General features: G+C 41.3%; 48 protein-coding genes. 27 read left to right on the forward strand and 21 right to left on the reverse strand.

The genetic code is table 11. The annotated features are described in order from the left end of the window. Positions 1-185: 185 nt before the first annotated feature. Positions 186-389, reverse strand: a complete 204-nt coding sequence (locus F955_RS10355) for a hypothetical protein (protein ID WP_004812366.1) — start codon at positions 387-389, stop codon at positions 186-188. A gap of 398 nt (positions 390-787) precedes the next feature. Between F955_RS10355 and F955_RS10360 the strand changes: the two genes are divergently transcribed. Then, entirely contained in the window at positions 788-1,060 is a 273-nt protein-coding gene (locus tag F955_RS10360; protein WP_004894218.1) for a hypothetical protein, read from the forward strand. Between the two features lie 8 nt (positions 1,061-1,068). Here F955_RS10360 and gloB read toward each other — a convergent pair whose 3' ends face one another. Together gloB and F955_RS10370 are read right to left on the reverse strand one after the other, a co-directional pair. Next, positions 1,069-1,803 (reverse strand): hydroxyacylglutathione hydrolase, encoded by a 735-nt coding sequence (gloB, locus tag F955_RS10365; RefSeq protein ID WP_004894220.1) that lies wholly within the window; start codon positions 1,801-1,803, stop codon positions 1,069-1,071. Positions 1,804-1,924: 121 nt separating this feature from the next. Next, the gene (locus F955_RS10370) at positions 1,925-2,509 is read right to left on the reverse strand and encodes a flavin reductase family protein (RefSeq protein WP_004894223.1); all 585 of its coding nucleotides are present in this window, start codon (positions 2,507-2,509) and stop codon (positions 1,925-1,927) included. Positions 2,510-2,635: 126 nt separating this feature from the next. Here F955_RS10370 and F955_RS10375 point away from each other — a divergent pair, with 126 nt between their 5' ends. Together F955_RS10375 and F955_RS10380 are read left to right on the forward strand one after the other, a co-directional pair. Next, complete coding sequence (locus F955_RS10375; RefSeq protein WP_004894224.1) at positions 2,636-3,457, forward strand: PhzF family phenazine biosynthesis protein; 822 nt, start codon at positions 2,636-2,638, stop codon at positions 3,455-3,457. 126 nt (positions 3,458-3,583) lie between these two features. Next, positions 3,584-6,370 carry a M16 family metallopeptidase gene (locus F955_RS10380; protein ID WP_004894225.1) on the forward strand — a complete coding sequence of 929 codons (2,787 nt, stop codon included), beginning with the start codon at positions 3,584-3,586 and terminating at the stop codon, positions 6,368-6,370. Between the two features lie 156 nt (positions 6,371-6,526). Here the strand turns inward: F955_RS10380 and F955_RS10385 are convergent, their stop codons facing one another. Beyond that, entirely contained in the window at positions 6,527-7,588 is a 1,062-nt protein-coding gene (locus tag F955_RS10385) for an amidohydrolase family protein (protein WP_004894228.1), read from the reverse strand. Positions 7,589-7,710: 122 nt separating this feature from the next. Further along, on the reverse strand, positions 7,711-8,112 hold the full coding sequence (locus tag F955_RS10390) for a DUF3144 domain-containing protein (protein ID WP_004812380.1): 402 nt from the start codon (positions 8,110-8,112) through the stop codon (positions 7,711-7,713). 110 nt (positions 8,113-8,222) lie between these two features. Between F955_RS10390 and F955_RS10395 the strand changes: the two genes are divergently transcribed. Beyond that, on the forward strand, positions 8,223-8,855 hold the full coding sequence (locus F955_RS10395; protein ID WP_004894231.1) for a hypothetical protein: 633 nt from the start codon (positions 8,223-8,225) through the stop codon (positions 8,853-8,855). Positions 8,856-8,867: 12 nt separating this feature from the next. On the opposite strand, the gene F955_RS10400 is transcribed toward F955_RS10395, so the two are convergent. Next, the gene (locus tag F955_RS10400) at positions 8,868-10,325 is read right to left on the reverse strand and encodes a CYTH and CHAD domain-containing protein (RefSeq protein ID WP_004894233.1); all 1,458 of its coding nucleotides are present in this window, start codon (positions 10,323-10,325) and stop codon (positions 8,868-8,870) included. Between the two features lie 161 nt (positions 10,326-10,486). Beyond that, positions 10,487-11,944, reverse strand: a complete 1,458-nt coding sequence (locus tag F955_RS10405) for a CYTH domain-containing protein (RefSeq protein ID WP_004894234.1) — start codon at positions 11,942-11,944, stop codon at positions 10,487-10,489. A gap of 334 nt (positions 11,945-12,278) precedes the next feature. Here F955_RS10405 and F955_RS10410 point away from each other — a divergent pair, with 334 nt between their 5' ends. The 4 genes from F955_RS10410 (at position 12,279) to F955_RS10425 (ending at position 15,666) form a co-directional block, all read left to right on the forward strand. After that, a complete protein-coding gene (locus F955_RS10410) occupies positions 12,279-12,662 on the forward strand; it encodes an Mpo1-like protein (RefSeq protein ID WP_004894236.1) in 384 nt (127 codons plus the stop codon). A 495-nt stretch (positions 12,663-13,157) separates the two neighbouring features. After that, the gene (gene thiE / locus F955_RS10415) at positions 13,158-13,778 is read left to right on the forward strand and encodes a thiamine phosphate synthase (protein WP_026056781.1); all 621 of its coding nucleotides are present in this window, start codon (positions 13,158-13,160) and stop codon (positions 13,776-13,778) included. A gap of 42 nt (positions 13,779-13,820) precedes the next feature. After that, the gene (hemL, locus tag F955_RS10420) at positions 13,821-15,122 is read left to right on the forward strand and encodes a glutamate-1-semialdehyde 2,1-aminomutase (protein ID WP_004894242.1); all 1,302 of its coding nucleotides are present in this window, start codon (positions 13,821-13,823) and stop codon (positions 15,120-15,122) included. Between the two features lie 127 nt (positions 15,123-15,249). Continuing rightward, complete coding sequence (locus F955_RS10425) at positions 15,250-15,666, forward strand: GlcG/HbpS family heme-binding protein (RefSeq protein ID WP_004894243.1); 417 nt, start codon at positions 15,250-15,252, stop codon at positions 15,664-15,666. A 171-nt stretch (positions 15,667-15,837) separates the two neighbouring features. Here the strand turns inward: F955_RS10425 and F955_RS16605 are convergent. Both F955_RS16605 and F955_RS10440 read right to left on the reverse strand, forming a co-directional pair. After that, positions 15,838-16,928 (reverse strand): IS4-like element ISAba33 family transposase gene (locus F955_RS16605; RefSeq protein ID WP_098733168.1). Its coding sequence is split into 2 segments (ribosomal slippage): positions 15,838-16,388 and positions 16,388-16,928, totalling 1,092 coding nucleotides; the frame shifts between segments, so codons are not numbered across the junction. A 95-nt stretch (positions 16,929-17,023) separates the two neighbouring features. Next, positions 17,024-17,221: a hypothetical protein gene (locus F955_RS10440; protein ID WP_004894251.1), complete on the reverse strand. Its 198-nt coding sequence runs from the start codon at positions 17,219-17,221 to the stop codon at positions 17,024-17,026. Between the two features lie 280 nt (positions 17,222-17,501). Here F955_RS10440 and F955_RS10445 point away from each other — a divergent pair, with 280 nt between their 5' ends. The 5 genes from F955_RS10445 to F955_RS10465 all read left to right on the forward strand — a co-directional run bounded on the left by F955_RS10445 (position 17,502) and on the right by F955_RS10465 (position 23,373). Further along, positions 17,502-18,212: a phosphopantetheine-binding protein gene (locus tag F955_RS10445; protein WP_004894254.1), complete on the forward strand. Its 711-nt coding sequence runs from the start codon at positions 17,502-17,504 to the stop codon at positions 18,210-18,212. 130 nt (positions 18,213-18,342) lie between these two features. Next, a complete protein-coding gene (locus F955_RS10450; RefSeq protein ID WP_004894256.1) occupies positions 18,343-18,987 on the forward strand; it encodes an RluA family pseudouridine synthase in 645 nt (214 codons plus the stop codon). Positions 18,988-19,129: 142 nt separating this feature from the next. After that, positions 19,130-21,967, forward strand: coding sequence for an RNA polymerase-associated protein RapA (gene rapA / locus F955_RS10455; RefSeq protein WP_017401372.1), 2,838 nt, complete (start codon positions 19,130-19,132; stop codon positions 21,965-21,967). Positions 21,968-22,178: 211 nt separating this feature from the next. Then, positions 22,179-22,445: a PAAR domain-containing protein gene (locus F955_RS10460; RefSeq protein ID WP_004894260.1), complete on the forward strand. Its 267-nt coding sequence runs from the start codon at positions 22,179-22,181 to the stop codon at positions 22,443-22,445. 124 nt (positions 22,446-22,569) lie between these two features. Next, complete coding sequence (locus F955_RS10465; protein ID WP_017401371.1) at positions 22,570-23,373, forward strand: alpha/beta fold hydrolase; 804 nt, start codon at positions 22,570-22,572, stop codon at positions 23,371-23,373. A 57-nt stretch (positions 23,374-23,430) separates the two neighbouring features. Here the strand turns inward: F955_RS10465 and fabR are convergent, their stop codons facing one another. After that, positions 23,431-24,111 (reverse strand): HTH-type transcriptional repressor FabR, encoded by a 681-nt coding sequence (fabR, locus tag F955_RS10470; RefSeq protein ID WP_004894263.1) that lies wholly within the window; start codon positions 24,109-24,111, stop codon positions 23,431-23,433. 149 nt (positions 24,112-24,260) lie between these two features. Here fabR and F955_RS10475 point away from each other — a divergent pair, with 149 nt between their 5' ends. Together F955_RS10475 and F955_RS10480 are read left to right on the forward strand one after the other, a co-directional pair. Beyond that, a complete protein-coding gene (locus F955_RS10475) occupies positions 24,261-25,328 on the forward strand; it encodes a ferredoxin reductase (RefSeq protein WP_017401370.1) in 1,068 nt (355 codons plus the stop codon). Positions 25,329-25,342: 14 nt separating this feature from the next. After that, positions 25,343-26,437: a fatty acid desaturase family protein gene (locus tag F955_RS10480; protein WP_004894266.1), complete on the forward strand. Its 1,095-nt coding sequence runs from the start codon at positions 25,343-25,345 to the stop codon at positions 26,435-26,437. A gap of 65 nt (positions 26,438-26,502) precedes the next feature. Here F955_RS10480 and F955_RS10485 read toward each other — a convergent pair whose 3' ends face one another. The 3 genes from F955_RS10485 to F955_RS10495 form a co-directional block, all read right to left on the reverse strand. Next, positions 26,503-26,706 carry a hypothetical protein gene (locus tag F955_RS10485; RefSeq protein WP_004894267.1) on the reverse strand — a complete coding sequence of 68 codons (204 nt, stop codon included), beginning with the start codon at positions 26,704-26,706 and terminating at the stop codon, positions 26,503-26,505. A gap of 260 nt (positions 26,707-26,966) precedes the next feature. Continuing rightward, on the reverse strand, positions 26,967-27,626 hold the full coding sequence (locus tag F955_RS10490; RefSeq protein ID WP_004894268.1) for an HAD-IB family hydrolase: 660 nt from the start codon (positions 27,624-27,626) through the stop codon (positions 26,967-26,969). After that, positions 27,593-28,798, reverse strand: a complete 1,206-nt coding sequence (locus tag F955_RS10495; protein ID WP_026056709.1) for a DUF1615 family protein — start codon at positions 28,796-28,798, stop codon at positions 27,593-27,595. The genes F955_RS10490 and F955_RS10495 overlap by 34 nt, the downstream gene beginning before the upstream one ends. Positions 28,799-28,879: 81 nt before the next feature. On the opposite strand from F955_RS10495, the gene dusB reads away from it, so the two are divergent. From dusB to F955_RS10510, 3 genes are all read left to right on the forward strand, one after another. Beyond that, the gene (gene dusB, locus F955_RS10500; protein WP_004894270.1) at positions 28,880-29,905 is read left to right on the forward strand and encodes a tRNA dihydrouridine synthase DusB; all 1,026 of its coding nucleotides are present in this window, start codon (positions 28,880-28,882) and stop codon (positions 29,903-29,905) included. 244 nt (positions 29,906-30,149) lie between these two features. Next, complete coding sequence (locus tag F955_RS10505; protein ID WP_004894271.1) at positions 30,150-30,806, forward strand: hypothetical protein; 657 nt, start codon at positions 30,150-30,152, stop codon at positions 30,804-30,806. A gap of 456 nt (positions 30,807-31,262) precedes the next feature. Then, positions 31,263-31,934, forward strand: coding sequence for a glycine zipper domain-containing protein (locus tag F955_RS10510; RefSeq protein WP_004894274.1), 672 nt, complete (start codon positions 31,263-31,265; stop codon positions 31,932-31,934). A 69-nt stretch (positions 31,935-32,003) separates the two neighbouring features. Here the strand turns inward: F955_RS10510 and F955_RS10515 are convergent, their stop codons facing one another. Further along, positions 32,004-33,050 (reverse strand): NAD(P)H-dependent flavin oxidoreductase, encoded by a 1,047-nt coding sequence (locus F955_RS10515; protein WP_004894278.1) that lies wholly within the window; start codon positions 33,048-33,050, stop codon positions 32,004-32,006. Between the two features lie 205 nt (positions 33,051-33,255). Here F955_RS10515 and F955_RS10520 point away from each other — a divergent pair, with 205 nt between their 5' ends. From F955_RS10520 to F955_RS10530, 3 genes are all read left to right on the forward strand, one after another. Continuing rightward, complete coding sequence (locus F955_RS10520) at positions 33,256-34,515, forward strand: putative DNA modification/repair radical SAM protein (protein ID WP_004894280.1); 1,260 nt, start codon at positions 33,256-33,258, stop codon at positions 34,513-34,515. Continuing rightward, positions 34,515-35,294 carry a TIGR03915 family putative DNA repair protein gene (locus F955_RS10525; RefSeq protein ID WP_004894283.1) on the forward strand — a complete coding sequence of 260 codons (780 nt, stop codon included), beginning with the start codon at positions 34,515-34,517 and terminating at the stop codon, positions 35,292-35,294. Before F955_RS10520 ends, F955_RS10525 begins: the two co-directional genes overlap by 1 nt. A 66-nt stretch (positions 35,295-35,360) precedes the next feature. Next, positions 35,361-35,870, forward strand: coding sequence for a hypothetical protein (locus tag F955_RS10530; RefSeq protein ID WP_004894286.1), 510 nt, complete (start codon positions 35,361-35,363; stop codon positions 35,868-35,870). Between the two features lie 65 nt (positions 35,871-35,935). On the opposite strand, the gene F955_RS10535 is transcribed toward F955_RS10530, so the two are convergent. From F955_RS10535 to metK, 3 genes are all read right to left on the reverse strand, one after another. Further along, positions 35,936-37,147, reverse strand: a complete 1,212-nt coding sequence (locus F955_RS10535; RefSeq protein WP_004894287.1) for a YeeE/YedE family protein — start codon at positions 37,145-37,147, stop codon at positions 35,936-35,938. A 654-nt stretch (positions 37,148-37,801) separates the two neighbouring features. Continuing rightward, entirely contained in the window at positions 37,802-38,146 is a 345-nt protein-coding gene (locus F955_RS10540; protein ID WP_004894290.1) for a hypothetical protein, read from the reverse strand. Positions 38,147-38,314: 168 nt separating this feature from the next. Beyond that, complete coding sequence (gene metK / locus F955_RS10545) at positions 38,315-39,481, reverse strand: methionine adenosyltransferase (protein WP_004812553.1); 1,167 nt, start codon at positions 39,479-39,481, stop codon at positions 38,315-38,317. Between the two features lie 858 nt (positions 39,482-40,339). Between metK and tkt the strand changes: the two genes are divergently transcribed. The 4 genes from tkt (at position 40,340) to F955_RS10565 (ending at position 44,023) form a co-directional block, all read left to right on the forward strand. Beyond that, positions 40,340-42,328: a transketolase gene (tkt, locus tag F955_RS10550; RefSeq protein WP_004894294.1), complete on the forward strand. Its 1,989-nt coding sequence runs from the start codon at positions 40,340-40,342 to the stop codon at positions 42,326-42,328. A gap of 133 nt (positions 42,329-42,461) precedes the next feature. After that, positions 42,462-42,677 carry a hypothetical protein gene (locus F955_RS10555; protein WP_004812556.1) on the forward strand — a complete coding sequence of 72 codons (216 nt, stop codon included), beginning with the start codon at positions 42,462-42,464 and terminating at the stop codon, positions 42,675-42,677. 176 nt (positions 42,678-42,853) lie between these two features. Beyond that, positions 42,854-43,309: a GNAT family N-acetyltransferase gene (locus tag F955_RS10560; protein ID WP_004894298.1), complete on the forward strand. Its 456-nt coding sequence runs from the start codon at positions 42,854-42,856 to the stop codon at positions 43,307-43,309. Between the two features lie 126 nt (positions 43,310-43,435). Next, complete coding sequence (locus F955_RS10565; RefSeq protein WP_004894301.1) at positions 43,436-44,023, forward strand: YceI family protein; 588 nt, start codon at positions 43,436-43,438, stop codon at positions 44,021-44,023. 131 nt (positions 44,024-44,154) lie between these two features. On the opposite strand, the gene F955_RS10570 is transcribed toward F955_RS10565, so the two are convergent. Next, on the reverse strand, positions 44,155-44,871 hold the full coding sequence (locus F955_RS10570) for a glutamine amidotransferase (protein ID WP_004894303.1): 717 nt from the start codon (positions 44,869-44,871) through the stop codon (positions 44,155-44,157). A gap of 234 nt (positions 44,872-45,105) precedes the next feature. Between F955_RS10570 and yfcF the strand changes: the two genes are divergently transcribed. Beyond that, complete coding sequence (gene yfcF, locus F955_RS10575) at positions 45,106-45,771, forward strand: glutathione transferase (RefSeq protein ID WP_004894306.1); 666 nt, start codon at positions 45,106-45,108, stop codon at positions 45,769-45,771. A 111-nt stretch (positions 45,772-45,882) separates the two neighbouring features. On the opposite strand, the gene F955_RS10580 is transcribed toward yfcF, so the two are convergent. The 3 genes from F955_RS10580 to F955_RS10590 all read right to left on the reverse strand — a co-directional run bounded on the left by F955_RS10580 (position 45,883) and on the right by F955_RS10590 (position 48,018). Beyond that, positions 45,883-46,560 carry a type 1 glutamine amidotransferase domain-containing protein gene (locus tag F955_RS10580; RefSeq protein ID WP_004894308.1) on the reverse strand — a complete coding sequence of 226 codons (678 nt, stop codon included), beginning with the start codon at positions 46,558-46,560 and terminating at the stop codon, positions 45,883-45,885. A gap of 189 nt (positions 46,561-46,749) precedes the next feature. After that, a complete protein-coding gene (locus F955_RS16740; RefSeq protein ID WP_004894311.1) occupies positions 46,750-46,926 on the reverse strand; it encodes a hypothetical protein in 177 nt (58 codons plus the stop codon). Positions 46,927-47,148: 222 nt separating this feature from the next. Then, on the reverse strand, positions 47,149-48,018 hold the full coding sequence (locus F955_RS10590; protein ID WP_004812568.1) for an SDR family oxidoreductase: 870 nt from the start codon (positions 48,016-48,018) through the stop codon (positions 47,149-47,151). Positions 48,019-48,505: 487 nt separating this feature from the next. Here F955_RS10590 and F955_RS10595 point away from each other — a divergent pair. Further along, positions 48,506-49,875, forward strand: a 1,370-nt coding sequence (locus F955_RS10595; protein WP_004894313.1) for a BapA/Bap/LapF family prefix-like domain-containing protein, incomplete at its 3' end; no start/stop codon positions are given.

Genomic DNA, 49,875 nt, shown 5'->3' on the forward strand with positions numbered 1-49,875 from the left:
GTTCCAGCGCCGCGAGGTGTGAGAGTTCGAGTCTCTCCGTCCCCACCACTCAAAAGAGACAAGGTTGATGCCTTGTTTTTTTTCGCCTGAAATTTTATAGCTATAAAAAAAGCCCATCGAAATGGGCTAGCTTGGCGTTAACTTAAGATGTTTGAATTGATCTTGCGCGTTAAAAGTGACGCAAATTAAGCTTTCAAATGGTCTTCGAATTCTTCACCCAATTGCATCGCAAGGGTATTGCCAGATAGATCACAGGTCACCAGACCGTATTCTTTTTTAAAACTAAATGTAAAACCACGGTTGTCTGCCAAGGTACGTACGGAATACCCCAATTTTTCAAGCCATAGACGGAATGCCAGAAGATTTTTTGCTTTCACCACTTTTTTCACGAGATAACTCCTTCATCACTGTTCCTTAATAAATTAGGGTGAATAAAAAATTTTTAAAGGGGGAAATTTTAAAAATTCTTTAAATTTCCTGAAAATGCTTTTTTTATAGACAAATAATTGAATGAACTTTCACTAATAAATAGCTAAATTTATGATTTATGAATGCTTTTGGATGTTGTAACTAAATATTAGAAATCTCACTCTGATTGACTAAAATTTAAGCACAATAAAGTTTTGAGTATGTTGTAGTTAGGGGGAGTCTACAACTGGTCGAATTGTTATTCATTTCAATTTGGTTAGAGATTGCAGCAATCATCTGGTTGACCATTTTTTGTAATAAGTGGTTCTCGATCAATGTGTAGAATAATTTATACTTGCAAAAAATAGTGAGTCTGAATATGACACAAGTAAATATTGAACAGTATGTAAAGGATTGCATTGAACGTATGCAGCAAGAGGATCAGACACCGGTTGCTGTCATGTTGGGACATGAGGACTGGATTGAATTTACCGTACAGTCTCAAGTGGCATATACGCCATTCGGGAGCGCAAGACGTTATCAGCCAGCACTGGGCGGTTTATTACTGGTTAGGGTGGATGAAATGCATGCTTTACGCGTTGCGACCCAAGCAGAGCTGGATGCCTACGCGCAAAGCAATCAGATTCTCTAAAATCCTAATTAGAAATTGTCTTTCAAGGTTCTTAAACGGGCAAATTCTTCAACGCTGTCTGCACGCAAGAAAGGATTGGTTTTAAGTTCAATTTCAATCGTGCTGGGTAAGGTGCATTGGCCTAGCATTCTCAGACGTTCGACCTGTTCATGGCGCTCCTGAATTTCCAGATTATCTGGTTCTGCATGCACTGCAAACTGGGCATTGGAAAGTGTATATTCATGTGTACAGTACACCTTGGTGCGCGGGGGTAATGCAGCCAGACGAGATAGAGAGTGGTACATCTGTTCAAAAGTACCTTCAAATACCCGGCCACAACCCATCGCAAACAGGGTATCACCGCAGAACAGCACATCTAGAGCATCAATAAAGTAGACAATGTGGCCTAAAGTGTGTCCCGGTACACTGATGATACTGACCTCGATACCATGAAAATCGAATTCATCTTCATGCTCCAGAGGATGGCTGATGAATGGAATTTTACTCAATTCCTCACGAGGACCATATATCGGAATGTTTTTATCCTGAATCAGTGCAGGAACACCGCCAATATGGTCTTTATGCCAATGGGTTAACCAGATCTGCGCCAGTTCCAGCCTATACTGCTGGCAATATTCCTGTACCAGACCAGCTTCCGTAGGATCAACAGCCACGACCTGTTTGGAGTCTGTATGTTCCAGCAGCCAGATATAGTTCTGTAAGGTATTTTTGACGTCTATACAGTGAATTTTGAAAGGCATCATTTCAGTTAAACCGTTTGAAGTTATTTAGTAAATTAGCATAATTACCCGGCATATTCAGATGCTGGATCGATGTTTATGGATGATTCATGTATCTGATTTTAAGAGTGTATAGGTTGGGTGATCAGTCTATATCATCCGCTGAAACCGGATCACCAATGCTATAAAAATGCCCCCCTGCAATATGGTGAATGCTGCGCCATTCACGCTCCACGTCCTGATAATACCAGTGTCCATCACGGAACACGCGCTCGTCAGCATAAGCCGCAATGACCTTGCCAATAAACAGGTCATGAGTTTGCTGATTATGGGGTTCAGGAATCAGTTCACACAGCAGCCAGGCTGCACAACCACTTACAACCGGAATGTCTGACTGATCAAACTGGAACAGTTCCACACCACATTGTTCTAACTTATCGGGTTGATCATGCATGCTGATCGTTCCAACAGCTTGCACCATGTTCAGCTGTTTAAGCGTGGGAACTTGCAAAGCAAAGTAACCAGAATTTTCAATAATTTTGCGGGTTTTGGTACTTTTATCTAAAACTACAGTGACTTTGGCTGGCTGGAATTCTAGTGCACAAGCCCAGGCTGCGGCCATAACATCCGTATTTTCCTGATCTCTGGCAGAGACCAGCACCGTTGGACCATGATTGAGCAAACGATAGGATTTTTCCAAGGGTACAGCTTTCAGATGGGGATTAGACATTGCAAACCTTAAAATAAACAAATGTACGTGCTAAAAATTATGCACTTATTGGCTTATTAACATATATAAATTTTTTTGGCGAAAAAAGCTTTTAAACTAAAGCGCTAAACAAAAGGAGTTTAAGCAATGAAAATGTATCAAGTGGATGCGTTCACTACGGAGCTGTTCAAGGGCAATCCCGCTGCGGTGATTGTGCAGGATGAGTGGCTGGATGAGAGCCTGATGCAAAACATTGCGCTGGAAAATAATTTATCTGAAACTGCCTTTGTGAAGACCATTGATGCAGAAAACTATGAAATTCGCTGGTTTACGCCAACGAAAGAAGTTGATTTCTGTGGGCATGCGACCCTGGCCAGCAGCTTTGTATTATTTCTGGATTATACCTCGCATAAAACCATTCGATTTCATGTAAAAAATCTCGGTATTTTTACAGTTAGCCAAGATCAAGATGGCAAAATCCGTATGAACTTCCCGATCCGTCGGGCAGTTTTGGTCGATGAATATCCTGCTATGTTGCGTGGAGCTTTGACCAAATCTTTTAAAAATGTCTATTTAAATGAACAGGCCTATATTATCGAATATGAGTCGGTACAGGATGTGCTGGATGAGACTCCGGATTTTGAATTACTAAAACAGGTCAATGATCGCCGTACCGCGATTACTGCGACTGGCGCATTGCTGGATGTCGCCTTAATGGCGGGTGCAGAACAGTATGACTGTGTATCGCGTTACTTCGCGCCAAGTAATGGTATTAATGAAGATCCGGTGACCGGTTCAATTCATACCGGAATCGTGCCGATCTGGGCAGAAAAACTCGGAAAACAGCAGCTGGTTGCTTATCAGGGCTCCAGCCGGGGGGGTGTGCTGTATTGCGAGATGCAGGATAATGACCGGATTGAAATTTCAGGTTACGGCAAGCTGTATATGAAAGCTGAAATTCTGCTTTAATCAGATAGAATATCTAAAAGCTGTTGTGAACAGCAGCTTTTATAAAAATACAACTCACAACAAGAGAGTCATTCTCTATGATGTTCACTGAATAAAAAGTTCATGTTTAAATTTGCTGGATCCAGAATGTCACTACGTTTTAAAAAATTAACACTTTCCATGTTTTTAATGGGCGCAGCGACGCTCAGTTTTGCTCAACCGGTATTGGTAAAAACAGAACAAAATATTGAAGAATATAAACTGGATAATGGTTTAAGAATTGTCCTTGCACCAAATGACAAAGAAAATAAGACTTTTATGAATACGGTCTATTTCACCGGTTCATTGAACGATCCGCAAGGGAAGGGTGGTCTGGCACATCTATTAGAACATTTAGCCTTTAAAGGGACTGAAAATATTAAAGGCGATGAATTTCAGCGTCGTCTGGACCAGTACACACTCTCATCGAATGCCAGTACGGATTATTATTCTACCAAATATACCAATCTGGTTCGCCCTGAAAGCACTGCACTGGCTGCGGTAATTCAGCTTGAAGCAGAACGGATGGATAAGCTGGTACTACAAGAAAAATATGTACCAACTGAAATTGATATTGTTAAACGTGAACGTGAAATCCGTCTGGATCAGCCATTTTCAGTATTGATGGATCAAATCTTTAAATCGGCTTATGGCAACCAGCATCTCGGTCGTCTGCCAATTGGCGATTTAAATGAGCTGCAATCGATCAATATGCAGGAATTGAATCAATTCTACCGGACCTGGTATGCACCAAATAATGCCTATATGGTAATTTCAGGCAAGTTCGACAAGAAACAGGTACTGAAATATATTGATCAGCATTTTAGTCCAATCAAGGCACGTTCTGTAACAGAACAGCCGAAAGTACCAGAGTTAAGTCCTGAAAAGATTAAACAGCGTGAGTTTACTGTGGCCAAAGGCAGTGATTTTGCCAAATTCAATATCTATCTGAACCGTTCAGAAGTAGCTAAGCAGAACGCATTATCGGTAACACCAACGCTATACACCTTGCAGCCGAGCGGGCATCTGTATCAGGGGGTTGTCGAGCAGGGAACAGCGACAGCTGTACAGTCTGCTACCTGGCTAGATAAGGACTTCAATATGGTCTTCATGGGGGCAGTCTATGCGCCAAATCATGATGCGAAAAAGGTCGAACAGGCGTTGCAGAATGGTGTCGAGCAGGGTAAAGGTTTTAATGAAACTGAGCTGAACCGGGTTAAAAATATGAGCCGCAATGCCGCTGAGAACATTAAAAATAATGCAGCAGCACTAGGTTTACGCCTGAGTGATTATATTGCATCTTCGAATGGAGACTGGAGCAAATATTTTAAGGATCTGGATGCAATTCAAAACCTGACTGTGGCAGATGCTAACGCTATCTATAAAGATTTTTTTAAGGCGCAATACCGCATTCAGGGCAATATTGTACCTACGCCTGAAGATCAGAAAACAGCCAAACAGCAAGAGCAGTTTGCAGCAGCCAAACCAACCCTGGATCAACAGCCTGTCACTGAAGAACCTTTAAAAGATATTTCAGTTTATCAGGCGGAAGTGAAACAGTATGTGAAGGAGTCTAAAAAGCTACTGACCAGCAAAGAAAAGCAGATCCAGCGTGGCAAACTGCAAAATGGCATTCAGTATGCTTTGTTCCCAACCCAGACTCGCGATGACAAAGTCTATTCGACGATTGCCCTTGATTTTGGTACAGCTGAAACACTCAAGCATAAAGGAGAATTGCTGGATCTGATGGCTTACTTGATCATGCGGGCTTCTGAGACTCAGAGCCTGCAACAGATTTCAGATAAGACCATTGAAGTGAGTGGCTCGGCCAATGTCAGTGCATCAGGCAATGGCCTGAATATTTCGATTTCAGCCAAGAAAGAATATTTTGAAGAATATTTTAAATACATTCTAAATGTATTGAAAAATCCGACTTTTGAGCAGAGCCAGTTTGACCTGATCAAGTCTCAGTCTTTGTCCAGCTTAGACCGTCCTTATACAGAACCGGATACAGTGACCAGTCTGACTTTTGCGCGTCTGCTTGAGCGTTATGAGCCGGGAGATTTACGTTATCACTTTGAACCTGACTTGGCTAAACAGCAGATCAACGCAGCGACGCGTGAACAAGTTCAGCAACTGTATCAACGTTTCTTTAAAACCCATCATGCCCGCGTTGCGGTCACTGGTGAATTTAAACCTCAAGCGATGCAGACGCTGATCAAGCAGGAATTTGAGGGCTGGAAGAGCAATGAGCCTTATACTCGCCTCAAGTCTGAATATGTCGCGCGTACTGCTGAAAGGGTACATGCATTATCGGAACAGCGCGAGTTTGGCAGCTATGTCGCCGCCATTTCAATTCCGGTGGGTTCAGATCATCCAGATGTACCTGCATTACTGGTATTAAGACACATTTTGGGTGATTCACAACTGTCTTCTCGTCTGGCACAGGAATTACGTGAAAAGAATGCCCTGGTCTATGGCTTTAGTGCCAATGTGGATTTCGCTGAATGGGACAATGCCGGTGCCTTGGCCTTTGGCGCAAACTATACCGCAGGACGCTCTGGCCAAGTATCGGATTCAATACGTAAGGTGATTGCTGAGCTACGTAGCAAAGGTGTCACTGCACAAGAAGTCGAAGCTGCAAAAGCCAGTATTCTGAAAAAACGTGTCACAGCACTGGAAGATGATCGCCGTATTCATAGCATGCTGGTGCCTCAGCTGGAACGGAACCGTGACCTGAACTATCGTCAGAAACGTGACCGCGCGGTGGCAGCCTTAACCAAAGGAGATATCGATGCAGTGATTCAGAAGTATCTGAATACTGATCAGCTGGTAGAAGTGATGTCGGATCAATATGGGCAGCCAGTAAATCAGGCAACGCTTACGAAACGTTAAATCTGTCTAATTCTGATAGATAGCTGACTAAAAAACCTCCTCAAACAGGAGGTTTTTTTATAAGGAAGGGAAATGTTTATTCTTTAATAGTAGTAAATATCTTCCATAGGTGAGAGGTAATAGATATTCCATAATTTCTGGCCATTTTCTCAACCTTTAAAGCCGGTAAAAACCTTTAGCATTGTCATAAAAAACAGATTTTAAAGCATTTTCATCATGGCTATGTACGATATCGCTAAAGGCATCAATGATATCAACTAGATTTGCACTGACCCGATCCATCGGAAAATTGGAGGCAAACATGGCACGATCCGTTCCAAAGCATTTTAGGGCATGCTGAATTAGAGGTGTCGCAAGTTCAATCAGCTGCGCTTTGGAAGCTAATTGTCGCTGCTGATGAAAATGATGACCCAGCACTGGCATAAATAGCGCAGAGACTTTGGTCATGACATTCGGACACTCTGCCAGTTTGGCCAGATCTGTTTGCCAGTTTTCTAGAATCCGTTGCCTTTCCTGTGCAGTTTTTCCGGTACCTTTACCCACTGTGCCAAATAGTCCAACAGGCGTGCCGAGATGATCCAGAACAATCGGTGTTTCAGGGAAAGTCTTGGCAAGATGAATCACATCAGAAATCTGGGTGGAATAGACCCAGGCATCAAAACTCAGCCCGGCTTTGGCCAGATGTTCAAACCCTTTCAGGAATTTTGTATTAAGGTACAAATGGGATTCATCAGCCCAGGCATGCACGCCTTTATCCGGATGCACGGAAGCCATTTTACGGATACCACGAAACTTGGGCGAAGCTTCCTGATGGAGTTGCAGTAACTTTTTAAAGTCTTTCCTGCGTGGATCCGCCGTAGCCACAATTGCACCCAATGCCAGATCGTGTGCCTGAAAAGGTAGACCGGCTACAAATCGGGTTTCATTCACGACACCTGTGCCTTTGTGTTCATGCCAGCCAGCTTCAATATGTACCACCTGTTCGACCTGATAATAAGCAATATCCTGTTTGTAATGGGCAGGTAAATAAGGTGCGGTAATGTGTTCAGTCAGGCCTATCGTTTCAATAATTGGTTTGGGATTCAGGAGGCGCACCATACGGTCCAGCAGGCGAGGATGCTTACCAAACAGTTTGACTGCCAGTGCTGCCGCATGAGGGGTGTGATAGGGATCCCACTGATGGATATGTGGGTCGATGATGGGGAAGTTAAGCTGCATGACTTTCCTTGTTGTTATTGGAATTATTCTTATAGTTATATAGAAGTAAAATCACACAGGCGTCAATGCAAAAAGTTGATCTAAAAATGCCAGGTATAAAAAAAGCCCCGAAGGGCTGAGCATTAATGATCGTGGTCATGATCATGTTTATGCTTGTTGGCATGGAATTCTTCGTTATGACGGAAGCGCAAATAGTTTTCAAACTGCTCGCAGTATTCGTCATAATTGTCTTCCAGCATCATCTGGAACTGCTGAAGAATGTAAGACATCACCTGATCTTTGGCATCACGCATTTCATTGCCGTCTTTGAAATTGTTGGCTGCCACCCAGGTATTAAAACGGGCAGTCGCAAACAGCATTGAAGCGCTGACCTGACCGCGTTTTTCTGCAGGATTGTCCTGAGAGCCTTTTTCTACGCGGCTAAACTCATTGGCTTGCTTGATAAATTCATCAGCACGTTCAAAGAATGCAGCATTTAACGCTTCTTCTTCGGTTACATCGGTCGCTTCAATCTTTTGAACCATGAATTTTTCCTGACACTAAAATCTTAATCGACTCATTATAGGCAAAGCCTTGCAGAAACTAAACCTTTGCCTTAATCTAAAAATAGCCTAAGCATAAAAATGTGATTCCCATGCAAGATGCAATCGCTGTACAAAGCCTGAAAAGTGACATTGCCTTATTACGCCAAAATATCTGGCCACCAGTCAATCTGGCTAATGTTGAAGGACTGCCAATTTATTATGGCAGCAAGTCGCAGGTGGAAGAATATTATCGCCAGTGGATGGGTCTGATTGAAAGGGCACAGGATCTGTTTCAGCCTTTTATGGAAGATGAAGTGCTGGATGCAGTTCATCTGCCGAGCCATTTAAATCTGCCATTATTCTATTTTCATGTCGATCGTATCCGGATCAATAAAACCCGTGCCAAAGAATCAAAAACTTTTCGTGGCATTGCCAGTCTGGTAGAAAAATGCGGTCAATTCGAGCCGGCACAGATTCAGGCGATGCAACGCTGGCTAGACAGTGATGAGACAGCAGCGCTGGTGGCACATCGCGAATTTGTCGATTTACGCACTTATGTGTTCCAGCATGGGCAAAGTGAATATACTCGGACTCGATTCTATGTGAATGGTATTATCCTGAGCGTAGAGCAGCATTTCGAACTGGTAGATGCACGAGATAAGCCACGTAAACAGCGCAGTGACAGTTATAACGATCCGCTTGCCGATAACAATACCTGGAAAGTTTACGGTAAATATCGCTAAGTATTTACTGATCTATTTTTTCCAGAAAGGCTGTACTTGGGCAAATTGCTGTAACTCTGCCTGAATTTCCTTTTGCAGCCGCTGTTGCTCCGCATGTAACCAGCCTAGCACAAACCATGCTTTAGGCTTTCGTTTCACATAAGGTTGATATAGGCTTTCTGCAACATGCAGGTCATTATATTGACCCAGGCTTTCCTGTAGCGGTTTTAACGCTTTAAGATAATTTTTCACCTGTTTGGCTGGAAACAGGTTTTGCAGAAATTCGATGTTATAGCGTAAACGCTTGACCCGCTTACGGGTACGATGCTGATCCTCAATTGCGAGCTCACAAAACTGTTCAGCATCGGCACAGATCTGCTGATGTAATTTGCCTAGACGCTTATACAGCATACGAATATCTGTAGCGACCTGTTTAGGTTCAGCCTCACTATAACGCAGTAAGTCCAGTATCAGATAATTGGTTTCTGGTTCCCGGAATAACTGTTCTACATGGACATTTTCTTCTGTTGCAGGTGGTAAGCTCAGAATCGGTGATCCGGCAGCTTCAAGTTGTGGCAGTAAGCTTTCTGCCAAGGCATCGCGATCACGTGCTGCACCGAGTTGCTGAAAAAGCTCAGTCAGTTGCTCCACCCAAATAGGAGGAATTTCTAGCTCATCGACATTAAAAAAGCGTAAGGCACTGCGCAGACGACGGATAGCGACCCGAGCTTGATGGATATGTTCACTATTATAATATTCAGTAGATAGCGCCGTTGCATTAGGAAGTAGGTGCTGCAAAGTATTTCTAATAATTTTCTGCAACATGCCATGTAAGTTATCATCCTTGCCTAATACCAGCGGCAGTTGATGTTGAGCAGGTGTAATGCTGCTGCCTTCAAGCAAAGCATAGCCACGATCTGACTTGCTACGGCTGTCTAGCCATAAGTCATAACGTTGGATCCAGGGTTGTACAAATTCGATCAGTTCACTCAGCTGTCCCTGTTTGAGTTCAAATTCCAGCTCATAAATGGCAATAAATTCTGTACCATGCCGGATTTCACCTTGATCAAAAGCAATTTCAATCACACTGTTTTTATAGTTTTCTACATGAATAGAACGTTGCACTTCAGTTTCAAATTGCAGATGTAAAGGAATTTTTAGTGACCCTAATGCTTCTTTGAGCAGTTCACTGACTTCAGGATAATTTTTATAGTGTTTAAGGTCACATTGTTCAGGCTGTTCTTTTCCTAACTCAAATTCTACCTCTAGACGCTCAAAAGGCTGTTTCCCGGGAGCTTTAAGGGTCTGTAGCCAGATTTCATTTTCTAGGCGCTGCCGTAAAGCAATGCCATGCTCGCGCAGCTGTAACTCAGTCGTATCAAAATAACGAGCCCAGAGATGATTACGCACTAGCGTTAAACTGATGAAGTCTTGTTGCAGCTGTGCGTGCATGTGGGAGGGGACTTGAAATTTGAGTTCGATTTCTGCCATCGGGTGCTCCTCCTCGATACGGCGTCTAATAATTATAATAGTGAATATAGCCCAAAGCGTTTGGAAAAGATAAGCTGCAAATGCAACAAAAAAGCACCTCTGCGACTGAAGTGCTTTAGGATAGATTTTCTACAACTGCAATAAAACTTGATAAAGCGACTTTATTTTAAAAACTTGCGGCTCACCAGAAACTGTTCTGTGGCCTCTAGCAGTTTTTGTGCATAAACTTCCTGCTTTGCAGTCAGCCAGCCTAGGATAAACCAGTCACTGGCTTCAAGCTCAGTCTGCTGAATATAGACTGCTGAGGAAGCTAGAGTCTGGTATTCGGTTGCTGCCAGCTGTGCATCATTCAGCGCCTTGCTGTATTTCTGTAGATTTTTCACATCATAAATTGAGGTCAGAATTGGAAAGCTGAACTTCAGTTCCTGAATACGCACCGCAAGTAGATCCAGTTGTTCAAAATCATGGATTTCAGTCTGGTTTATCTGCTCTTGTAAAGCTTTATATTGCTGTTGCAAAGTTGCCTGCGCTACGGTTTTTAAATCCTGTGTGCTTTTGACATCTTCTTTCAGGCTAAAGATCAGCAGTTCCAGATAGTGATGCACATTCTGTGTCGACTTCACCAGATTACCCAGTTTTTCCTTAGCATATAGAATATCTTTACTCAGGTTTTCTGCAGTGGTCGGATTCTGTAAAAAGGCGGCTAATGTGCTTTGCATATGCTGTAAATGCTGCAAGTGTTCAAACTGCTTCTTAAAAGCTTCCAGCTGATGTGCCCATTTATCTGAAATGCCAGAATGCCAGTTTTTGAATAACAGAACACTCAGATACAAATGCTCTAGCGCTTGCTGAGCCTGATCGATATGATCCTGTTCAGCTACCTGTGCCGAGATTGCTGCGATATTCGGCAGTAAATGCTGCATCTGCTGGGCAATCAGACTACATAAAGCTTTGGCTGCACTATCTTTTTTGCTGAGCTGGAATTCTTTTACCTGGGTTGCCGGACTGACTTTTTGCTGAGTTGCAAGCAGGTTACCGATTTCTGCTTTGCTGCGCACATCGAGCCATAGCTGATATTTCTTAACCCATTCAAAGCTAAATGCCAGCAATTGTTCAACTGAACCACTTTTTAGTTCGAATTCGACTTCATGGACTTCCTGTTCGGCATCTAGAGTACGGATCGCACCGATATCGAGGGCAACTTCAATTCCAGTGCCTTCATATTCAATCACGCGCAGGGTACGGGTGATATCCGTTTCAAACTGTAGCTTGAGCTGGCTGATCTGATCACCCAGTGCATTATTTAAAATTTGTTGCGCTTCTGGTGCAGCGGCATAAATATTCAGATCCAGTTCAGGTGCCCGTTCCAGTTCACCCAAGTCATGATTATGTTCAAAACGTTCAATATGGCTTTTACCGGCTGCTTTTAAGGTTTGTACCCAACGAGTGCCTTCCAGACGCTGACGGAGGGCGACGCCACTTTTTGAAAGCAGACGGTCTTCGGTGTCATAGTATTTGGCTTGTAGTTGAATCTGTTCGGACTTCTTCGGATCAAGTGCCTTTAACAGCGCAGTGCGGCGTGCTGCAGGAATCTGAAATTTAAGTTCAACTTCAACCATGATAAATATCCTGTTTGTACTGTCTATAAAGGTGATAGACAGAGCTGATGATGCTTTGTATATGCTGTGGATGTGAGCACATACACGCTGCAATCATGTTTTTAATTTTTAAGTCGAAGATTGTAACTAAAATCATTTTTTTAGTAAGACTTGACCAGGCTAAAAAAATCATGAACCTGTTTAAATTAATAGAATTTATTCGTACCTAAGCAGTTGAAAGCATGCTAGATTCAAGGAAAATTAAACATAGCTGAGAAATCTCGCTGCATGAGATCGCACTTTTAAATGTTTAAATAATGCGCTAATGTGAAATTAAAAATATCAGGATGATGCCATGAATGCACAAGTAGAACCTAAAGCGGATCTGACGCCAGCAGTTAGCCAGCCAATGCCGATCCGTGATTATCATGAATTTTATCGATTTTATCTGACTGAACACCGCAATATCATGAGTCGCCGTCTGCATGTAGCAGGAAGTAGTATCGGGCTGTATTTCTTTGGCAAGGCGATCATACAGCGTAAACCAAAATATTTTCTTTATGGACTGGCATCGGGTTATGCCTGTGCCTGGATCGGACATTTTATTTTTGAGAAAAACAAGCCTGCCAGTTTTAAGCAGCCGCTGTATAGTTTTGTCTCGGATTGGCGTATGTTTGCTGATGTTTTGCGTGGCAATATCAGCCTGATTAATCGTGATCAGGACAAGATTCCAAGTTAGAATTGATTAAAAAATAAAAAAATGTATTGATGGGTCATCAGAATTACATGAAAACGCTTGCAAGCTTAGAGTTAATGTTCTAATAATTAAGGCGTTGTCTAAAGGTAATATTTTACCAAAAGATACAGCACAGAAATTACACAGTTTTCCATGCCTGGAGTGACCTTCTCCGGGCTTTTTTTATGTCCAAAATCTGGCAGGGTAAAATTATTATCTGACATTCTGCAATGTTCCTACAAGTTGGGTGCATAAAAATCAGGGTATCAAATGAGTGATTCATAACTGATGATTATTTTTATGTGATTTATTTAACTCAAATAGCAGATATGAATTATCCATGAAATTATTAATTTTCCACATTAAATGAACTGGTTATTTTGATACTGTATTCCTTGTATTTATTTACTGAAAATATGTCGTTATATAAGTTTGCATGGTGTCATCATGCTCCTGGTTATGCCTATAATAGCTGATGTATTTTGAATGGCGGCAGTCATGCGCGGTTTATATTTAATTACCAATGATGATCCAATTGAACTTCTTCTTGCGAAACTTGAGGGTGCGATGGCAACTTATGAAGTTGCAGTACTTCAGTATCGTCGTAAAAAAGTGGCGAAAGAAAATCAGGCTTATGAAATCGAATATATGAAACAAATGTGTGAACAATATAAAGTTCCATTTGTGATTAATGATGATTTAGAAACTGCGGTAAAATATGGCGTAGGTGTGCATTTGGGGCAGGGTGATGGTTCCATTCAGGAAGCTGTTGAACGGTTACCTAAAAATGTTTTGATTGGTCGTAGTTGTAACAACTCACTTGAGCTGGCTGAACAAGCCATTGCAGATGGTGCAAATTATGTGGCATTTGGCGCAATCTATGCCACTGATAGTAAACCTGAAGCGGGCATTATTGGCTTGGAAACCTTAAAACTGGCCAAGCAAAAATTAAATGTACCCATCTGTGCAATTGGTGGCTTAACTGTTGAAAACTCGAAAGAAGTGATTGAGGCAGGTGCGGATCTTTGTGCGGTTATTAGCGATGTTTTAGGTCGTTCAATGTCTACTGTCGGTCAACGTGTGTATGACTGGTCAGAACTATTTGCTGAACAAGCTTAATTTTTTATTTCTTATCTTATTTTTTTGAGTTGAGTGATTTTCATGAGTTTATCTCCAAAGCAAGAACAACTATTTAAACAAGCCAATAAACATATTCCAGGTGGCGTAAACTCACCTGTACGTGCTTTTAACGGCGTAGGCGGTACGCCAGTTTTTATCGAGAAAGCACAAGGTGCTTATCTATACGATGTCGATGGTAAACGTTATGTGGACTATGTTGGTTCATGGGGCCCGATGATTTTGGGTCATGCGCATCCAGCAATTATTAAAGCTGTTCAGGATGCTGCGGTAGATGGCTTAAGCTTTGGTGCACCGACGGTTCATGAAACGACTTTGGCGGATATCATTTGCGATATCGTGCCGTCCATTGAACTGGTGCGTATGACCAACTCAGGTACTGAAGCGACTATGACTGCGATCCGTCTGGCACGTGGTTATACCGGTCGTGACAAGATCGTGAAATTTGAAGGTTGCTACCATGGTCACTCAGATTCATTATTGGTAAAAGCAGGTTCAGGCCTTTTAACCAAAGGTGAGGGCGAAGCGACTTCTGCGGGTGTGCCTGCTGATTTTGCCAAACATACTTTAACCCTTCCATATAACGACATTGCGACTTTAAAAGAATGCTTTGCCAAGTTCGGTTCAGAAATTGCCGGTGTAATTGTAGAGCCAGTAGCAGGTAACATGAACCTGGTGAAACCGATTGATGGTTTCCTGCAAGCAATCCGCGATGTCTGTGATGAGCATGGTTCAGTATTCATTATTGATGAAGTGATGACAGGCTTCCGTGTGGGTCTTGGTGGTGCTCAGGCACATTATGGCGTGACTCCTGATTTAACGACTTTAGGTAAAATCATTGGTGCAGGTCTGCCAGTCGGTGCTTTTGGTGGTAAACGTGAAGTGATGGAATGCATCGCGCCATTAGGTAATGTGTATCAGGCAGGTACTTTATCAGGTAACCCACTGGCAATGCGTGCTGGTATCGAGATGTTTAAGCATCTGCGTGAACCGGGCTTCTATGAAAAACTGACTGTGCAACTTGAGAAACTGCTGGTTGGCTTACAAGCAGCTGCGGATGAAGCTGGTATTCCATTCAAGACCCAACAAGTTGGTGGTATGTTTGGTCTATACTTTACTGATCAGGAAGACATCACCAGCTTCGATTCAATGTTGAAATGCGATGTCGATGCTTTCCGTAAATTCTTCCACGGTATGTTGAAACGTGGTGTGAACCTTGCACCTTCTGCATTTGAAGCTGGATTTATTTCAGCTGTGCATAGTGATGAAGATATCGAATTCACGATCCAAGCTGCGAAAGAAACTTTTGCAGAAATGAAAGGGTAATACAACCTCTCCCTAACCCTCTCCTAAAAGGAGAGGGAACATAAGCCCGAATTCCTTCGGGCTTATTTTATTCTTTTAATTAGATCGCAAAGATTTGAAATTGATAAATTAGAAATTGGATAGTTGAATGAAAACCAAACATTATCTGACCTTAAGCGATGCTGAGTTTTTGTTAAATCAGGCCTATGAATATGCACTAGAAAATGGCTTTAATGTCAGTATTGCTGTCGTTGATGAAACTGGCAATTTGCTGGCAATGAAGCGTATGGATGGTGCATCACCTATGACAGCAAACCTGTGTCTGGAAAAAGCACGTTGTTCTGCAATCAGTCGCCGTCCGTCCAAGCTGTTTGAAGATATTATCAAAGGTGGGCAAATGGGCTTTCTGACCATGGATACTTTCTCAGGTATGTTGGAAGGTGGTGAGCCGATTCTGTATCAAGGGCAGTTGGTGGGTGCGATGGGTGTATCTGGTGTAAAGTCATTTGAAGATGCGGAGATTGCACAGGTGGCGATTGAGAAGTTTTTGGCGCAGCTAAGCTAATTCAAAATAGAAATTGATTAACTCAATTCAATAAATTGTTCCAAAATGAAGCGTGGAACGTGAAATATCAAATAAAAGCCCAATCGGTAATGAGGGGGTTTTTCTATATAAAATAAAAATCGTATTTCATGTCAAGTTTATTATATTAATTTTCTCTGTACACGACAAATTTCATAGGATCCTTGTCCTATCAGGCTTTTTCTTTCTTAAAATTGCTAGCACTTTCTTAAATTCTTCTTTTTTTCCAAAACCAATCAAACGTAGAATAGCCATTTGAACATAGTCCAAACCGTAGCGAAATAAACTTACTGAAAGTCGTCCATGCTTCTTTATTTTTATCGCTTTTTTCCGATCATGTTGCCATTCACCTGTTAAATAGCACCAACAGAAACCGATAGCTAGCACTGCTATCAATTTCTTGACTCGTCTAGGGTCTGTTAAACGAGTATTTTCAAGATTGAATCCACGTCCTTTGAGACAACTAAATAACGTTTCGATTTCCCAGCGTAATGCATAATCACGAATAGCAGAAGCATTAAACATAGGAGAAACAACAAGTAAAAGCTCTCCATCTTCTAATCGTAGCGCACTAATATACAGTTTCACTCGACCAACCCAAATACGTCGTTTACGACATTCAGTTTGACCAACTTGAAGATGACGAAATAAATCACTAATTTTATGATTCTTGGCTAAGTGATTGGTCACAATAAAGTTTTTTTAACACGTATACAGAAGTTAATGTCATTTTCAATTAACCATGTAAACCATTTCTCACCGATAAATTCTCTGTCTGCAAACACATTCACAATACGATCTTTACCAAAAATGGAGATAAAGCGTTGAATCAAAGTAATACGCTCTTTTGTATCTGAATTTCCACGTTTATTGAGCAATGTCCAAACAATAGGTATCGCTATTCCACGATAGACGATGGCTAACATCAAGATATTAATATCTCGTTTTCCCCATTTCCAATTAGTTCTATCCAAAGTTAATTGGACTTTATCGAATGAAAATATATTGAAAATTAACTGAGAAATTTGACGATAATCGAAATACTGATCTGCAAAGAAGCGTTGTATACGTCGATAAAATGATTGTGGTAAGCACTTGATGGGTAAGGCTTTAGATGCAGAAGAAAGATTACATGTCTGTTTTACAATTAATGCAAGCATAATCAGTGTAAAACATTTTGCATGTGACTTGTTCCACTTTAGATATTTGTTTAAGATGAGATGTAACTCATTGAAATGTGTCATCATATTCGTCGTCAGAAAACAAGTATTATGCCATTATTTCAATGAGTTATCTTTTTTTGTCGTGTACAAAGATTAATTTTAGAAAAAGTTTAAATTTACCTTTCGAATATTTGGCCTATTTCTAGTCTAGTGTAACCACGTTCTTTAAAGATCAAAACAATAGCTTGTCTATAATCTTCAGAAGTAGAAGTTTTATATTTATTAATTAATTGCTGCTCAGAATTAAGCTGGAGGTCATTTTTTATCGTCAATACTTCTGTAGAGACTTTATTAAAAATCTTGAAATTCAACATACAGGCGCTCTTTATCATTATTGTAGCGGCCCGACTACAACACACACCTGCCTTAGCTTAGCTAGACACCCTTAGTGACAAGGATTACAAATTAAAAAAGAATCTGCAAGTTTTTCTAAAGATGGAGCATGAATAATTTACTAAATTTATGTCTATTTAATATAAGGGTGTCATATGAAATTAGTTCAATAAATGTTTGTACAATCGAAATTTTTTCAAATTGAGACTAGACTAAAATAGCATGAATCCTCATGCCATTTTGTATTTATAAGAGTTTACTATGCTGTACCCAATGCCTAAAAAAATCCAACTCGCACCATCTCAAGCCAAATGGCAATTGGCATCAGCACAATCTGTTTTAGTTCTTATAGGCTTACAAAATCTACGCATGATACAGGGCATTCAAGACAGTGTGCTTATGCACAACCTGATTCAAATCAGCAACAAAGCCAAAGCACTCGATATTCCCATTGTTGACCTGTACGGTGATGATATTATTCAAGGTATGCAGCAACTTGGTGAATATGCCTCAACCCATCCACAACTGATTTTTGCAGGCACAATCACCCCAATGTTGAAACAAATCCTGCCACATTTACAAAGTGTGACTGAGCAAATTTGCGTGATTGATGATGCGATCCTATTGCCAAATCAGGAACAGCATATTCAGTGGATTGATAGTATTTCGGCACAAGGCTTGCATCATATGAATAGTTATAGCTTGACCCGATTATGGAATCTGAGTGCGCCAGCAGAATATGTGTTGTCGAGCAAAGGTATTATATTAGCAGTAGCAGAACAGCTGGATATGGATGCACTAGATATTGATCCACATGTAGATTTAAGACAATACGGACTGGACTCGATCGCTGTGGTAAGCCTGGTTGGTGTGTGGCGCGCTAATGGTGCAAATATCCGTTATGAAGATGTTTATGAATATCCTTCACTAGAAGAACTGGTGAGTTTTGTTCTGCAATCAGCACGCAGATAATCACGAATTGGGCAATTTTCTTAATATAATCGGAAATTTCATCGGCAATTACAGAAAACGACATTGTAATTCTGTGCCAAGCTTTCTATCATTGCCGCCTTGTTTTGCGCGATCAGCCAGGGATTGAACTTTGAGCAATTTTCTAACCGAACATCTGATTCATCGTGATGACGATTTTATGGTCATTCATAAACCAGCAGGTTTACTCACAGTACCCGGTAAAACAGAAGATTTGCAAGATTGCCTGATTAACAGATTAGTAGAATTAGAACCAAAAACACTACTTATTCATCGTCTCGATCGGGATACTTCTGGAATTCTGGTCTTTGCCTTAAGCCGTGAAGGGCAAAAAATGATCTCCCGGCAGTTTCAAGAACGCCAGACCGATAAGACCTATCAAGCCATTGTCGCCGGCACATTAGAAGGTGAGGGTACTGTCGATGTACCGGTGATCTATGATCCAAGCCGTCCACCATTACATGTTGCTGAACCAAATCATAATAAGCCCGCATTGACCCACTGGCAGGCAGTCGAGCATTTTGAAATTCAGGGACAGCCCGTTACTCGCGTCAAACTGACACCTATTACCGGCCGTTCACACCAGCTCCGTGTACACATGCAGTATCTCGGTCATCCAATTATTGGCGATACCTTATATGCTACATTGCAACAGCAACAGTTGATGCCACGCCTGTGTCTGCATGCAGAACAGCTCAGTTTTATTCATCCTAAAAATGCAGAAAAAGTCGAGTTTCATTGCCCGGCACCATTCTAGGAAATACTTGTTTAATCGTCGTTATTGATGCCCACTTTTGGTGGGCTTTGTGTCAAAATATATTGCTTGAAGGTGTGAAATTTTGCTCAAATGATGTGTTATTTTTGAGCATAATCTTTACAGTCTTGTACTTAAGATAAAGGTGGAAAAATTGCAGCAGTTTGCTATTGGTCAACGTTGGTTATCAGATACTGAAACAGAACTCGGTCTGGGGGTTCTCATTGATGTTGATGAGCGATCGGTCAGCATTTTATTCCCGAAAAGCGACGAAACCCGTGTCTATGCACGTAGCAATGCGCCTTTGTCTCGTATCATTTTTAATGTAAATGATGAGCTGCAAGACCAGGAAGGTAATACCTGGACGGTTGAATCTTTTGAAGATCGCAACGGCGTGGTGCGTTATCAGGTTGTACGTACTTTAAGTGATGGTACTGAAGAACGTAAAGCTCTGAATGAAACCCGTATTGGTGCAACCATTCAGTTGTCTAAGCCATTAGACCGTTTGCTGGCTAGCCAGATCGATTATAAAGAATGGTATGATCTGCGTATTGAAGCTATGCTCATGCAAGCCAATATGCAAAGCAGCCCGTTACGTGGTCTGGTTGGCTCACGTGTAGGCCTGATTCCGCATCAGCTGTATATCGCACACGAAGTCGGTAAACGTTTTGCACCGCGTGTATTGCTGGCGGATGAAGTAGGTCTGGGTAAAACTATTGAAGCCGGTTTGATCATTCACCAACAGCTAAAAACTGGCCGTTCTGAACGTATTCTGATTCTGGTACCAGATTCACTACAATATCAGTGGATGATTGAAATGCGCCGTCGCTTCAATCTGGAATTCTCACTGTTTGATTTAACCCGTACTGCATCGATCAAAGAACACGATCCTGATCTAAATCCATTCCTGACTGAACAGCGCATTATTGCTTCTATTGACCTGATGATTGATCACGAAGACCTGCGTGAGCAGGCGCTTGAAGCTGGTTTCGATCTTCTTGTTGTCGATGAAGCCCATCATTTGATGTGGAGTGAAGAAGAGGGAGGTAACGACCGTTACGATCTGGTTGAAGAACTATCTGAAAAAACACCAGGCGTATTATTGTTAACGGCAACACCTGAACAGCTGGGTGTGGAATCGCACTTTGCGCGTTTACGTTTGCTGGATCCACAACGTTTCAGTTCATTAGACCGTTTCTTGGATGAAGAAGCACAATATCAGCAGACTGCAAAAATTGCTGAAGTGTTAATGTCAGATATGCCACTTGAAGAAGGGCATCTGGCAGCACTTGAAGGTCTGCTTGGTCATCGTATTGAAGATAACCCTGAGCAACGTTTCCGTGCGATTCACGAACTGCTGGACCGCCATGGTACTGGCCGTATCCTGTTCCGTAATACCCGTGAAGCCATTCAGGGCTTCCCGGGGCGTGACTGTCAGCCAGCGCCATTACCAGCACCTGAAAACTGGTCTAAAAATGGCAAGCTACGTGAACAAATGTGGCCAGAAGAATTACAGCTTGATGGTTCCTGGATGGAATCAGACCCACGAGTAATGTGGTTGATGGAAAAACTCCGCACTGATCTCAAACACAAAAAAGTGCTTTTGATTGCGCGTAGTGGTCCAGTAGTAGAAGCACTGGAAAATGTGCTACGTCTTCATGCTGGTATCCGTACTGCGATGTTCCATGAAGGCATGAGCCTGCTGGAACGTGACCAGGCAGCAGCTTATTTCGCTGAAGAGTCTTATGGCGCGCAGATTTTGCTGTGTTCAGAAATTGGTTCTGAAGGCCGTAACTTCCAGTTTGCTTCTGACCTGATCCTATTTGACTTGCCAGCAAATCCAGATGTGCTTGAGCAACGTATCGGTCGTCTGGATCGTATCGGTCAGGAAAATCGTATCCAGATTCATGTGCCTTATCTGGTCGGTACTGCACAAGAGCGTATGTTCCGCTGGTATAACGAAGCACTGAATATTTTCAGCAATATTTCGCCAACTGCGCAAACATTGCAAGAAAACTTCATTATTGAATTAAAAGATTGTTTACTTGCTGATAAAGGTCAGGTTTTTGAAGATCTGCTAGAAGAAGTGACCGTACAACGTCAGGCGCTGGAAGCAGAACTGCAGGAAGGCCGTGACCGTCTGTTGGAATACAACTCTTGCCGTCCAATGGTGGCACAGGAAATCGTCACAGCCCTAGAAGATTATGACGATAATACGACTTTGCCAATGTTCATGAAGCGCTTTATGGCATCGACCAACATTGATTTTGATGAGCAAAGTAATGGTACGGTGATTATCAAGCCAACCGATCAAATGCAGGTGCAAGGTCTGACTCTGGATGAAGAGGGCATGACTGCAACTTTCTATCGTGATCAGGCACAAATCCGTGAAGATGCTCAATACTTGACGCTTGAACATCCATTCACTGAAAGTGTGATGGAAATGATCAATACACAAGGATTTGGTAGTACCAATGTTGCGGTGTTGAAGTCTGCTGCATTGCCACAAGGTTCAGTATTGCTTGAAGTCTGGTTTAAAGTGGATGTCGTGGCACCGAAAGCATTGAACTTGCCATCAAGCTTGCCACAACAATTGGTTCGTGTATTGCTCAGTGAAAAAGGTCAGGATCTGTCGCAAAAAATTGCGCCAGAAATTCTGAAACCATATTTACATCATCTGGATGGCAATAGCTGCCGTCAGGTCGTGAAAGCGCGTCGTGAAGTAATTGAAGCACGTTATCAACAGGCACTGGAACTGGCTCGAGCTGCTTTGCCGCAATTCAAGCAACAGGCGAAGGAAGTATATGGCAGCAAATGGCAATATGAAATTGACCGTCTGACTTACCTGAAACAGTTCAACCCAAGCATCCGTGAAGATGAAATTTCTCGTCTGCAAAAACTGCAGAAAGAAGGTTTAAGCTTACTGGATGGTCTGTCTGTAACCCCAGAAGCAATTCAGGTGATGGTGGTGGTTAAACCATAACAATCATCTAAGAAAAGGCAGCCTTCGGGCTGTTTTTTTATGGCTATTTTTCTACAAGAAATCTGGATTGAAATTATGAGGATTTATATGATTAAAACTATTTCATTTAGATAAGAATATTTGTTTGAAGATATAAGCTGTCAGTAAATGGTTGTTGTTAAAAATCATCTTCGGTTAAAATAGTAAAAAATCATAACAAGAAATCAAAATAATGTCTCAGGCGTTTATTACTTTAGGCTCGCAAACTTCACATGGTGGTGTAGTTGCCGAAGCGGAAAATTCTGTATTAATTCACGGCATCGCTGTGCATTTGCAAGGCATGAAGCATTACTGTCCCAAGTGCAATAGCGTAGTGACCGCCATTGCCAAAAATCAATCCATTACTGTTTTAGGGCGGGCGGTGATTGTCGCAGGTGACAAAGCCAGTTGTGGCGCCCAGTTTCTGGCAAATCAGCATCTGACAGTTTCGCAAAAATAATCCAGCTGCTTTTATTCTTCATTCGGTGACTTCAAGGTCATGCTTAGGAAGAATATGTGCTCATTTTTAGTCATCTTTAAGGTTAAGCTTGCAGACATCATGGATTGAAAAACTATATAACCGCATGAAGCCAGCCTTACATTTTACCCATGCCAATGGCATTCCATCAGCGACTTATCGGAAGTTCCTGAACGGTTTTCAGGATGAATATACGGTTAAAAGTATTCCTTTGATCGGCATGAATCCAGATTATCCAATTACCGCAGACTGGCGTTATTTGGTGGATGAGGTGATTGCCGATATTGAACAGCAATTTTCAGGAAAATCAGTGATTGGACTTGGACACTCTTTTGGCGGTTTGGTTACGATGATGGCGGCTTATAAAAAGCCAGCTTTATTTTCTAAGCTCATCATTATGGATCCGCCTTTTGTGATTGGGAAAAACAGTGCGTTATTTGAACTGGTAAAAAAGCTCAATTTAAAAAGTATTGATCGCTTTACTCCGGCAGGTATTACTTTAAAGCGTAAAGACCACTGGTCATCTCAGCTGGACGCGGTAGAGGCGCTGAGATCGAATCGTCTGTTTAAGCATTTTGATGAACAGTGTTTTCAGGACTATATCGACAGTGGAATTGTTGAAGATCAACAGCGCGGTGGTGTAACTTTAAAAATTCCAAAACAGGTTGAAGCAGAAATCTTTCGGACAGTTCCGGCCTGGTGGTGGCGTACCCCGCGTAAAGCACCGCAAGTTCCCATTCACCTCATCACTGCAGAACAGAGCCAGTTCTATCAACAGGGTCTGCCGCAAGGCTTAAAGAAAATTTATCAAATTGATTATTCAGTCTTGCCAGGTGGACATATGTTTCCACTGGAACAGCCAAAACAGGTAGCTGAATATGTAAAAGCCAAACTGAAAACTTTGGGATAATATCAAATATAAAGAGATAACCGACATCTCTTTCTATTTAGCTTGTATTCATCAAGATTAACGGATTTGAGACTGATCGAGATGTCGAGCACCTTCCAAAATCATGCGGATCATGATCATGGTCTGCTCCGCAATTTCCTGACGTTCATCAGCTGGCATATCTATCACTTTGGCACCCATGTTAAATACCAGCTGGGTAATCGCTTTGGCAGCGATATCCGGATAGAGCAGACGGCTTTTATTCAGTCTTTCCAGACGTACCAGGTCTTCCTGTAATTCCTGCTGGAAATACTGGAGTTGACGCTCTACCGCCTGTTTATATGATTGTGAACCGGTATAGCCTTCACGGAGTAACAAACTCAGGTTGCCTTCATCAGCATCTAACTGGGCAATGAATACTTCTACTGAACTACGGATAATACTGTTCTGTTTCGATGCCTTTAAGCGTGATTCATTCAGAATCTTACGCAATACCAGACCGGCACGGTCAATCAGTTCAATTGCCAGTTCATCGATATCTTTAAAGTGACGATAAAAGCTGTTCGGTGCAATACCGGCTTCGCGTGCTACTTCACGCAGGCTTAAAGAGGCAATACTTTTTTGTGGGCCAATCAGATTTAAGGCTGCCTGAAACAGTTCTTCTTTGGTAATCGTCGCCTTACGCCCCACGCTGCGTACAATGATCGGTTCATCAATGTTCTTTGTTTTGAGTAGGGAAGCGTCACTGCTTATTTTCATTGAAGACTCGTCATGTATTGGATATGAGGCATTCCAGTATTATAGCGAAGCGCAGCAAACTTGTGAAATGAATAGAAACAATACAGGTGTATATACAAATATATATACATGTGTATAATAATTCAAAACCCAACAAGATTGCTATGAAGATGCAGGTACTCGCAAAACGTAAATCGCCGATCGATTTCTTTAAAGAAAGCGTGATTGATCAGCATGCGATTAATTTCTGGATGCAGAAATTTAACCCACTCTGGTCGCTGAACCAGCCATTGGGCAAGATTGTGCATAAAGAAAATGCTGCCCAGGATATGGTCAGCCTGAAAATTCAGGTCAATCGCTTGTTTAAATTTGGCGAAGCGGGCCAGCATCATCCAGTTTACGTTGTGGTAAATGGTATTCGTTACGAGCGTAGCTATAGTCTGACTCAGCTGGATCAGCAACATGTGTTACTGACCATCAAGAAAGTTGAAGATGGTAAGGTAAGTCATTGGGCGGCAAATATCGCTCAAGTTGGTGACATTATTGAATTCGGTTTGCCATTTGGTGATATGACTTTAGCTGTTGAAGCAACACCAATGCTGTTGTTGGCAGCGGGTAGTGGTATTACACCTATGCTGAGTTTGCTCGAAGCATTGAGCAAGACTGGCAAGCTGAGTCAACAGCCAGTACAGCTTCTGTACTGGGTAAAGCATTATCAAGATGTCGCATTCAAATCACGTTTTGAAGAATTTGCTGCGCAGTATCCAAACTTTAGCTTTAAATTATTCGCGACTCAGGAAAAACCGGCTGCGGAACGCTTGAATCAAAGTCATCTGACCGATCTTCAAAATATTGATCAGACAACAGTCTATGCTTGCGGTCCATCAGGTTTTGTCACTCAGGCAGAAATACTGTTTGCTCATGCCAAAGTATTTAAGTCTGAAGCTTTCAGCATGAGTCTGGACGATAACACTGAAACAGGCTTTGTGAATGTCACACTGACGCAATCTAATAAAGTTGTTAGCATTCCAAAAGGTCAGTCTATTCTAGCGAGTCTGGAACAGCAAAATATTAAACCGAACCACGGCTGTCGTATGGGTATTTGTAATAAATGCGCTTGCAATAAAGTTGAAGGTTCTACCAAAAATTTAGTCAATGGCGCACAAAATAAAGAACCAGGAAATCTCCTGAAAATTTGTGTGAATTCAGCGCAGACTGACCTTGTCATCGACCTATAAGCGAGTTGATCACTATGAATATGCCAGTAAAATTTCAGTATTTTAAAAATCCAAAAAACCGTGAACTGACACAGACAGAATTGGACGAACTTGCGCGCGAACTTGATGCGATCAAGCAGGAAGTGTTAGATGACTTGGGCGAAAAAGACGCGAAATACATCCGTCGTGTCTATTCTGCAATTCGTTACTCTTCTATTGCGGGTCGTGCGTTATTGTTCGCAGGCTGGTTCCCTCCAGCATGGATTCTAGGTACAGGTCTGCTTGGTTTTGCCAAAATCATGGAAAATATGGAGTTGGGTCATAATGTCATGCACGGTCAGTACGACTGGATGAATGATCCTAAGATGAATGGCCAGACCTATGAATGGGACATTGTGGGTACTTCTGATAACTGGCGTCAAACCCATAACTTTAAACATCATACCTATACCAATATTAAAGGTATGGATGATGATATCGGCTATGGTCTGGTTCGTCTGTTCCCTGAACAACGCTGGAAACCATCTTATTTATTGCAACCGATTTACAGCATTCCATTCTGCCTGTTGTTCCAATGGGGCGTAGCGATTCAAAATCTTGAACTGGGTAAATACTTCAAGGGTCGTAAAACCAAGGAACAGACTAAAGAAGAATGGAAACCAATGCAGCGTAAAATTACCAAACAGCTATTTAAGGACTATGTCTTCTTCCCGTTAATTGCAGGTCCTGCTGCATTGCCGGTGTTTGCTGGTAATATGGTGGCAAATGGTATCCGTAACGTTTGGACATTTAGTATTATTTTCTGTGGTCACTTTACTAAGGATGTTGAAGTATTCCCGAAATCAGTACTGGAAAACGAAAGCCGTGGTCACTGGTATATGCGCCAGATTCGTGGTTCATCGAATCTGACAGGCTCTGAAGCGTTTCATATTCTGACTGGTCATTTGAGCCATCAGATTGAGCACCATTTATACCCAGATGTGCCGGCACGTCGTTATCGTCAAATGGCGCCAAAAGTTCAGGCGGTTTGTGAAAAATATGGTTTGAACTATAATAATGCGAGTCTGGTGAAACAGTACGGCAGCGTGATCAAGCGTATTGTGAAATATGCTTTTCCGTTTAAAAAATAAGTTTCTATAAGTTAATAGAAAACCACTTCAATTGAAGTGGTTTTTTTATTCCTTTAATTATATTTTCAGTCTTGAACATGGCTACGTAAAATCCGAATGAGATTGATATAGTTTCCTTTCTTTGCGGCTGAAATGACACGATCGATTTCTTCTTTTTTCCATTTATGCCGACGTGCAGCACAAATAAATTTTGATAGCAAAATAAAAGGATTTTCACCGTATTGGATATATAGATTTCTTATGTATTTGGGGGGATTAAATTGATTCATAGTTACATTGCCTTAATGAAATTAAATCGCTGTACTAGGTTATTTGTGTGAAATGTATCACGATAAATGGCGTGTTATGATATTTATAGACTAAAGTTATAAGTATTAGATTTTATTTATATAAATATGAAAAATTATTATTTAGTCTATTCTGTTTAAAAATTTAAATAACCAGCTTAAATTATCTTTATATTTAATTATGTATCATGAATATTTAATTATAATTTCAACTTGAAAATACATTTATTATTTAAAGAATATTAATTTGAGAGTTTTTTTATAGTATTTAGATTTTCTAATACGGGTAATTTCTTGTCAAAGCCCACCATATAGCTATGCTGCGCTAAACTCAGCATTTCCTTATCTTCCTCACTATTCCCATAAGCATAAATCATCTCAAAATCTTCAAGATTGATCGCTTCTAAAACGCGTAATTTCTTTTGCAGACAGCTACAGTCGGGTGTTAGATATTTTCCTGTCAATTTTCTATTTTTGATTTCAACTTTGGAACAGAGCAGCTCAATACTTAGAGTATTAGCAATCATTTCCAGATATAGATCAATAGTTGCTGAAACCAGTATAACTTTATGTCCTAACTTTCGATGCATTTTCAGCTGCTCAAACAGAGTAGGGTCAAGATTCCCTAAAATCTTATTCGCGTATTGCAATGCTAAAGGGTAAATTATTTCTACATCAGCATCTTTAAACATGGCTAAATAAAGCTTTGGTCGCATGCGATGGGCAGGATAGATTTTGAGATAATAAGCAGTAATCCATGGCAGAATTTTCAGACCACGCCAAATAATATGTCGTTTTTTCAGGACATGAAAAATAAACCCTGTAAAGCTGTCATGCGAATACAGGGTGCCATCAAAGTCAAATAAGGCTAGAGCTTGAGGTTTTTGATTTTGCGCATGCATGTTTGGTAACGGCCATCTACACGGCTAGCAAACCAGTTGGTATTGTAATCACGACTCAATTTTGGTCCAGAAATCACCACTTCAGGCATGATGGCATAAAAAGGTTCTTTACCCGTTTGTTCCTGATATAGTTTCGCTACACCACGATAGGTCATGGTGTCTTCAAAATCCTTTTCCTTTTCCTTCTTCAGGTCAGAACGGATCTGACGCTCAGTAATAATGAAATTATGCTTGGCAAATACATTGATTAATTCACGTTCAGACTGACTTTTCTGAGAGCGGATACTGCCATCTTTGCTATATAGCAAGAGATCGCCATCCAGATCCAGTTCGGCTTCAGTCAGGTCATTGAGCATGCTCTGGAAGGCAGCATTACGACTGGAATACATGCCTGAATTATAGTCGGCAAAACGATAGATCGGTTTATCATAATCTGCCGGATACATCATCAGACGATGAATACCATAATACAGACCGCCATACTGACTATACAGATCGGTACGCAGTTCAGCGATATTGCCACCTTGACGCTTATGCTCCTTGGCATAGCTAATATGCACCTGCATCGAACCTAAAGTCGTAATCGGATTAAGCTTTTCGCCGATGTTTTGACCAAAGAGTTTGGCTGCACCCGTTAGGGCACTCACGTGATAATGTTTGGCCATATAGTCAAATATTTCACGATACAGTTCATCCAGTTCACGTTCAGTTTTAACCTTACGCATCTGGCTGAGATAGTTGTTATCCGGAGTGGGATGATTCTTCAGAACATCCTGGAAATATCCTGCAACTGTTCCACCGATACTTTCACCAAGTTTCTCGGTAAATTTTTCTTCCAGACGGCCTTGAACTTCTTTTACTGCTTTTTCGCCCAGACCAGCAACAGTTGGATTTGCGTGGAAATTAGATTCCTGATCCACCACTGCGACGATGGTACAGATATTCTGTTTAGTTTGGGGAATACCCAGTTGTTCGGTAATATCATAGATATCTTTGGCCCATGAATCACGATTGCTGACACGTGATGGAATCGCTTTAGGTATCTGGTCAGCTTCCATGGTTGGCTCATCAGAAGACCACCAAGAACCATTGCCACAGCCGGCAAGACTTAGGGATAAAGCAAGGACAGACCACGATTTAACAGTAAAAATTCGGTGAAGTGTGTTGTTCATGTTGTCTAAATCAGATTCCAGCAGATGAGCGATCAAGGCAGATGCAGTATACTATGCTCATCAACAAAGTGATGAATTTATATGTATATTGGTCCGTATCAACTGTCAAATAATTTGATTGTCGCTCCCATGGCAGGCGTGACAGACCGTCCGTTCCGTACACTATGCAAATATTTTGGTGCAGGTCATGCTGTCAGTGAAATGATGACTTCAGACAAAACCCTGCGCATGAGTAAGAAAAGTTTGTACCGTGCTAATTTCGATGGCGAACTGGCGCCAATTTCGGCACAAATTGCCGGTTCAGATCCGCGTGATCTGGCAGAGGCGGCACGGTATCAGGTTGCGAACGGTGCACAAATTGTTGATATTAATATGGGTTGCCCAGCTAAAAAAGTCTGTAACAAGCTGGCTGGTTCGGCATTACTGCAAGATGAAGATCTGGTTGCACGTATTCTGGATGCCGTTGTTGCTGCAGTCGATGTCCCCGTGACTTTAAAAACCCGTCTGGGTTATTTAAATGGTCAGGAAAATATCATGCGTGTGGCCAAGCGGGCAGAAGAAGCCGGTATTTCGGCCTTGGCATTACATGGCCGTACCCGCGAAGATATGTATTTAAACACAGCGCGCTATTCACTGATTAAAGATGTGAAGGAGATATTGAATATTCCCGTGATTGCGAACGGAGATATCGACAGTCCAGAAAAGGCCAAATATGTACTGGATTATACCGGTGCCGATGCAGTGATGATTGGGCGTGCAGCACAGGGACGTCCATGGATTTTTCGTGAAATCGCACATTATTTAAAGACTGGAGAACAGCTGGCTGCACCAAGTATTGCCGAAGTTAAAGAGGTCTTACTGGGTCACTTGGCTGAACTGTATGAATTTTACGGTGAATATTCTGGCTGCCGAATTTCCCGTAAGCATATTGCCTGGTATACCAAAGGTCTGCGTTCCAGCAATGAGTTTCGTCAGAATATGTATAAGGTGGAAAGTACCGCAGATCAATATAAAGTGGTAGAAGCCTACTTCAATAATCTGCTGGAGCATGGTCAGATCATGAGTGATGTGCAGGTCGAACAGGTGAATCTTCTGGAAACAACCTGATTTTCCGCATTACCTGAAATGAATTCCTTCTTAAGGTACTGTCGTTTAAACAGTACCTTTTTTATATCTATGTTATGCAATACAGCAGGCGTTTACATGATGGAAATACCTGTACAGAGTTAAGGACTAACTTCACTAAAACAGGACAGGACTTGGACAGTATTAACCTGAATTTTCTCTATGATAAAGGACATGTGCAAGATGAATTTCAATTTTGTCTAAATAAAATCAAGGGAGAATCAGAATGACAAATATTAATCGTCCAGTTTCAGAGATTAATCCAACTACTCAAACCGATCTGGTTGAGGACAATAACGCAATAAAACATGAAGAAGTTGTGAAAATGGATCCTTCAATCGCACAAGGTACTGATCCTAATTTAAATCCAGCAGATACTACAAGAACCCTTGATCCAGATGAGAAAGAGGCTGAAACTGGAGATCAGGCATTGGCAACCGGTGCCGGAAGTGTGGGTGGAGCGGCCATTGGCGCAACACTTGGTATGGTGGGTGGACCAGGAGGCTCCTTGATTGGCGGAGTTGTTGGCGGCGTACTTGGCGGAATCGCAGGTAAGGATATTTCAACACCAGATCATCCAGACCATGGTATTGAAAATTCGAGTCTATTAGGAGACCAGGACAAGTACTGGCGCGAAGAGTATCAAAGCAGACCCTATTATAGTGAAAGCCGCAATGTGCATGGGGATCTGGACTATGATCGTGATTATCGCGGGGCTTACCAACTCGGTTATGAAAATCGTGAACATTACAATGGTAAAGAATTTAATGAAGCTGAACCTGACTTGCGAAGCAAATGGGAGCAATTCAAAGGTGAATCTCGTTTGACCTGGGAACAGGCTAAATATGCAGTCAAAGATGCATGGGATCGCACAACTCGCTAAACCACATCTTTAGATAAAACCTCTCTACTTCGGAGAGGTTTTTTTATTGTTCTATAAATACAAATCTAACCTTTATTTGCTTTACAGTAGTCTAAATCCTTCAGATTAAGACTAGCTATTTTTAATACGTCTATTATATCCGAGGCATCTGACAGTCATCATTGAAAATGGGTAAGTGGATAATGTATTTAAAACGACTATTCATGAATAAATACAAAATTGAGGATTTCGAAAAATTATAATTACCTGGTTATAAAAACTATACTTATTTGATGTTTATTCATGCAATTTAGACATGCCTGTTACATCCGTAGTCTACAGGTACATAGCGTAGTATATATTCACTGAAACGGGACAGGACTTGGACAGTGTTAACCTGAATTTTCTCTATTATAAATAAATCAAAGACAAGATGAGATTTCTATCTTGGCTATAAAAGATCAAGGGAGATTTAGAATGACAAATACCAATCGACCAGTTTCAGATATTAACCCAGCTTCACATCGTGATTTGTCTCAAGAACGGACTGATGTATTAAGAGATGATGAAGCATTAAAAAGCAGCCCGACCACTTCAGGCAGTGCACGCCCAGATTTAAATTTACCAGATACCGAAAGCCATCGTGTTCCCGATATGAATGAAGCGGGTGATCATCCTGTGGCTACCAGTGCTGGAACCTTAGGTGGCGCTGCAGCAGGTGCGGCGATTGGAGCAGTCGGTGGTCCTGCAGGTGCAGTCGTCGGCGGCCTTGTTGGGGGAGTGGTAGGTGGTCTAGCTGGAAATGAAATGGCAGAATCAGCACGACCTACGCTAGATACACCAGAAGGTATTGCACTTTCAGGTTCAGAAAATTTACAGGACGATGATCACTACTGGCGTGAACAGCATCATCAGACTCCTTATTATAGTGAAAGCCGTAATGTCTATGGTGATCTGGACTATGATCGGGATTATCGTGGCGCATATCGCCTCGGTTATGAAAACCGTGAATATTACAATGGTAAAGAATTTAATGAAGCTGAACCTGATTTGCGTACCAAATGGGAACAGGTTAAAGGTGATTCCCGTCTCAATTGGGAAGAAGCCAAATTTGCAGTGAAAGATGCATGGCATCGTGCGACTCGCTAAATTCTGTTACGCATAAAAAAACCTCTCAATATTGAGAGGTTTTTTTATTTTAATGAGAAGAAAAACTGCTTATTCTCGATGTTTAATCTCCAGAATCAGCTGGTTAACCAGGTCTGAAGCTTCCATTTCGCGTGTTTGTGCGGCGTTTGAGCCAGCCCAGAAAGCACCATAGCCATGATCGCCATGTTGAACGGCTGCTGCATGTAATTGCTTGGCCAGGTCATAAGTATATGGATAGGCTGGTACATCTAGACGATCCGGGGTGTCGATATCAGTATGCCAATGATTGATAATGCCACGCGCAGGACGACCAGAAATACTTGCAGTCACCTGGGTCAATGGTTTAGACAGCAAGGCTTTACGATAGGCTTCATTAGCATTAGAGGTTTTGCACTGTACAAATGCCGTTCCCAGCTGAACGGCTTCAGCACCAAGCTTCAGCATCTGTCGTGCCTGATAGCCGTCCATAATGCCCCCAGCAGCTACAATGGGCAGGGAGCAATATTGTTTAATCAGCTTGATTAAATTTGAAGTTTTGACTGAGGCATCAAATTTGGTGCTGAAAATTCCACGGTGCCCACCTGCTTCAATACCTTGAGCAATCACCACATCAATGCCAGCAGCCTCGATCGCACGTGCTTCAGCCAGGTTGGTCGCAGAAACCATGGTGATAATTCCAGCCTCTTTAAGTGCTTGAACCTGATAAGAATGCGGAATACCGAAGTGAAAACTCACCGCTTTCGGACGTGTTTCCAGAACCAGATTCAGGAAATCATCATTGTCCCTAAAGCTTGGATAAATGCATTTCAAGGTTTTGGGTGGTTCTATACCAAACTGGGCAAATTTATCCTTGAACTGCTCAATCCAGGCTTGAGCGACAGTGTCATCTAAATCTTCAGATTTATGGCAGAAGAAATTAACCTGAAAAGGCTGATCGGTCAGCTCCTGAGTTTTAAGAATCTGTTCACGCCCAGACTGTACGCTACTGGCACCTAATCCTAATGAACCCAAAGCACACTGATTAGAGACTTCAGCGGCCAGCTCAGGTGTGGAGACACCGGCCATGGGTGCTAACAGAATTGGGTGTTTAATGCCTAATTTTTCCAATAAAGACATGGCTTTGCTCCTTGTTATCATCTTACTGTGCCTTCGCCTTAAAAATTAAGCAAACCATATTGGTTATTTTATTTTGAAATATTCGACTATAGTTACATAAGTATTACATTTGCGGCGACACTCATTGTCGCTGTACTGATCGATTGCATAGTAGGTGAAATTCTACAGTTTTATAATGCTGTTTTAGTTAAATTTTCCTGAACTCATGTCTGATCGTATACGTGAAAAATTACAGATTCTCGCTGATGCTGCCAAATATGATGTGTCCTGTTCATCTAGTGGCAGCAATCGAAAGAATAAAGATAAAGGTCTAGGCAATACTGGCAACGGGATCTGTCATAGCTATACTGAAGACGGTCGTTGTGTTTCTTTGCTGAAAATCCTGTTTTCCAATGTCTGTATTTATGACTGCTCGTATTGCGTTTCACGCCGTTCCAATGATGTAAAACGGGCCGCTTTTACCGTGCAGGAAGTGGTTGATCTGACCATGAACTTCTATCGTCGTAATTATATTGAAGGGCTATTCTTGAGTTCAGGTATCTTTAAGTCTGCCGATTACACCATGGAGCGTATGCTGCAGGTAGTCAAGAAACTGCGGCTGGAAGAAAACTTTAATGGTTATATTCATCTTAAGACCATTCCGGGAGCTTCGCAGGAAATTATTACTGAAGCAGGTCTATATGTGGACCGGATGAGTATCAATCTGGAAATGCCAACAGAAGATGGATTACGAAAATTTGCCCCAGAGAAAACTCATGCTGAAGTACAGAAAGATCTGGGCATTGTGCGTGATCGTCTGATTCAAATGAAAGACGAAAGTAAAATTATCAAGGCTGTACCCAAATTTGTACCGGCAGGCCAGACTACACAAATGGTGGTTGGGGCGCATAGTGAAACGGATCGTGATGTCATTTTGATGGCGGATCGGCATTACAAGGAATTTAAGCTAAAGCGTGTGTATTTTTCCGGTTATATCCCGATTAATGCTGAAGAAAAAGCACTACCGGCCGTGGGTTCAGCACCACCATTATTACGTGAAAACCGACTGTATCAATCTGACTGGTTAATGCGTTTTTATGGTTTTGATGCTGAAGAAATTGTCGATGACCAGCATCCGAATCTGGAACTGGATATTGATCCAAAGCTCAGTTGGGCATTGCGTCATCCGGAAGCCTTTCCAGTCGATATTAACCGAGCCGAATATAAAATGATTCTGCGAGTACCAGGAATCGGAGTGCGTTCCGCCAAGAAAATCGTTCAGGCGCGCCGTTTTGGTCAGATTCATATTGATCAGCTGAAACGTATGGGGGTAGCTTATAACCGTGCGCAGCATTTTATCCACTGCGCCGATACACCAAAATTTAAAAAAGAACAGCAATCACAACAGATTCGGCAGCAGATATTGCAGTCGGGTTATTCAAAATATCAGCAGCAACTTTCACCTCAACTGGGATTAGGGTTCTGATGGCCTGTTACTATTTTGATGGCACAATGACAGGACTATTGAGCTGCGTATTTCGTGCTTTTGAATTTCGTGAATTTGAGGTCAGAATTACTGCCAATCCGCATGCACAAAATGGTCTGTTTGATGATTTTATTCATGTGGCGTCCAATGATACGCATGGCCAGCGTGTCTGGCAAGGCTTAAAACAGAAAGTTGGTTCAGGCAGCTTGAGGGCTTTTTACTATACCTTTTTTGCGGAGCAAGAACAGGCTTTCCAGGTCCTGTTTGACTTTGCAGTATATGTTTTTCAGAGTCAGCGGCCAGTGGATCAAGACTATGGTCATGCTGCGGTATTGGGCATGTCACAATGGGCAAAACAGGTGGGACGTGAAAAGCACCGGATGGAAGCTTTTGTGCGTTTCAAAAAATGTCAGGATGGTTTGTTCTTAAGTTTGATCAAGCCAGATTTTAATGTGCTACCGATTATTAGCAAACACTTCAAGGAGCGTTATCAGGATCAGACCTGGCTGATTTATGATGAACAGCGCAAATACGGTATCTACTATGATTTAAAAAATTTGCATCAGGTAGAAATGAATGCAGGACAGATAGATCCACAAGTCCGGCTTGGACATAGTCAGTCTTTCAGCGTTGAACTGGATGATGAGGAATTACTCTATGACCAGCTTTGGAAAGACTATTTTCATAGTGTGAATATTCAGGCACGTAAGAATATGAAGCTGCATATTCAATATGTACCTAAACGCTATTGGCGATATATGAATGAAAAAGCACTTTGAAACACATGCTTTAGGATTTTCAGGCATAATCAGAGTGCTATTGTTTTTTGATTGAGTGATGTGTTTATGAAGGTATGGCTGAGTACATTGGCGCTAGGCTTGACGTTAACTGCATGTTCGCAAGAACCCGAAAAGATTGAGGTCGACCCCGCTCAGTATCAGGTTAAAAATGCTCAGGAATTACAGCAACGCTTTGATACTCTCAATCAAAAACTGGCAACTGACTTTAGCCAGTTTAAGAAAGTCGAAAGTATTGCCTTTGCGCATCAGTTCCCTTTAGATGTAAATAACCTGAGAACCTTGAATCAGCATTTGGTCGCAAGCACAGCACTTAAGTCCAGTAAAATGGCCTATTGCGATATGATGAATGGCTATTTTGCCGAGATGTATCGACTGGGACATTACAATCTTAATTTAGTGAATGATATTCAGCTGCCAAATACAGAAAAAGAAGATCTTAAAGCGAATTTCTCAACGGCTGATCAGTTCTATACCTTTATTCTGGATCGATATACCAGCTATCGTCAGGTACAACAAACTATGAACTATGGTTGTAATCTAAAAGCGGCACTATAAATTTTTAAAATTATTCAGTGCATAAAAGAAGCCCATCATCAGATGGGCTTCTTTATGTTGGAGTATTAACAGCCGGTCAGTTTTTCTGGCTGAGGTTTTTCGCCCGGGAAGAAAATCGGACGGAGTTTTACCCCAATACCATTCCCTACAAAGGCAAATACCAGCCATAACCAGCCATGTACACTGCCTGAAGCAATACCACTGAAATATGCGCCAATGTTACAACCATAAGCCAAACGTGCGCCGTAGCCAAGCATCAAGCCACCAATGACTGCTGCCAGTAATGAACGTTTTGGAATATTGAAATTCGGTGCAAATTTACCTGCCAGACTTGCAGCAAGGAGGGCGCCAAGCATGATGCCAAAGTTCATCATCGACGTGATGTCAAACCACAGTGATTCTGATAATGCCTTAGCATTGCCTGGTTGTTGCCAATATGCCCAAGAAGCAACATCTACACCTACGAAACTTGCCGATTTCGCTGCCCAAACGGCAAAGGCAGAAGTTACCCCCCATGGACGTCCAGCCAGTGCCAAAGTCGCAAAGTTAAGCAGGGTTAAAATGATACCGCCCCAGATCAATGGCCATGGTCCACGAAGAAAGCGTTTCCAACCTTGATACTGGCTTTGTGGTTCAGCTTCCAGACCGCCATGGCGTTTCTTTTCGAGAAACACAGTCGCAGCGGCAATAACTGCAAATAATAGAAAGCTGAGTAACAGTGCAGGCACTACCCCGAAGCTTTTCACAATCGAAATTGGTGCCAGATGTGGCAGATTAAACCACCAGTCGAGATGAGACGTTGCAATCAGCGAACCTGCACAGAAGAAGAACAGAGTTACCAGCATACGCGCACTACCACCACCAACGGTATAGAGCGTACCTGATGCACAGCCGCCACCGAGCTGCATGCCAATACCGAAAATAAAGGCACCAATCATGACTGACATGGAAACGGGATTAACATTGCCTTTGACAGGATTACCGAACAACTCACCGGCACCAAGGGCGGGAAAGAAAAGCAATACTGCCAGAGCGAGCATAATCATTTGCGCGCGTAACCCACGACCGCGACGTTCCTTGATAAACACACGCCAGCTAGAAGTGAAACCAAAAGAGGCATGGTACAGGGTCATGCCCAAGGCACCACCGACCAGGAATAAAAGCGCCTGATTCAGCCCTACGATTTGATAGGCACCGACTGTACCTAAAGCAAGTAAAATAAATGATACCCAAACCGATATATTAGATCGGTTTGAGGATGCAGCAATCACTGACATAGGAGAGATAAAATATCAAAAAATAAAGTGTGTCATTTTACAGGCCTGTTTTTTCAAAGCGAGTCCAAAACCTAGAATTTACATTCCAATATCTGATTCTTCATATCAATTTAATTTATATTAAATCAGATTGATGTGAAAGAGCGAGATATTCCAGTAAAGGAACAACATGGCAGCGATACGAACAAAGGGAATATATTAACTGGCACTTAGCTTTGACGTCTTGGTAAAATAAGCTGGTAATCGCGTCTAAAATTGTCAGTGAAAACATACCTACAATTATTGCGGCAGCTGAGATCAGTTGCTTAAGCCTGAGCAAGATTTAAGACGTGGGAAATAATGTTCTTAGAGAAAAGACAAGGGGAGCTGATCTGCTAGCCTCTAAAGACTTAGCGAAAATATTGACATGAATACTAATCTTATCCTAAGCATAGCCCGGGGCTTCAATGCATAATAGTCCAGCTATATTGCAAATTCACGCCAGTTCTTGAGTAATCACACATAATATAAATCCAGATCAATTGGCTGAGTCCGGCTGCAGGATTCCCTTTTCCAGGTATTAAATCTGAAAAGATAGATGAGAGAATAAAAAAGCCTGCAAAATGCAGGCTTTTTAAGGGACTGGAGCCTTGAAAAAGGATCAAGTAACCAGAATTAATTTTCAGCTTCTTGGCGTACTTTTGCTGCGCCTTCTTCAACTGAACCTGCAACAGATGCTGTTGCATCTTTGGCTGCTTCTTTAGCACGTTGGGCTGCAGCTTCAGCACTTGCAGCAGCTCTATCTGTTGCTTCCGCCGTATTTGCTGCTGCATTATCCAGAGCTTGGTCGGTTTCAGCTGCAGCTTCGCGGCTCGCATCTTCCATATCATGACCTGCCTGTTCCGCAGCATTCTCCAGGTGCTCACCTGTACTTGCGCCAGTTTCAGGTTGTTTCTCCTTGCTACAGCCTACAAGTGCCACAGTTGTCGCCAAACCTAAAGCAATAAGAAGTTTATTCATTGTGTTATTCCTTTTGTTGTCATAGATCATTGATATAAAAATATTATCGGAATCACGTGCTTCAGAATGCTACAAAATGTGGCGTTCGTGTAAATGTTGTCAACCATTTTATAAACTATTGAAAACAAAAAAGCCTGCTCGAAGGCAGGCTTTTTTAAGTAAGAAAAATTACAGACCAGCAGAAGCACGTAATGCTTCAACCTTATCTGTTTTTTCCCAAGTAAATGCAGTATCCGAACCTTCACGACCGAAGTGACCATAAGCTGCTGTTTGCTTATACATTGGCTGGATCAAGTTTAGCATACGGGTAATACCATATGGACGCAGATCGAAGTGCTCACGAACCAATTGAACGATCAACTCGTCAGATACTTTACCGGTATTAAAGGTATTGATTGAAATAGAAGTTGGCTCAGCCACACCAATTGCATAAGACACCTGAATTTCACATTTATCAGCAAGGCCAGCCGCAACGATATTTTTCGCTACATAACGACCTGCATAAGCAGCAGAACGGTCAACTTTTGATGGATCTTTACCAGAGAATGCACCACCACCATGACGCGCCATACCACCGTAAGTATCTACAATGATTTTACGGCCAGTCAGACCACAGTCACCTACAGGACCACCGATTACGAACATACCGGTCGGGTTGATGTGGAATTTAGTCTCTGCATGGAACATTTCAGCTGGAATGATTTTCTTCACGATTTCTTCAATCACAGCTTCTTTCAGGTTCGCTTGTGAAATTTCAGGATCATGTTGAGTTGAAAGGACCACTGCATCTAAACGTACCGGCATGCCATTTTCATAAGCGAAAGTTACCTGGCTTTTCGCATCTGGGCGTAACCATGGCAATGAGCCATTACGACGTAATTCAGCCTGCTTTTCCATTAGGCGGTGCGCATAAGAAATTGGCGCAGGCATTAATACGTCAGTTTCACGGCTGGCATAACCAAACATCAGACCCTGGTCACCGGCACCTTGATCTTCTGGCTTTTGACGGTCTACACCCTGAGCGATTTCAGGGGACTGTTTACCGATCATGTTGATCACGGCACAGGTTGAACCATCAAAGCCAAGATCAGAATGGTGGTAACCAATGCCATTCACGGTTTGACGTACGATCGCTTCAAAGTCGACGTTTGCAGTTGTTGTGATTTCACCGGCAAGTACAACCGCACCCGTTTTTACAAGCGTTTCACAAGCAACCCGCGCATATGGGTCTTCTTTTAAGATTGCATCCAAAATAGCATCACTGATTTGGTCAGCCATTTTATCTGGATGGCCTTCGCTTACAGATTCCGAGGTAAATACAGCGTACTCGCGCATAAGTCCTATCACAGTTAAATTTAAAGACCCGATATGTTACATCGTGTTGCGTCGAAGGACTAGGTTTGAACGGTAAAATTGGCTGAAATTGTTTCAATTTAATTTGTTTTTATTTGAATATTAGTATTTGAAAAACTGATATACCGCTTATATCAGTGGCTTTTGCTTATGTTTTGCTCAATAAAAATATGGCAGCTTTTTTTGGTCATTTTTTGTAGCAGCAGAGCTAGGCTTCTTATACCTTAGATTAATTTTTCCAAAGAAGAAGCAATCTTATTGTTTGAAAATGCATTTTACTGTCGCAAACCACTCCATCAATCGTGATGATTTAAGCTAAGGTTAATGAGCTAAAAACTTTATTAATCTGATCGGCGCATAATATATAGAAGAATTGCATCAAGACTTTGATCTAAAATTTATAAAATTTCATTGCATGTATAAGCCTACAGACTAGGCCTTATTTACTGAAAACGAAGAAGAGGGCAAAAGGTAAAATACAGCAGCGAGCTTTAGTTTATTTTTAGTCCTGCCGATGAGGGAAATAATTTGAATCAATAAAAGCCATATATGTATATTTAAGTGGCTGACCTTTTCAAGAGAATAATAAAAATTTGATAGAAGGGAACTCGCTTGTAAAACATAAGAAAATTAGGGTTTTTATTGTGATGAAAATTGAGTATTAATCGGTGCCTGTACTTAAAAGTGTAGATTAAATGTACGTTGACCAATCTAAACAACAATAAAGTGATAAATATTGTAGGCTGGTCTTTACCCCTCGCTGTTTTTTTAAGACAATATGCAGCAGTTTTGAAAGTCTTTTCATCATTTTCTATTTCTGAATTATTTGGACACTGATTTATGACAACCCCGCTTAATGAACGTCGTGTTGCAAACGCAATTCGTGTATTGGCAATGGATGCTGTGCAAAAAGCAAACTCAGGACATCCAGGTGCTCCAATGGGGATGGCAGACATCGCTGATGTGGTTTGGCGCGAATTTTTAAGCCATAACCCGACTAACCCGAATTGGGCGAACCGCGACCGTTTTGTATTGTCGAACGGTCACGGCTCAATGCTGCAATATGCACTTCTTCATTTAACGGGCTATGATCTTTCAATCGAAGATTTGAAATCATTCCGTCAATTACATTCTAAAACTCCAGGTCATCCGGAATTGGGCTATGCACCTGGTATTGAAACCACTACTGGTCCATTAGGCCAGGGTATTGCCAATGCCGTAGGTTTTGCACTGGCTGAAAAAACGCTTGCTGCGCAATTCAACAAAGACGATATTCAAGTTGTTGATCACTTTACTTACTGCTTCCTGGGCGATGGCTGCTTGATGGAAGGTGTTTCTCATGAAGCATGTTCATTAGCGGGTACTTTGGGTCTAGGCAAGCTGATCGCTTACTATGATGACAACGGCATTTCGATTGATGGCGAAGTTGAAGGCTGGTTCTCTGACGATACAGAGCAACGTTTCAAATCTTATGGCTGGCAGGTCATCAAAGTTGATGGTCATGATGCGGATGCAATCCGTCAAGCGACTGTAGAAGCGAAAGCTGAAGCGAACAAACCAACCATCATCATGTGTAAAACAGTGATTGGTTTAGGTTCACCAAACAAACAGGGTAAAGAAGACTGTCATGGTGCGCCTTTAGGTAATGATGAAATCGTATTGACTCGTGAAGCGCTTGGCTGGTCAGACGAAGCATTTGTTATTCCTGCTGAAGTTTATGCAGCATGGGATGCCAAAGAAAAAGGTTCACAAGCTGAAGCAGCCTGGAATGAAACTTTTGCCGCTTATGCAGCAAAATACCCAACTGAAGCAGCTGAATTAAAACGCCGTATTTCTGGTGATCTTCCAGCTGACTTTGTTGCAAAAGCAGATGCTTACATTGCTGAAGTAAATGCAAAAGAAGAAACGATTGCGACACGTAAAGCAAGCCAAAATACGTTGCAAGCACTTGTACCTTCTTTGCCTGAAGTGCTTGGCGGTTCTGCTGACCTTGCAGGCTCTAACCTGACCCTTTGGAAAGGTGCGCAAGGCGTACAGGACAATCCTGCAGGTAACTACGTACACTATGGCGTACGTGAGTTTGGTATGACTGCAATTGCCAATGGTGTAGCACTACACGGTGGTTTCATTCCGTATGTAGCAACATTCCTGATGTTTATGGAATATGCACGTAATGCAGTGCGTATGTCTGCTCTAATGAAACAGCGCGTAATTCATGTTTATACGCATGACTCAATCGGTCTAGGTGAAGATGGTCCAACACACCAACCGGTTGAACAAATCGCATCTTTACGTGGTACACCGAACCTGAATACATGGCGCCCATGTGACACTGTTGAAGCCGCGATTTCCTGGAAATCAGCTTTAATGCGTTCAGAAGGCCCAACGGCATTAATCTTCTCTCGTCAAAACTTGCCATTCCAGACCCGTACTCAAGCACAAATCGAGAACGCTGCGAAAGGTGGTTATGTACTGGCTGAAGAAAAAGGCGAATTGAAAGCGATCATTATTGCAACGGGTTCAGAAGTATCTCTGGCAATGGAAGCGTATGCACAACTTGAAGGTGTACGTGTAGTCTCTATGCCATGCGCTGAAGAATTCATGAAGCAAGATGCTGCTTACCGTGAAGCAGTTCTCCCTGCAGCGATTCGTGCACGTGTAGCGGTAGAAGCTGCACATGTGGATTACTGGTGGAAATTTGTAGGTCTTGACGGTCGTGTGATTGGTATGACTACTTATGGTGAATCTGCACCTGCGAAAGATCTGTTCCAGTTCTTCGGTATTACCACTGAAGCAGTTGTAGCAGCTGTAAAAGAGATTACTGCTTAATCAACTGATTAAACAGTTTTTAAAGGACGCCCCAGTTTTGGGGCGTCTTTTGTTTTTTCACTTTTTAGTGTTGTTTTCATGTGGCAACTGCTAAAAAGTTCTCCCATAGTCGAAATGAAAGAGTGAGATAAACATGAGCTTGTATGAACAAATTAACGATGAAATTACTTTAATGGATGCAGGCGAACAGAAATGGATCGGGCAGGATCTGCCTCTTGAAGCAATGATGGCAGTTGAGCTGTTACTTCAGGATCTGGCGGCTGAAAAAATTATTAAAGTGCGTCGTAAGAACCATGAAAAACATTCTGGTTTAAAGCAGATTGACCGTATTCTGGTGGAAAAGCTTTAAAATTGAAGGCTTAAATAGCCTCACATGGGGCTATTTTTGTACCAAAATAATCATCTGTATGAGTCATAGATATATTTTAAAAAATTGGCGTGAGTAAAATAAAAACATATCTTATCTTAATCATCAAAATAGCCTAAGCTAATTGAATCTATTTGAAATAGAAGAATCGTATAAAAATGATGATACAAGACCAGATTCAAATTGAGCCTCTAGAAAATATTACACAGCAGGAGTGGCTGCCATTATGGTTGGATTACCAGAATTTTTATCAGACTCAGCTCAGTGAAGAGGTAAATCAGCATACCTGGCAAAGGCTTACTGATCTTGCATTCGGCAATATGTATGGATTCGCAGCGATTCTGAATCAGCAGGTTATCGGCATTGTGCATGTCATTCAACATGACAGCTGCTGGACTTTAACGCCGTATGCCTATTTGCAAGATCTTTATACGCATATTGATTTTCGAGGGCGGGGTGTGGCACGAGCCTTGATTGAGAAAGTATATGTAGATGCTAAACAGCATGGATGTGATCGAGTGTATTGGTTAACTCATGAGAGCAATCGACAAGCACAGCAGCTCTATGAGCAGGTTGCCAAGAAAACCGGTTTTATTCAATACAAGATGACCTAATATTGACAAAGTCATCATGCTTACAATTTTAGCGTTCCATGCATGCAACAAATCGTTCTATCTTTAGCGGTGCAAATAATTCTAATTAAGCTAGATTAGAACCTATTCAAAACAGAGGGTTATGACATGAAATTCAAGACATTGGCTTTGGGCCTGACTTTGGCTTCAGTAGCAACATTTTCTATGGCGAAGCCGGTTGCGTATACCATTGATCCAGGCCATACCGCGACTGTATTTAGCTGGAGTCACTTTGGTTTTTCGACACCATCTGCGAACTTTAGTGATATTCAGGGCACGATTACGGTTGATAATGAAAAGCCTGCTAACTCATCAGTAAATGTAACTATTCCGGTATCAAGTATTAATACCAATGTTAAAGCACTGGATGAGCATATTCAAAAAGCAGAATTCTTTGATGTAGAGAAATATCCAAACATCACGTTTAAAAGTACCAAGGTTCAGGCTTTAGGTAAAAACAAATATAAAATCACCGGTGATTTGACTATAAAAGGTGTAACCAAGCCAGTTGTGCTGGATGCAGTATTAAATAAACAGGCTGTTCATCCAATGACAAAACTGCAAACAATTGGCTTCAATGCGACCACGTCATTTAACCGTTCAGCTTTCAATGTTGGCGCTTATGTGCCAAATGTCGGTGATAAAATTACTGTAAACATTACCACTGAAGCATCTGTACCCGCTGCGAAAAAATAAGAAAAGACAAATTTAAAAAGCACCCTGTAGGGTGCTTTTTTATGGATGAAAATTAAGCTTTGCTAGAAATTAGTAGATAGCTAATCTGAAAGAATATCCTTTTATCATCCACTTAATTTGAAGAATAAAAATTAGCTGGTTTGAATATGCTTTAGAAATTCTTGAAGGATGGATACCGATACAGCTTCTAAAGCAGCAGCATATTGCTGATTGTCGGCACGTAAGGCTGCAATGTCGATATTCGCGTGACGCAGCTCACAGGTATGGCCAATCAGCCATTTCTCCAGACGCTCAGCTTCCACTTCAGCATGAAATTGCAGTGCCAGAATATTGCTGCCAATCCGGAAAGCCTGATTTGGATAGACCGCAGAACTTGCCAGAAGCTCAGCCTCTGTGGGCAGGTCGAACGTATCACCATGCCAATGTAATACTTCAAGATTTTCCAGATTTTTTAGTGGATTATTCTCCACAGATGTAAGGCTAAGCTTGGACCAACCAATCTCTTTGCTATGACCTGCATACACTTTTGCTCCTAATGCATGCGCAATAAGCTGTGCACCTAAACAAATTCCTAAAGTCGGCAAATTTTGCTGTAAACGAACTTTCAGTAAGTCTATTTCCTGCTGTAAGAAAGGATAGTCTTCAGTTTCATAAACGCCGATTGGACCACCTAAAATCACCGTCAGACCTGTATGTTCAAATGCCTGGGTCAGGTCATCGACCCCTGCTTCAAAATAACGTACGCGTAGGCCGAGCTGATAGAAAGTATCTTCCCACGCGCCAAGGTCTTCAAAGGCAAGATGCTGGATGGCATAGACCGTGTCTGGAAATTCGTCAAAATTAAGCATGATGGTGACTGATCAAAAGAAATGATTTAATTTAACTTGAATCATATGACTTGGAAAGCTGAATGCAGCTCAATGAGCTCCTCCATTTAGCAGTGGCTTGGTTGCAATTGCTTAAACTCTGTAAAGATACTCCGCTATTGTTCACTTCAGTTTGGGTATAACTTGGAACTTGATGACCGTATGCAATCCCATAGTTTTATATACTGATAACAACTCCATTAGGGGAGCCATGCTATGCAAAGTCTAAGCCTTTATATTGATCGTAAAAGATTAAGTCCCTATGCCATGTCGGTTTTTGTGGCCCTTAGAGAAAAACATGTCGATTTTAAAGAGATTAAAATCGATCTGGATAAGGATGAAAATAAATCAGATACCTATCTAAGAATCTGTAAAACTGGAAAAATTCCCTGCTTATCTGTGGATGGCTGGTCAATTTTTGAATCCATGGCAATTACTGAATTTCTGGATGAGCTTTTTCCAGCACCTGACTATCCGGCTCTTTATCCGGCAGATATTCGGGCGCGTGCTAAATGTCGGGCGGTTCAGGCATTGCTTAAATCTGATTTTAGTCTGATATGTCAAAATATGCCTTCCACGGGTATCTTTCAGCCATTACCGGAACCTTATGTTCCAGACCGGCATACTCAGGTAGAAATTGATCGGTTAACCAGAGTAAGTGAGGCTTTGATTGGCGATCAATGGTTAAGTTCACAATGGAGTATTGCAGATTTTGATTTAGCCTTCATGCTACATCGATTATTGAGTTTTAAAGTTCCTATTTCTGAAAGACTTTATAGCTATGTCATGCGGAATTTTCAGCGCGAATCTGTGCATGTCTGGTTTAAATTAAGAGAACTTGAACGAGGTACATGGGATCCATCACCATTTGATGTACCGTGAGTTGAGAAAGGCTTTCAGGGTTGATGGATTTAAGTCATGATTTAATTGTTTAAATAACTCCTGAATTGAGCAGAAATCAGGAGTTATTTATTCATGGGCATCTTCAGGATATTATTTTAATAAATCTAACAGGGCATCCGCCGTTGCTGCAGATGATGCTGGATTTTGTCCGGTAATCAGTAAACCATCCTGCTGCACATGAACTTGCCAATCATCAGCTTTGGAATAATGCCCACCATTTTCCTTCAGCATATCTTCGACCAAGAATGGAACAATATTCGTCAGGCCGACTCCCTCTTCTTCGGTATTGCTAAAACCAGTTACTGATTTACCTGACACAATTGAGTGGCCTTCACTATCTTTTACCTTTTTCAGTACTCCTGGCGCATGGCAGACCAGTGCGACAGGCTTATTGGATTGCAAGGTTTCTTCAATTAAATGGATTGAAGTGTAATCATTGGCTAAATCCCATAACGGACCATGCCCACCTGGATAGAATACGGCATCAAACTCATCTGCATTTACTTCGCTTAATTTATGGGTATTGGCTAAAGCACGCATGGCGGTTTCATCTGCTTCAAAACGTCTGGTTGCTTCAGTTTGGGCATCTTCAGCACTGCTTTTAGGATCAAGCGGCGGGTGACCACCTTGTGGGGAGACTAAAGTGATTTCGGCTCCTGCATCAATGAATCGATAATATGGGGCAGCCAGTTCCTCTAGCCAGAAACCGGTTTTTTCGCCTGTGTCACCAAGTTGATCATGGGAGGTCAGAACAATCAAAATTTTCATATGTTTACCTAAGATTATGTCAGATTTAAAATTTAATAAGTAAAATTATTGGATAGATGGATAGGAGAAAAATTGCCATCGTTAAACTGGAAACTTAAATTTAAAACAGCTTGGATTTGATATTTTGTGGCAATCCTTAAAGCAAATGTTTTAAACACCTACCTATATGAAATGTTTTAGAAAACATCATTACGATTGATCAGAACTTTTCTTTTTCTTTCCCCCACCATCCTGTTTATTGACTGTAGACCAAGCAATACGTTCAGCCTCTTTTTCAGAACGTCCTTGTTCTTTCTCACTTTCTTCAATATGTTTAGCTTGCCGTTTCTGTTTTTCCGTATAGGCAGATTTATCACCTCTAGGCATAGTCTAATCCTCACATGCGGTCTAATATGGGAATGACTATAACAAGGACTTGATTTAGGCAAAGTAAGCTTCTGTCAGGATTTGTTTGAATTGTTTTATAGGTTATTAAATGACTGGAGCATTTATATCTAACTTATTTTTAGTTCTAAAGATGAAGTCAATTTTAAAATCTTAATTTTGAACAGGATAATGACCCTAGAGCCATTATCCTAAAGCTTTTGTTTAGCCATTAACAATGCTGCCACCATTTACGTGGATCACCTGACCCGAGATATAGCTGGCTTCTTCACTAGCCAGAAATAAATAGGCTGGAGCGACCTCACTGGGCTGTCCCATGCGGCCCATCGGTGTCTGTTTACCAAATTCTTTTAAGGTTTCTTCGTCAAAACTACTTGGAATAAGTGGGGTCCAGATCGGGCCGGGTGCAACCCCATTAACACGAATACCTGTCTTGTTTTTCAGCAAATTGGTCGAAAGACTACGGGTAAACGTGGTAATTGCACCCTTAGTGCTGGAGTAGTCGATCAGTTCATCATGTCCGTGATAGCTAGTAATACTAGTGGTATTAATAATACTGTCACCTGCCTGCATATGGGGGAGAACCGCCTGAGTTAAATGAAACATACTCAGAATATTGGTGTTAAAAGTTTTATATAGCTGTTCAGGAGAGATATCGGTAATACTTTTCTGCGGATATTGTACTCCTGCATTATTTACCAGAATATTAATTGTCTTGAATTCCTGAATAGTCTGTTTTACCAGATCTTGAATTTCTTCTGGTTGCTGCAAGTCACATTTGATCAGTAGACAGCGCTGTCCTTCTGCTTCAACCATTTTCTTTGTATCTTTTGCATCCTGATCTTCGTCCAGATAGCAAATCGCGATATCCGCTCCTTCACGGGCAAACAGGACAGATACCGAACGGCCAATCCCACTATCTCCACCGGTAATGAGAGCAACTTTGCCTTTTAATTTCTCGCTACCTTTATAGTGAGGTTTAATGATCTCTGGCTCTGGGTTCATTGCAGTCTGAACACCAGGCTGATGGTCTTGTGTTTCGGTTGAATTTGGGGTTTCAGGATAATTATTCATATATTTTCAGGTCCATTGTTTAGTGTAATGACAGAAAAATATATTAGGGAGATTTTCCAGAAATAGGCTAAGACCTGACATTTCATAACAGAATCTATGCAGGAGATTGCATTTGTTGAATTAGGTTTACATTTGAAGGTTTATATAAAGATATTTAAGGTAAATTAAATATTTTAATGTTTAATTTACTATATTGAATTAAATTTTAAGATTATCTTAAGATAATAAATGGATTTAGACTTAAGTCTATTATTTTTATTAAAATAAAGATCTTTATATAAATAAAAGATAATAATTATTAATTTTTCATAATTTAGTAAAATTGGAATGGATAAAATCATAATGATTTCATGTTGTTAAGTTAAATCAATTGGGATTATTAATTTAATTTGTAAGATAATTTTGGAAAAATTAAATAATTGAAAAATAAACAAAATAAACGTTTAATTAATTCTGATTATTTTGGTTGGTTTTTTTATGGGCTCCTATGCAGGTTCAAGTGATTGCAAAAGAAAATGGTAGTAATAGTTTAATAAAAAATTATTTACATAAAATTAAATTAACTGATAGCTCCATTGTCTTAATAGATGTAAAAGTTGAAGATATAGAAAAGATTGAATATTTAAATAATCAGGTGGTAATCACTTTAAAGAACGGTGAAAAAATAGTTGTTGATAATTTTAATATAGAAGAAAGCTCGTTAGTTTTTAGAAATGAGCAAGTAGAATTATTTTTATTTGATTTTAAAACAATCACTTATAACCCTATAGATAAGATTGAACCATTATTATATGGGCAGTCAGAAAGTTCATTTGTAAGTGTTTGGCCATTTGTTGGTTTAGCGCTTGGTGGAATTGGTCTAATTGCGGGTGCGGCAGGAGGTAGTGGGGGTGGCGGATCATCAGAAGCAGTAACAAAAGTGAAAAAGCCTCAGGATGTCATCATTGGTAATGGTGATTCATTTATCAATAAAGAAGAAGTTCAAGATGATAAGGTTGAAGTCACTATAGACTTACCTACAGGCTTAACAGATCAGGATAAAGTGATCGTAAATGGTGAAGAGCATGCACTTACACAAGAAGATGTTGAAGCAGGTAAAATTGTAGTTAATGTACCTTTAGAGGGAAAAACTGAAGGTAAATTTGATGTTACTGTAGAAATTAAAGATAAAGCAGGCAATGTTTCTGACAGTGTTACAGAGTCAGCGATTATAGATCTCACCCCGCCGATAGTAGATGATGTGATCCTTAAAATTGATAGAATTGCGCAAGATGGTGTAATTAATATTGAGGAATCAAACGACAAAGTTATTGTAATTGGTCAATTGACCTCGATACCTAAAGATAGCATCGCAACTAAGATTCAAGTTACGGTAGGTGAAGAGACTGTTGATGCCATTATTTTTGATTTTAAAAATGGTATTTGGTCGGCACAACTTCAAGGGGCATCATTTGGTAATGTAGCTGGTGAAGTTAATGCGACAGTAACCTTTAAGGATCAAGCGGGTAATACCTCCACCAAGAGTACAGCTTCAAATTATGAAGTAGACCTAAGTAAGCCTGAAGTTAAAAGTATTGAACCTGCAGATAAAGTTCTAGCCAAAGATGAAGTTGTCACAATTACGATTACCTTTAATGAAGAGATTAAAGGCCTTGAACTTGCTGACTTCGAAGCGAAAGGTGGCTTGATTTCAGGTCTTCAACAGTCTGCAGATGATAAAACAGTCTGGACTTTAAGCTTTAAACAGGCAGGTACAGATCAACCAAGTCTTAAACTAAAAGAAGGGTCGTACACAGACCTTGCAGGCAACCCGGGTTCAGAGAAAGTCTTGGATAAAGCCAATGGTGGATTTGAATC

Origin of the sequence: Acinetobacter schindleri CIP 107287, assembly GCF_000368625.1 — a bacterium.
Lineage (GTDB): Bacteria > Pseudomonadota > Gammaproteobacteria > Pseudomonadales > Moraxellaceae > Acinetobacter > Acinetobacter schindleri.

Bases quoted from the DNA above. Each gene is read 5' to 3' on its own strand.
- F955_RS10360 (WP_004894218.1), top strand. From the start codon at position 788: ATGACACAAGTAAATATTGAACAGTATGTAAAGGATTGCATTGAACGT.
- gloB (WP_004894220.1), bottom strand. From the start codon at position 1,803: ATGATGCCTTTCAAAATTCACTGTATAGACGTCAAAAATACCTTACAG.
- F955_RS10370 (WP_004894223.1), bottom strand. From the start codon at position 2,509: ATGTCTAATCCCCATCTGAAAGCTGTACCCTTGGAAAAATCCTATCGT.
- F955_RS10375 (WP_004894224.1), top strand. From the start codon at position 2,636: ATGAAAATGTATCAAGTGGATGCGTTCACTACGGAGCTGTTCAAGGGC.
- F955_RS10380 (WP_004894225.1), top strand. From the start codon at position 3,584: ATGTCACTACGTTTTAAAAAATTAACACTTTCCATGTTTTTAATGGGC.
- F955_RS10385 (WP_004894228.1), bottom strand. From the start codon at position 7,588: ATGCAGCTTAACTTCCCCATCATCGACCCACATATCCATCAGTGGGAT.
- F955_RS10390 (WP_004812380.1), bottom strand. From the start codon at position 8,112: ATGGTTCAAAAGATTGAAGCGACCGATGTAACCGAAGAAGAAGCGTTA.
- F955_RS10395 (WP_004894231.1), top strand. From the start codon at position 8,223: ATGCAAGATGCAATCGCTGTACAAAGCCTGAAAAGTGACATTGCCTTA.
- F955_RS10400 (WP_004894233.1), bottom strand. From the start codon at position 10,325: ATGGCAGAAATCGAACTCAAATTTCAAGTCCCCTCCCACATGCACGCA.
- F955_RS10405 (WP_004894234.1), bottom strand. From the start codon at position 11,944: ATGGTTGAAGTTGAACTTAAATTTCAGATTCCTGCAGCACGCCGCACT.
- F955_RS10410 (WP_004894236.1), top strand. From the start codon at position 12,279: ATGAATGCACAAGTAGAACCTAAAGCGGATCTGACGCCAGCAGTTAGC.
- thiE (WP_026056781.1), top strand. From the start codon at position 13,158: ATGCGCGGTTTATATTTAATTACCAATGATGATCCAATTGAACTTCTT.
- hemL (WP_004894242.1), top strand. From the start codon at position 13,821: ATGAGTTTATCTCCAAAGCAAGAACAACTATTTAAACAAGCCAATAAA.
- F955_RS10425 (WP_004894243.1), top strand. From the start codon at position 15,250: ATGAAAACCAAACATTATCTGACCTTAAGCGATGCTGAGTTTTTGTTA.
- F955_RS10440 (WP_004894251.1), bottom strand. From the start codon at position 17,221: ATGTTGAATTTCAAGATTTTTAATAAAGTCTCTACAGAAGTATTGACG.
- F955_RS10445 (WP_004894254.1), top strand. From the start codon at position 17,502: ATGCTGTACCCAATGCCTAAAAAAATCCAACTCGCACCATCTCAAGCC.
- F955_RS10460 (WP_004894260.1), top strand. From the start codon at position 22,179: ATGTCTCAGGCGTTTATTACTTTAGGCTCGCAAACTTCACATGGTGGT.
- F955_RS10465 (WP_017401371.1), top strand. From the start codon at position 22,570: ATGAAGCCAGCCTTACATTTTACCCATGCCAATGGCATTCCATCAGCG.
- fabR (WP_004894263.1), bottom strand. From the start codon at position 24,111: ATGAAAATAAGCAGTGACGCTTCCCTACTCAAAACAAAGAACATTGAT.
- F955_RS10475 (WP_017401370.1), top strand. From the start codon at position 24,261: ATGCAGGTACTCGCAAAACGTAAATCGCCGATCGATTTCTTTAAAGAA.
- F955_RS10480 (WP_004894266.1), top strand. From the start codon at position 25,343: ATGAATATGCCAGTAAAATTTCAGTATTTTAAAAATCCAAAAAACCGT.
- F955_RS10485 (WP_004894267.1), bottom strand. From the start codon at position 26,706: ATGAATCAATTTAATCCCCCCAAATACATAAGAAATCTATATATCCAA.
- F955_RS10490 (WP_004894268.1), bottom strand. From the start codon at position 27,626: ATGCATGCGCAAAATCAAAAACCTCAAGCTCTAGCCTTATTTGACTTT.
- F955_RS10495 (WP_026056709.1), bottom strand. From the start codon at position 28,798: ATGAACAACACACTTCACCGAATTTTTACTGTTAAATCGTGGTCTGTC.
- dusB (WP_004894270.1), top strand. From the start codon at position 28,880: ATGTATATTGGTCCGTATCAACTGTCAAATAATTTGATTGTCGCTCCC.
- F955_RS10505 (WP_004894271.1), top strand. From the start codon at position 30,150: ATGACAAATATTAATCGTCCAGTTTCAGAGATTAATCCAACTACTCAA.
- F955_RS10510 (WP_004894274.1), top strand. From the start codon at position 31,263: ATGACAAATACCAATCGACCAGTTTCAGATATTAACCCAGCTTCACAT.
- F955_RS10515 (WP_004894278.1), bottom strand. From the start codon at position 33,050: ATGTCTTTATTGGAAAAATTAGGCATTAAACACCCAATTCTGTTAGCA.
- F955_RS10520 (WP_004894280.1), top strand. From the start codon at position 33,256: ATGTCTGATCGTATACGTGAAAAATTACAGATTCTCGCTGATGCTGCC.
- F955_RS10525 (WP_004894283.1), top strand. From the start codon at position 34,515: ATGGCCTGTTACTATTTTGATGGCACAATGACAGGACTATTGAGCTGC.
- F955_RS10530 (WP_004894286.1), top strand. From the start codon at position 35,361: ATGAAGGTATGGCTGAGTACATTGGCGCTAGGCTTGACGTTAACTGCA.
- F955_RS10535 (WP_004894287.1), bottom strand. From the start codon at position 37,147: ATGTCAGTGATTGCTGCATCCTCAAACCGATCTAATATATCGGTTTGG.
- F955_RS10540 (WP_004894290.1), bottom strand. From the start codon at position 38,146: ATGAATAAACTTCTTATTGCTTTAGGTTTGGCGACAACTGTGGCACTT.
- metK (WP_004812553.1), bottom strand. From the start codon at position 39,481: ATGCGCGAGTACGCTGTATTTACCTCGGAATCTGTAAGCGAAGGCCAT.
- tkt (WP_004894294.1), top strand. From the start codon at position 40,340: ATGACAACCCCGCTTAATGAACGTCGTGTTGCAAACGCAATTCGTGTA.
- F955_RS10555 (WP_004812556.1), top strand. From the start codon at position 42,462: ATGAGCTTGTATGAACAAATTAACGATGAAATTACTTTAATGGATGCA.
- F955_RS10560 (WP_004894298.1), top strand. From the start codon at position 42,854: ATGATGATACAAGACCAGATTCAAATTGAGCCTCTAGAAAATATTACA.
- F955_RS10565 (WP_004894301.1), top strand. From the start codon at position 43,436: ATGAAATTCAAGACATTGGCTTTGGGCCTGACTTTGGCTTCAGTAGCA.
- F955_RS10570 (WP_004894303.1), bottom strand. From the start codon at position 44,871: ATGCTTAATTTTGACGAATTTCCAGACACGGTCTATGCCATCCAGCAT.
- yfcF (WP_004894306.1), top strand. From the start codon at position 45,106: ATGCAAAGTCTAAGCCTTTATATTGATCGTAAAAGATTAAGTCCCTAT.
- F955_RS10580 (WP_004894308.1), bottom strand. From the start codon at position 46,560: ATGAAAATTTTGATTGTTCTGACCTCCCATGATCAACTTGGTGACACA.
- F955_RS16740 (WP_004894311.1), bottom strand. From the start codon at position 46,926: ATGCCTAGAGGTGATAAATCTGCCTATACGGAAAAACAGAAACGGCAA.
- F955_RS10590 (WP_004812568.1), bottom strand. From the start codon at position 48,018: ATGAATAATTATCCTGAAACCCCAAATTCAACCGAAACACAAGACCAT.